Here is a 57671-nt window from a genome sequence, read left to right as displayed (position 1 = left end):
CACACACAGCACGGCGACAGTACAGATCCACGAGAACGGATCGGCGACCTGGATCGTGACGAATCGCGTGAACGAATCCGCCGCCTCCCGACTCTCACAGAACTCCGACCTGCTCAATCGGATCGCTCGTGAGGCCGCAGCCGAGGGGTGGGGACTCCCACACGTCTACGAAGAAGGTGGGGTAACATTCCAGACTGCGTCAATCGACGATCGGACCATTCGTATCCAGTTTCAGGATTCTGACGCTGGTACTCGACACGCCGGCGTTCTCGTCGTGGACTACCTCCACTCGGAAGGCGTTCGAGGTGGCTGGATACTCAACGCTGACCGGTTCACACTCCATGGTCCACCCGGAACTGACGTCGTCAACAACCCGCGGTCAGCAATTATTGACGAATACACGTCCGCAGACGTCGCCCCTGAGGTGACTGCGGGGAACGCAACTTGGCGGGGGGCAGCCACCCATGAGTACGGGGCAGCGTTCTACGACGACGTCTACATTGCGTACGGTGGGCCGGAAACCAGCTCGCTTCGTGTGGATGCAGCACTCACCATTGCGACAGGCCCGATTTGGCTCGATAACGTCCAGGCCTTCGTCCTTCCGGCTGTCGTCATCTACGGGCTTTTGCTCGCGGGCGTCACGGTTGGTGCACGCTGGGCGGCTGACGTTTCGCTCGACGCTAATCGAGTCGCAGCAGTCATTGCTGGAATCGGTCTGGTAACGGTTCTCGCTGCAGTCCTCACCACGCTACAGACTGGCCCGTCATCATTCGCCGGTCTCGGAGCGATCTACCTCGTGACTGGGGGGATTGCGTTGCTCCGCCCCCGATCGCTTCGCTCTGTTCGTGGTGCGCTCACCGTCGCCGTGAGTAGTGTCCTCGCTGTCGGAGTGATCCTCCTCGGACTTGGCCTCGGTACTCGGCCGTTCGAGTATGTCGCACCCTCAGTGCTTCGCGGGATGGTGTTCCACCTGCCGCTAGCGGTCGCCCCAGCGTTTGGCCTCGCAGTCGTACGGGCCACCGAGCATGGCAACCGCCGATCGACGGTGCGTGCCTTCGTGGGCGCACTCGCCAGCCTTGCGCTCGCTGGGATGGTGTTCGTTCCATTCGACTCCCGTCCGTGGGGACTCATCCTCTTTCTCACAGTCGGCGGGGCGATCCTCGCTGCGCTGCTCGGGCTTCCGCTCGCCGTACTCGCGGCTCGTCGATGGGCAAACACCCAGCCAGGTAGCGAGGAGACAGGACACGCCCCGTAACGAGGGAACGCCAGCGTCAACGAGGCTCGAGTCTTCGCTGCAGGAATCGACAGTACTACTCTACCCATCTCACACCCGGCATCGGTCGAAGCATGGGGCGAAACAGCAACCAAACCGTACACGGCTGCCTTACTACATCTTGAGACGGCGGGGTTGCGCAACCGACACCGCTAGCGAGCTGCAGGCTGTGTTGGTTCAACGGAAGGGAGATGGGACACTGCTGCAAGGAAGGACTGTCCGACGGAACATCTTTTCCGAAATTCGCCTCATTCACAGACGACCCATCCCGCGTGACGCTGGCGCCTGCCGCGTCGCTCACTCCATGCCGTAGCCGTCAGTCTGCGCTTCTGGGGCCTCTAACGAACTGGCTCTCTCGGCCGGTCTGGGCGGGGCCTCTGGGTCTGGCATCGATGGCTGGTCGCCGGGAACCGGTTGGTCGCGCCAGTCGCCGGCGGGGAAGGTCCCGGTCTCGACCTGGCGTTCGAGCGCGGAGAAGACAGCTGTTACCTTCGCACTGCCCTCCGTCGGACCCGATTCGATCGCTGGAGGGAGGCTCGTGTCGAACATGTTGTTATGAAAGCTGTTTCCCTCGCCTGCAGGCCGTCCGAGTGCAAGGTCAGCCCGGCCGGAGTCGCCGATCTGGTTGTTCCGGACCTCGTTCCCCGAGGGGGTGACGACGTTGGGATGGGCCACGATCCCGAAGCGGTCGTGGTCCCGAACGCGATTCTCGGCGACGACGTTGTCGGATCCTCCCCAGAGGAGGATTCCCATCCCGATGAGCGGGTACGACTGGAGGGCTGGGGCGTCCGCATTGTTGTTCGCGTAGATTTGGTTGCCGACGATACTGGAGGCCCGTTGGGGTGGGTCCGCCCGATCCAGGGTGTTCGGGAAGACGCCGACCTTGTTGTACCGCCAGACGGAGTCCGTGACAGTCAGAGGGCCGCCAGTACTCGTGCCAGAATACCCGATGGCGTTGTGCTCGGCGACGACATCGGAGATTGCGGCGTCGTAGGGTCGGTTTCGACCGAGGTAGAAGCCGGCGTCGGGATGGCCTGATGCGTAACTGTGCTCGAATCGTCCGTCCCGTGACTCGTAGGCGTAGATTCCGTAGTAGCCGTTGTTGTAGGCCGTCAGGAAGCTGCCGCGGAACCCCTCCACACCGGACCAGTAGAACGCGGTACCTCGGTAAAACCGTCCGGTCAGGTTCTCGAGGGCGACCCCGTCAGCAGTCACCTCGATGGCGTTCTCCCCCTCGAATCCGCCGTCCAGGATGACCTCGTTTCGGTCGCGTCCTCGGACGGTCACACCTGACGTCGATACGACGACCTCTTCGGCGTATGTGCCTGGCGCCACTAAGACGAGGTCGCCTGGCGAGGCGGCGTTGACGCCAGCCTGGATCGTCTTGTAATCCCGGGGCACGTGGATGGTGTCGTAGTCGCGCCCCTCGCCGGTCGCCGTGAAGGCGTCGACGCCCTGGCTTCCGGGATCGGCCGCGCTGCTGGCCCGTTGCCCGTCTCCCTCGCTCCGTGGCGTCGGCACGCGGCCGGCCGAACCGGCGATGCCGAGGCTGCTCGCCACTCGGAGGAGGCGTCGTCTCGACACCATCATCGGTCCTGAATCCTTCGGAGGCAACGTACATAGGTCGTTGGTCGGGTCGGCGCCAACTCACGGGTTCCCCAACGCCGTGGACACTGCCCATCCCACAGATTCGCCACGTTCTGTGAATTGAACCGACGATGACGACTTGGGAGGCCGGCAGCCACGACCGGGCCGTCGGCAAGCGGACTCATCGATGGCTGGTGACGTGGGTGTACAGGAGGACCACGAGATTGTTTCCGAGGTGGAGGCCGACAGCAAGCGGCCAGTGCCCGGCGACGGTCAGCCAGGCAAGCAGCCACCCGGTTGTCACGACCAGCGAGAGGCCGCGTCCGGTTCTGTGAAGGAACGCCCAGTAGACGGTACCGACAGCGATACACCACATTACAGGGAGGCCGACGTACTGTGTGAGTGCGAGCGGCAGGCCCCTGGCAAGCACTTCCTCGAACAACACCCCGACCGTCACGACGAGCGACCGTTGGCCAAGACCGATCCAACTGGAGTCGGTTACGGTGTACCCGATCGAGTCCTGGGGCTCGTACGCAGGGAGAATCCCTCTCAGGTGTTGGTTCGGGGCGACTACCCGTAGCCAGCGTTTGTGGCGATACGAGAACGGTGGAGCGACGAGGAACTCCCGGTGAACCGCGGATTCCAGCGCGTACTGTATCCCGACATCGACGGACGAAAGGAGGATCCACAACCCGATCAGCGGCACGACTTCGCCGGCCGTAATCCAATCGGCGATGAACGTGAGCGGGGCGGCGCCCGCGTGTATCCCGTTTGTGATGCCTGGCCCCATGAACTCCGCCCACTTTAATTCTCTATAAAATTTCTGATTCAAACAACGGCGGTGATGCGGATATCGGGTGGCGGACGACCTCAGAGTCAGGTTCAGGAGGAGTTCCACAGGGGCTCCTGGCAGGCACCGGATATGGGCTCAGTCGACCGTTACTCGTCGACGTACTGGGTTTCCCAGCTACGCCGGGCATCGAGTTCCCGCTGGCCACGCTTCGTGACGTTGTAGGAGTTGGTTCGCTTGTCCAGTTCACCCTTCTCGACGAGGCCCTTCTCCACGAGCGTATCCAGATTCGGATAGAGTTTGCCGTGTTGGATGGCGGATTCGTAGTACTTCTCGAGTTCGTCCTTGATAGCGAGGCCATGCGGTTCCTCGAAGCCTGCTGTACAATAGAGTAGGTCCCTCTGGAAGCCAGTGAGATCGTACATTTGGTGGACAGACGAGCAGAAGTATATAAAAACCCACGCGATTTTGGGCGGATTCTGCTTTTCACGACCTCTCCACGGTTGTGCGTGGTACTCCGCGTTGCAGCGCGGGACGCATCGTCACGCCCACCAGCGCGGAATCAGCGTCGGCGACCTGCGTGAACAGGTATCAACCGCGACGAGTGAACACCGCCGAGGTCGCAATATTGGGAGGGTAGCGCTCTCAAGGCATTCACGGTCGACAGACAGCATCCACTCACGATTTCTTGTTGAGTGTTCACACACTCAACGAGTCGGAGCCAGGGAAGACGGCCACCTGGCCGCTCGTACCTCACGCAGTATGACCCCTCTCCGCTCAAATGCTAGTGTGGTCGCTCAGCAACGAAGTGTGAGCCGTCACGCCATATGAGAGAGCGAGAAAACGGCCGGAGGATTAGTCGTCGGTGCTCGGCTGCCGGTCGGTGTCGAGCACCGTTGGTATCTCTGCGTTGTCCATTCGGTGACGACCGTAGAAGTAGTAGATCGCGGAGATGGCGATAAGAAACACGATGCCGAGACCGAATGAAGCGGCGGCACCCGAGAACGTGCCGTAGAGGATGAACGCGACGCCCAGCATCCCGAGTACCGGGAAGAGCGGGAACAGCGGTTGCTTCCAGTTCTGCTTTGCGACGTGCCCAGGGTGCTCACGGCGGTATTTGACGGCGGCAACGATTGCAACGCCCCAGGTCACCAGCCATGCGAACACTAGGAGCAGCGAGAGCTGGCCGTAGTCGAGCAGCTCGTACTGCGCTACGAGCAGCAGGACGACGCTGCACGCCCAGACGAACACGGTCGAGAAGAGCGGAACGCGAGTTCCCTCGTACACCTGGCCAAATATGTCGGGGAGAACCTTCATCTCGCCCATCTTGTAGAGCATCCGAGGTGCGGAGTACATCGTCCCCATGAACAGGCTCGTGAACGCTGCGATCCATGCCGCGAAGTTGATGATGAGCGCGGCGTTTGAGCCCCAAACCATCTGTGCGGTCGTGGTGAACGGCGATTCGAGTGACGTGAACTGCTCGTAGCCCATGATGCCGATCATGCCGATCATCGCGAGCGTGTAGATGAAGAGGAACGTAACGCAGGCGACGACGAGCGCCCGTGGGATGTCTTCGACGTTCTTCGCCTCGTCGCCCCCAGTCGTGAGCGTGAGCGGTCCCATGTAGGCATACATCCCGAACGCCATCGCGGCCCAGACACTCCCGTACCCGTTCGGGAAGAACGGCGTGAAACGCGTCCCGGAGTAATTGCCGCTGAGGATGGTACTGATGCCGAATATCAACACGATGCCGACGAGGAGGAGCACGGTGCCGAGCTGGAGCCGACTCGATAGGAACACGCCTCCGAGCTGGATGAGCGCGAAGATCGTCACAAAGAGGATGCCCCACACTGCGGCCGGGACGCCGAGGTCGGGGACGAAAAATTGGGTGATGCGGCCCATCGCCAGTCCAACGCTCCCGCCTGCGATTATCCACCCAACGGCGTACGAGAGGCCGCTAATGAACCCGGCATAGTCGCCGAGAATCTCTCGCCCCCAGATCCACATGGCGCCCGCACTTGGGAGGCCGACCGCGAGGTCGCTCACGGCGAGTGCGATGAAGAGCATGAACAGCCCCGCCAGCACGTACGCCAGGATGGCTGCTGGGCCGGCCGTCGCGATTCCATCGCCGAGGAGCAGGAAAATACCGTCACCCACGACGGAACCGACACCGATTGCCCAGAGGTGCCAGAACCCTAGCTGTTTCGCTAATCCTTTCGATTCGGCAATGTCGGTGTCTGTTGACATGGTTTCGGTTCGTGGCACACAATCACTAACAGCCCACTTAAGCGTTCGCGGGGGATCTGTTGGGAGCACTTGAGGACGGGCCAGTCCTCAGTGGGCTGTGCCCGATCGGTCACTGCCAGATCGTCTGTCCGCGACGGAAGGGTACGCGTCGTGCGGTCGACTGATCGCACTGGGAGGACCTGAAGACGTATCGTCCCGTCGGCCGTTACCGGACGTATGAGTGGAGAGAGGAACTTGCTCGACCGCGACGCTGACGTGCTCTCGGAGGCGATGAAAATCCGGTTTTTCCCGTTCGTCCTTGACACGCAGGCTGGCGCGACGCTCACAGGCGTCGACGGGGATGAACTGATCGACTTTACGTCCGCGTGGGCTGTGGCGAATACCGGCTACCGACATCCGGCTGTCGTCACCGCACTCCGGGACCAACTCGACCGTGCGCTCGCCAACTCGCCGATCTCGCTCCCGCACGGTCCTGTGATCGAACTCGCCGAACGACTCCGCGATCGGTTCGACGCGGACTTCCCGACGAAAGTGTGGTTCGGCCACTCCGGGTCGGAAGCAGGCGACCTGCTCTCGAAGGCCATACCAGCGACCGGCGACGGTGGCGTCGTCGTGACCTTCGAGGGCTCATACCACGGCATTACGACCGGCGCGGCGACGATCTCGGGCCACAGCGCGCAGGCGGGCGTCGGGTCCGAGGACGTCGTTACCCTGCCGTTCCCGGACGAGTACCGCTCCGACCGTACGGCTGACGCGCTCGTTGAACGCGCGCTGGGGGCCGTCAGCGAGGCGTTCGAGACGCACGATGTCGCCGGCCTCATCACGGAGCCGCTCCAAAGTGACGGCGGTATCCTCGTTCCGCCCACTGGGTTCCTCGAAGGGCTCGCGGACATCTGTGCTGACAACGATGCCTACTTCGTTGTCGACGAGGTGAAAGCCGGGCTCGGGCGCACCGGCGAGTTCTTCGCGTACGAACATGCAGGCATCCAACCCGATGCGATCATGCTCGGAAAGCCGCTCGGCAGTGGCGTTCCCATTAGTGCGGTAGTCGGCCGGGCAGAACTGGTCGATTACGAGCCCGCGAGTCACATGATGACGACGGCCGGGGGGCCGCTCCCGGCTGCGGCCGGGCTCGCCACGCTCGACGTCATCGAGTCCGAGGATCTTCCCGCACGCGCCGCCCGCCTCGGCGCTCGTCTCGCAGCTGCGCTAGACGACCTCGCTGCCGACTCACCCGTCGTCGGGGACGTTCGCGGCCGGGGACTGATGCAGGGTGTCGAACTCGTTGCGTCCGGGACCGACGACCCGTCGCACGAGCTCGCAGCGCAGGTCTGCCTTCACGCACGCCGTCGCGGCCTCGCTGTCTTCTACGTCGGCATGCACTCGAACGTACTCGAACTCACGCCACCGCTGACCATCTCCGAGGCCGAACTCGATGCGGGTGTCGATCGGCTGGCCGACGCGATCGTAGATGCCCAGACGACAGCGCTCGACCCGGCGCTACTGGAACGGTACGCTGGCTGGTAGTCCAGTACCGGGACGCGACGCCTTATTGGCCTCGTCGGTCGAGCGTATCGTATGAGCATCCGAGACGTCGTCGCGTCGACGCCGCTCGTGGACAACCACGCCCACGCCGTCGAACCGCTCGAACGGGAGCGGATCACCGACTCGTTCGCCGACTACTTTACCGAGGGCCAACTCTCGCCCGAACACGCCCGCCACACGCTCAACTACCGTGCGGTGCTCGATCTCCTCGCCGAGCAGTTCGGCAGCGCGGACGAGGCGACGTTGCTCCAGCAGCGCGCTGAGGTCGACCTCGCGTCTTACGCTCGGACGCTCATCGACGGGACGAACACGGAGACCATCCTCGTCGACGACGGCTTCCCCAACGTCGCCCTCGACGAATTCGACGCCTACACTGACGCGGATCTGCGGCCAATCCACCGCATCGAGAACGTGGCCGAGACGCTTCTCCCGGCCTCGGAGTCGCTCGCCTCGTTCGAGGATGCCTTCGTCGATGCGCTTGAGGAGGCGCTCGACGGGGAGTTCGTCGCGCTCAAGACCGTCATCGCCTACCGAACTGGCCTCCGAGTACGCGCTCACGACCGGGACGCTGTCCGGCGAGCCTACGACGAGGTATGCCGCGACTGGGACGGACGCGTCGAACATTCCGTCTTCAACGATTACCTCGTCCATCTCGCAGCGGAGATGGCGGCTGCCTACGACGCACCGCTCCAGTTCCACACGGGATTCGGCGACGCCGATGCCCACCCGCAGTTCGTCGACCCGACTTACCTGTATGAGTTCTTGCAGGCCCACCCCAGTACGCCGGTCGTCCTGCTCCACGGCGGCTATCCGTACACCCGCGCTGCTGGCTACGTCACCGCGACGCTGGACAACGTCTACCTCGACCTCTCGCTCGCGACGCCGTTCGTCCAGCACGGCGTCGAGCCGCTCATCTCGCAAGCGCTCGAACTCGCACCGACGACGAAACTGCTCTACGCGAGTGATGCCTTCTCGGTCCCCGAACTGTACGTCCTGGCCGCGCGGCGGTTCCGAGCCGACCTTTCGTCGGTGCTCGAACGCCTCGCTGCGGACGGCTTCGTCACCGAGTCGTACGCCGAGGATGTCGCTCGCAGGATCCTTCGGGAGAACGCCGTTAGCCTCTACGACCTCTGAGTGACGCCGACCTCCGCCACCGCGAGTTTCAGCATCGCCTTTGCGCCTGCGATCACGTGGTCTCGCTCGACGTACTCCAGCGGTTCGTGCGACAGTGCGCCCGCCGGGCCATACTCGACGAGCGTCGGAATATGCGTGCCGTGGTAGACGAACGCCGCGTCGGTCACGCCCGGTGCGACGTCAAGTCCCGGGTCGTAACCGACGGTGTCCGCGGCGGCCCACGACGCCGTCCGAACCAGCGGGTGGTCAGCCGCTGCCTCGCGGTCGTCAGCGAGCGCCACCGGCGGGAAGAAGTCGTGTTCGCCGATCGATGCCGAGAAGTCGACGTCGGGCGCGGCCGCACTCGCGTGCGCGACAACCGTCTCGCACAGGCGGTCTTCGACTGCATCGACGCTCCCGGGGAACCCCTCCCAGCGCGGTATGCGGACGTCGAACGTCGCCTCGCACCAGTCGGGAATGGTGTTGAGGCCGCCCCGCTCGACCGACCCGGTCTCGGGGTCAACGCGCTCGATGCCGCCGCCGACGATGGAGGTGCCGGGTGCGACGGTGAGCTCGCCCAGCAGCGCGTCTTCGACGAACGGCGCGGCGACGGCGTCGCGGTACGCATCCGTGTCGGTCTCAGCGAGCGCCTTCGCCGCGCCGAGGACGGCGTTGTGGCCGAGATCGGGCGTCGAGGCGTGTGCAGACTCGCCTTCCGCTCGAAGCGTCAGCCACACTAGCCCGCGATGACCGACGACCGGAACGAAGCCGTACGATCCCTCGAGGACGGCCGCGGTCCACCCGTCGTACCCGTCGTACCGGTCGCCGAGCCAGTCTCCTCCACCACCCCAGCCGACCATGTTCTTCGCGCCCACCTGGTAGTACTCCTCGTCGACGAGGTGGCCGTGGATGACGTCGCCGCCAAGCGTTGCGTCGGTCCCGGCGAGTGCGGCGTCGAGCCCGAGCGCGCTCCCGACGAGACAGACGATCGCGGCCTTGTTGTCGTAGACGCCGCGGCCAACGAGTGCTGCCACCTCGCTGTCGCCGCGGAGTCGCCAGACGCGGTCCATTCGGTCGCGGATGGTGCGCGTTTCGACTCGGTCGCCCACGGCGACCTCGACCGTGCAGTCGTCGGTCCGCCGGACCACGCCCTCGCGCATCGTCCATGGGTCGTCGTCGGGCCAGTCCGCGGTGGGGCCAGGCGGAACCACGTCGGTGTGGCTGGTCGCGACGAAGCCATCGTCACCATCGCCCGGCAGGACGGCGTAGACGTTCTCCCTCGTCTTCTCGCGATAGTCGTCCTCGGCGGAGATGGGCTGGGCGTCGAGTTCGAGCGCGTCGGCACTCTCCTCGAGGAAGGACCACAGCTGCCCGACGGTGGTCGCCTCGTCGTCGTGGACTCCCTCGTCGCCGGGGAGGCTCGGTCTCGCGACGAGCTCGGCGAGCAGGTCGACGAGCTCGTCGGCGTTGTCGTCTATCCACGCACAGCCCCGCTCGATGACCGCCAGCTCGCGGTCGGTCAGCTCAGTCATGTGTCCCTGTCGTGTAGGCGCTGCCGTTGTCCCAGAGCCCCGGTTCGAGGCCGTGATCTGCAAGCCACGTGCGGACGGTGTCCGCGGCGGGCGTCACGAGGAGAACGCCACCATCCCGGTGGTCGTCGGCCCGCACGAGACCGCGCCTGACGTATGACTCGGGCTGGAGGTGGTAGCCGTCCCACCCGAACGTCTTGTAAGAGTCGCGGACCACGAGGTAGCGCTCGTCGCTGCCGGCCCGTGCAACGCGAGCGGCGACGGTCGTGAAGTGGCCGACGTCCCAGTCCATCGTCCGGAAGTACGATGGGTCGTCCCACTGGGCGAGCAGCGCCACGACATTGTACTTGTGCCCGAGCAGGCCGGCCGGTGCGAGCGTGTGTCGAAGGTTGTAGTTCAGAATGGGCTGGGCAGGTACTGCACCGGTCGCCATCGCGCCGAGGAGTGCGTCGAAGCGAGCCGCGTCGAGCTGGATCTCCGCGTCCCGAACGGCTGGCACTGGAATCGCCTCGACCCGACCGCCCGAGGCCGTCTCGCATGCCTCGACCAGTCCCTCGGCACTCGTCCCACCTTCGTCCTCGACGACGCCGAAGTCGCCGTCGAAGTAGTCGTGCATGTACCACGTGGCGGCGCGCTCAGAAGGCAGTTCACCTGTCGCAATGCGGTCTTCGATCAGCGCCTGCCGGTCGGCGTTGTGCGGTTCGAGCGTCGTGCCGGCGATCTCAGCGACGCGGTCGATCGTGACCGGGTCGCCGTCGACCTCGTTGACACCGTACGCCCGGAGCAGGTACGTGAGCGCGTACGCCCCGCAGACCATGTCCTTCTGGTCGCGGAGCAGGCGGTACGTCTCGTGGACATCGGGGAACCCCGGCAACACCGCTACATCGAGGTCGAGCGCGTCGAACAGCGGTGGAAGGTCAGTCATCAGAACGCCCGGGTAAACTTGTCGAGCTCCCACTCCGTGACGGTGCCCGTGAACTCGTCCCACTGGCTACGCTTCACCTCTACGTACGACTGGAAGAGCGTCTCGCCCATGGCGGCGGCGAGCACCTCGTCAGCTTCGAGTTCATCCAGTGCCTCCCCGAGCGTCTCCGGGAGCCGCTGGACGCCGCGCTCCTCGCGCTCCGCGGCCGACATCTCCGCGGGGTCCTCGTTCACGGGCGCACCGGGGTCGAGTTCGCGCTCCACGCCGTCCATACCGGCTGCGAGCAGCCCGAGCTCTGCGAGATACGGGTTGGCGGTGTTATCTGCGGGCTTGAACTCGAATCGCGTGGTCTCGCTCGGTTCGTCCCACTGCGACGAGGGGACACGCACGATCGCCTCGCGGTTATCTTGTCCCCAGCAGGTGAACGCCGAGGCCCACATGTGGGGTCGGAGCCGACGGTAGGAGGAGACGGTCGCGGCAGTCAGCGCGACGAGCGCCGGGGCGTGGTCGAGTACACCACCGATAAAGTGGCGGGCGGTTTCGCTCAGGCCGTACTGACCGTCGCTGTCGGGGTCATGGAACACGTTCTCCCCATCGTCCCAGAGCGAGAGGTGGATGTGACAGCCCGCTCCGGCAGCCTCCGCGAACGGCTTCGGGACGAAGGTCGCGTCGACGCCGTGGTTCGACGCGACTCCCTTGACGGTCTGCTTGAAGAGGATGTGGTTGTCGGCCGCCTGCAGTCCTGGTGCGTGCTCGACGACCAGCTCCTGCTGGCCGGGCCCGTACTCCGGGTAGTACGCCACGATATCCATTCCCTGGGCCTTGAGCGCGTCCGTCATGTCGAGCACGATGTCGTTCGTGCTCTGCATGCCGTCGGCTGCAAAGCAGACGCTGTCATCGAACGGAGCCAACTCGCCGTCCTCGGTGTCGCGTGTCAAGTAGAACTCGCTCTCGAACGCGACGCTCGCCTCGTACGGGAGATCATCAAGATACGATGCGAGTGTGCTCCGCGGGTCGGCAGCCCACGGCGTTCGGTCGAGGTCGTAGAGGTCACACAGCATCACGGCTGCACGGTTGGCGTACGGAAGGATCCGAAACGTCTCTGGGTCGGGGAGTATCCGCACCTCGCCGGCGGCGCCGAACATACCGCCCGGCGCGAGATGGTCGAGCGCGTTGAACGACTGCATCGCCGACGAGAGGTTGATCCCATCGGTCAGGACGGACGCGACGCGGTCTGCGTCCACGACGCGGCCGCGAGGAACGCCGTCGTTCCCGACGTACAACAGTCGGACGAGGCTTACCTCGTCGGAGCTACAGGTCTCGATGACCTCGTCTGTAGTGGGCATGCCCCTGTGGATGGTTGTCACAACAAAGAATGTTCCTGGCGAACCGCTGGCTCCCACGTCCGCGTCAGCCGTGGCGAGACAGACCGGTACACCACCTTCGTCGCTCGGACGCCTCCGATCCACCAACCCAAATCCGTACTGCTGGTGGCTGGCATCGGCCACGCAACGGCTCATGACTGAAGGAAACTGGGGAAGCGGGCCCCTCGACAGAGCGGTGAATCCAGCATAAGACGACTGCTCACCGCCGGTAAGCACCACGGTCGTGTCGAAGCGATCACTCAGCGGTTTGTGTCTCTGTCCGCTCGACGTTGACCAGCAGCACCGTCCAGTAGACCTCACCGTCGTATCGGACGAGGTACGGCCCGCTCAGGTCGCCCCCGCCATCCTCGTCGAGACCGTGTGCCTGTTCCTGTGGTCGGAACCGATCAGCCAGCGACCAGAACGCCTGCGTGGGCGTCTGGTCGTGGTTGACGGCGTACTGCTCCTCGTCAATGGCCGTCTGGACGATGTCTGCCTCAGCATCCGAGAGCGCCTCCAACTGGAACGCCAGCTGGTCACGCATCCGCTGTCCGTATTCGGCGGCGGTCGAGTACTGCTCGGCTGAATACTCGTAGGTGTGTAGCGTCGTTTCGTGGGAGTCGTCGACGAACCATGCTGCCTCCGAGCCGTCCTCCCAGACGATGTACGAGTACTTCGACTCCGGGACGAGGGCTGATTGCTCACGTTCGGTGTGGGTGTAGAGGATGGCTGTCCCGAACCCGAAACTACCGCCTTCGTCCCACCCGTAGGCGGCAAACTTCTCCCTGTCGACGGCCGGGAGATCGGAGAACTGGACAGCCTCCGATTCGACTACCGTCCCCTGGACGATGTCTACCCGGATCTGGTAGCTCGTGGCCGGAGTCTGCTCGCTGATCTCGTGGGAGAGCACGTAGACCGCGTCATCGTAGTAGATGTGCTGGGCTTTCGGGACTGGTGGGGTTCTGCGTTCGACCGTCGTTCCGCCGTCGAGAATTTCGTCCATCAGATCGACCCGTCGATCAGGATCGTCTTCGGTACCGATCGAATAGAGGACCCTTGCCGGCAGCTCAGGATCGGCAACGGTCTCCATTCCGAGCGTGGCGGGCGGGAGCTCGGCCCCGCCTTGAGCGGCGCCGCTGGTTCCTCGGAGGCCCGTACACCCGGCGAGGGTGATGGCCACTGCAGTTCCGGTCCCGCCTAGCACGTCTCGGCGGGTGAGCTGGCGATGTCGCCGCTTCTTGGCCGTGGCGCTCTGAACACCACTCGCCTTCTTGCGCTCTGTGGAGCCACGGAATAGATCGAGAGGACGCATTGGACGCAGGGTTCGCAAGTTCGTCTCAAAGTTCCTCGGAAGACTGAAAATTGGACTTACCCACCATTCGGTGGTGCGATCGTGGGTGAAGTCTCTACGGATGGCTGTCCAGACAACGTCTGAGACACCTCCCGTTAGCGTGATGCCGCCGACTCCCTCTGTAGTTAGCACACTCCTTTTGACAGAAGTTGAGTAGATCATCGAGAGCGTGCTGGAACAGGGCGCATACTCAGCACGCCTCCTCCGCGAAACAGAAACGGAACGAGTTAGGGAGGCCAAGCCAGACGAGCCTCGCACTGCGTCCAGTACTGATCTGGATGCGCACGTTCGGACGTGATCAACACGCAACCGTAACGCCGAATCCAGCGCGTGGTCTGGTACATCACTCGTCGGCAAGACGGTTGCCGTCACCGGCACCGGCTCGGGGTTCGGACGCGCAACTACACGGCTGTTCGCCGACCGCGGAGCCAGCGTCGTCCCGGTCGACGTTGCCGAGGCTGTCGCGTTCCTCGCCGCCGACAAGACCGCAGGGATGAGCACCGGCGAGGAGTTCCGGGTCGAGGCGATCACGGGATCTGGGCGCTGACCGCCACGCCTTCCCCTCGCGTGTGCGCCGACTCAGGCGACTCGACCACCCCGAGAGCCCGACCTGCCTCCACCGCCGTCTCAGGAGCTTGGGGGGTGCTCGTCGAGCGCCGCCTCGTCCGGTTCACAGCCCCAGCCGGGACCGTCGGGCAGCTGCAGGTTCCCGTCGCGGTATTCCGGGGTGGCGGTGAACAGCTCGTCGTCCCAGGGGAGCCGGTCGATGTCTGTCTCCATGATGCGCAGGTTGGGCACGGCGGCCGCCCAGTGCGCGTTCATGAACGTGGACAAGTGGCCGTAGTAGTTGTGCGGCGCGACGTGTAGCTGATGTGCGTCCGCCATGGCCGCGATTTTCGTGGTCTGTTGGATGCCGTTCCAGAGCGCGTCGATGATGACCACGTCCATCGCCTGTTCGTGCAGGTAGGGTACGAACGCCTCGTGTGGGACCAGCGCTTCACAGGAGCTGATGGGGTGAGGGCTCGCGCGCCGAACGTCCGCCAGCGCCTTCGCGTTGGGCGAGTCGATCTCGACCCAGAACAGGTCGAAATCGGCGAGTTCCTGCAGGAGGCGGATGTACCCTTCCGGCTTCATGTTGTAGTTCAGATCGAGGAGAACGTCCACTTCCGGGCCCGCCCCCTCTCGGAGCGCTTCGAGGTACTGCCGCTGGGCCTCCAGTTGGTCGGCTTCGATCGTCAGAGACGGGTGGAACGGGCGGCCGAAGCCCGGTGCCCACCCTGTCGGCTCGTCGCCGCTGAAGTCGAAGATGTTCGTCTTCAGGGCCGTGAACTGGCTTTCGCGCACCTCCTCGCCAAGGGCGGTCACGTCCTCCAGGGTGCGCACAGGGTCGTACCACTCCGACCGGGTGATTCGATAGGTGCCACAGTGCGACCAGTACACCGGGATCTCCTCGCGGACGGCCCCGCCCAGCAGGTCGACGCAGGGAACGCCGAGTTCCTTCGCCTTCGCGTCGAGCAGGGCGTTCTCGATAGCACCGATGGCCATCGCCATCACGCCGGTCAGGGACTGGCGGGCCTGGGCGACGAGACGCGCGCGGATGCGCTCGATGGCGTCCACGGGCTCACCGATCAGCGTCTCGGCCATGTCATCGATGACCGTGGTGATGCCGGTGGCTCCGAGGTTCTCGTCGTACTCGCTCCAGCCGACGACGCCTTCGTCAGTAGTGATGCGGAGGAAGTGGTAGTTGCGCCATCCTGCATCGCAGTGCCGGGTCTCGACGGACTGGATTGTACCCATGGCACGCATCTATGGTATGTGGTACCATAACAACTCTGCTCGGTTAATCCGATTGGTACTATCGGTGGGAGAGACAGCTGGGTTTTCTTGGAGGTCGTTCACCGTTGGACTGGAGTTGCCACTCGCTGAATACATTCGCTGTATGCAGCAGGTGGTTGGTTCCTGCTGCTCGACAGATCAATCCGCCGTTGCTGAATACAGCGCGCGTATCGGGCACGGGGGCGGGCCGATGTACTTGGTGAACGTATCGCTAAGTACAGGTGAATCACGTACCTCCGTTCGTTCTGACGTCGGAGGACACGTACCCATCGAAAACGGAGCCGGAAGTGAAGGTTCGGTGTACTCGACGAGGACGGCCGGGTTCTCACCGCCTCGATGACGGAATCGAGGGAGGTTCGATGATTCGTTTGGCGTAGACGTCGAGTCCCGACTCAGAGGTTTTGCCTGTATTTATCACATGTATAAGGAAATGATAGTCGGTCTATTCGCGAGTCGATGCCCCGCAAACTGAATGCGATCGCATTGACTGCGATCATGGTCGTCTCACTGTTCGCTGGCGGGACGGTGGCGGCGTCCGAGATGGCACAGCAAACGGAGAACACAGCACCGACGGAGATCACCGCCTGTACGGTGATCGACTCTCCGGGTCACTACGCGTTGACCCAGGACATTGTCCGGCCGGAGGGAGACGCGGGTCCGTGTATCGAGATTCGAGCGAGTGACGTCACGCTCGATGGGAACGGTCACACGCTCGATGGAAACGACACGGAGGCGCCTGGAATCGTGACAACTGCCGCCCACCCGGTCGAGAACGTCACTATCGCGAACCTCACCGTTCGCGGTAACGAGCCCAACATCAAGTTCGAAGCCGTAACCACCGGTCAGATCGTGAACGTCTCGAGTCTCGATCCGGAAATCACCAGCCTCCACGTCAGTCAGTCACGTCACATCGAAATCCGCGACAGCACGTTCGAGGGGACGATCTCGTCTGCGGTCGCGATCGACAACTCAGAGCACCTGAGCGTCGTGAACAATACGATCACCGCATATGAGGGGCTCAGCGCATCGGGGGTGAACGACTCTGAGATTAGAGACAACGTCATCCGAGGCTCGGGGTGGACGCTCCGTCTCAGTGGTTCGGAGAACACCATCTCGAACAACACGATCGAAGGGCGGCCCGATGAAGCCATCACGGTCAGCGGAAGCGACAACACAGTAATCGAGAACTCGATCACGCTCGGTCACGACGGAATCGTCCTCTCGGGCTCGAATCACACGGTCGCCGACAACCACGTGGATCGGATGACCGGATGGGCCGCCACCGCCGAAGGGGTCAACCACACGTTCCGGAACAATAGTCTCAGCGGCGGTGAGCCCGAGGGAGCGTCGGGCGGCGCGCTCCGTATCAGCGGCGAGGAGCATGTAATCGAGAACAACTCCCTGAACGGATTCAACGGCGTCTACGTCGCCAGTGCGACTGGACCGATCTCGATCGAGAACAACTCGATGGATGGATTCCGGCACATCGTGGTCGCCGAATCGAAGCTCTGCCCCGACCCCGGCGTGGTCGTCACGGCGCACGGGAACGTCTTCGATCCCATGCCGTCGAGCTACCAGGGGGAGATCCACTATGGTATCCTGAACCACGACGACGACATGGTGAACGCCACGAACAACTACTGGGGCGCGAGCGACGGCCCCTCCAGTCACGACGGGGAGAACGTCACGGACCCAGTCACGGGCGAACCCGCGAACGGGAGCGGCATGCCCGTCTCTGAAGGTGTCCACTTCGACCCCCACCTGGAGGATTCCCCGGCCAACGAGACCGACTCGTAAGCCAGGAGAGTACCGAAGCGAATCATCATCTTCGTTATTTTTCGGGTCGTCACGGACCTCTGCTATTAGTCTTCGACTCGCAGGTTTCCTGGACAGTCGATTAGGCTACAATCTCTTGAGTGAATCCGGACGAGGATGTGACCAGTCGAATCAAGAAAAAGGCCTTCCGAGAGTTTGTGATTCTCGGAAGTATCCCCGTGTCCTACAGAGAGTGGTGCAGTGCATTGGTCTCCCCACTCAGTCAACTCGGTCTTCATAGTGGCCGAACACGTCGGTGAGCTCCGGATCCGCCCCGAATCCCGAGTACACCGTCAAGAGGTCATCGGGTTTGATGAGCGAATCTCCACGCGGGGTGATGGGTGGGTCGTCTCCCTCGCGCTCGATAGCGACGATCAGGACGTCGTCCGGAATGATTCCCTCATTGGCAGCTTCGTTGAGCGTCTTGCCGGCGATCGGTGCTCCCGCCGTGACGTCGATTTCGAACACTTCCGCCTCCTCGCCGATGCGCAGGTAGTCCACGATGGCAGGGCGAGCGACCGCTCGATAGAGGTACTCGGCGATGAGTTGCTGGGGGTTCTCCATCGTGTTGACACCGATCTGGCGGAACAGCCCCATGTGCTCGGGACTGTGAACCACCGAGAGGATGGCGGGAATCTCCAGCTCCTTCGACAGCAGGCAGATCATGATGTTGGTCGCGTCCTGGTCGGTCGTGGAGATGATGGCGTCGGCCTGCTCGGCGCCCGCGTCTTCGAGCGTCTTCTTGATTGTTGCGTCGGCGTTGAGGACCAAACAGTCGTACTCATCCGCGATCTGGTCGGCTTTCTTCCGTTCACGTTCGATGACAACGACCTCGTTGCCGAATCGAGTGGCGACATCGATGAGAGGGGTTCCGATATCACCGGCCCCGACGATGATGATATACATTCATCTCAGCCAATTTGTGGGCATTGAGTAAAGTGCATCGAATAGGTGGCTGAGTTACTCAGTACGAAATTGAAGAACTACTGATTGTGCGTTGCAGAATTCAGTAGGTGAACCTAAGTAGTCGAGTTTCCAAGAGATGGTATGGACGACGAGGGGTCCAATGGAACTGACCACCTGCCAGACGACTTGCTCGCGGCTGTTCGGACCCTGGACGAACAGCAACTTCGGTCGCTGATCGACTTCACCCAGCGCCGGCTCCAGGAGGTACATCCGGCCATCTCGGACCAGATCGATAAGGACAGTCACCAGGAAATCGTCCAGATTGAGGAGGGGGAGGGGGTCGCCAAGGTCCTGCGGCACGAACCCCTCGAGGACGACCAGGACGTCCCCGTACTCTACCTCGTCACAGAGGAGCTCACCCCCGAGGGCGAAACGAGACTCCACTGGACGTATTTGGGGCCGATTCAGGGCTAACGCGGTCGGTACGAGTCTCATGTGTAACCGCTGCAGGTGACGGGACCCTTACAGAGGATTTGCCGAGAATAACCTATTCTCGGAAGTGGCCCTCCCTGAAACCGACTGACGGAGCGATAAGTGCAGAGAAAGCATTTACAAATAGCGGAGAGTGTTCGCGTATGAACCGTCGTCGTCTCCTCGTCGCGGTTGGTCCCTCGACCCTTCTATTATCGGGGTGTCTCACCTCGCCGGACGAGAATCGTGTCCCAGACGAAGCGTACGATTCGGAGACGATGGTCGAATTCGGATGGCAAGAGGAGAGTCCACTCGCCGGTGGTCTTACCTCCCATTCGGAGTCACGATATCACGTCGCGGTCATCGGGTCCGCATCTGATTCCAACGTCAATCGGGCGTTTCTTCGCGAGAACGATGGTGACCACCTCCTCGCCTTCCTGGATGAAACACCGTTCGAAACGGAGCGGATTCTCGCACTCCAAGCACGGCATTCGAGCGGCGCTCGATATTTGGACGCCGAATCGATACGTATCGACGTGGGCGAGCAGCTCGAAGCGTCCATTGCGATTGGCACGACCGAGGGTGGCGCCGCGGCTGAGAACCGTGAGACGCTATTCGTTCGCTTCGAGGTCAATGACGAAAACCCACGTCGGGCGAGAGTCGTCGACCACGAGCAAGGTGGAGACGTTACGGTGAGTAGTGTTTAGTTCGCAGACCCACTTCGCGGTTGTTTCGTATCTGATGGCTTGGAACGAACGACTGCCGACTACTGCATACACTCTCTCTATGCAGCACGGAGCTTTTGACAAGGTCTGAATAGGTTTCGGCGGTTGTGCTGAATACAGGGCGCATATCGGGAAAATGCCAGGCAGCGTCTGACGAGGAGCGGGAGTGATAGATGCAAAGACTCGTTCGCCACAACAGCTTCTAATTTGCATTCGAAGCTCATTGAGCTGGAGGTGAATCGCTACGGCGAATCACCCCGAGAGAACTCGCCAATGTAATGCTTGGGAACGCGTCACAGTCGCCCCAGCCACCGAAGCCAATCACAACACTCGGGAGCACGCCCTGTTCCAGAAGGGTACCGCGAACACTGAACAGCTCAGCTGAATCGAGCCAGAGTGATACCACCCTCGTCAACCCCGGACGCGTAGACCGCGCCGTCGACAACAGCTGGGCCCCGATTGAACCGCGCCCAGGACGATTCGAACTGCCCGTGCGTCTCTGCGAGCGCTTCGCCGGTCGCGGCGTCGAGCACACCCGGGAGTCCGCCGTTCTCAGACCCAATTCTTTCGAGCGGGGCGTACACCCGACCGTCACTGATAGCTATGCCAGTGACGTAGCTATCCTCGTTTTCCGTCGACCAGCAGTGTGCACCGGTCACGACCTCGAGTGCGTGGAGCGTCGCACCCGCCCCGACGTACGCGTGGGCCCCATCACTCGCGATGACCTTCGGTATGGACTGGAGGTCGTACGTCCATCGGTGGTCGCCGGTGCCCGCGTCGAGCGCGTGGAGTACCCCCTCGTCGCTGCCGGCGAAGACAGTGCCGTCCGCAATGGCAACGTTACAGTCGATGTGCGCGTTCGTTTTGACGCGCCATCGTTCCTCGCCTGTCGCCGCATCGAGCGCGTAGACGTAAGTGTCGTAATCACCGTAGTAGATCGTATCGCCGATGATAGCCGGTGTCGCGACTGTCTCCTCGCCTGTCGTGTGCTGCCACCTTATCGACCCGTCGGCGAGGTTGAGCGCGAGCAACGAGAGTTCTGTCGGGACGTAGACCGTCTCGTCGATGATGACAGGACTGCCCTGGAACAGGCCGACGTGGCTGTCGGGACCGGTCCACCTCGTCTTGCCCGTCTCAGGGTTCAGCCCGAGGACCGTGGACTCCGCGAGAGTGACGACCACGTCGTCTCCGATGGCTGATGACCCCCGAGGCGCGTCCACGCGTTTTCCCCACACCTCCTCGCCGGTCCCAGCGTCGACCGCGTACAGCATCGAGTCCATCTCGTGCGCGTAGACCCGGTCTGCCGTGGCGACGGGCCGCACCGCCCCAGCCATCCCTCCGAGTGTAAACGTCCAATCGAGCGACAGCGGCGCCTCGGGTGCCCCAGTCGCCGGGACAACGCCCGTCCCAGCGGGGTCGCCGCCAACCGTCCGCCAGCCGGACGAGCCGCTGACCGTCGGCTCGTACGTCCCGCACGCTTCTGTACGACCCATGTTCGACTCGTCCGAATCGTCACCCAAGAGTTGACCACAGCCCGCGAGTCCGACCATCGACCCGACCCCACCGACAGCACCGATCTTCTGGAGATATTGACGACGGTTCATGCGACCTTCGTCACCCCCTCGATCTGATGGGAGAGATACAGCGCATCCGCGGTCACCGAGAGCGGCGCAATCGAGCGCCGACCGTAGGACCTCGTCGCATAGTTCGACCCCATCACCGCTTCTTCGGCGAGATCGCCCCACAGTCGGCTACCATCGTGGGGGTCGAACGCGCCCGCTCGGAGGTAGACGGCGTCATCGGTCACCGCGGGGCGTGCGATAAAGGGGATGCTCCTTGCCCAGCCGGGGGAGCCACCGACGCCGTGGTTGACGACGCGCCAGTGCTCGCTGCCATCTTCGATGTCGAGTGCATACAAGTTCTTCGCGCCGATGTACACTCGCTCCCCATCGGTCGCAGGCGCCCCGGTGTGGTCGTGGCCGACGACGAATCGCCAGCGCAGCTCACCCGTCCTCGAGTCGAGAGCGAGAATTTGGTCGCCCCCGGTCACCAGAACGGTTCCGTTGACGACAGCGGGCGTGTTCGGCGCCTCGTATCCGGTGGGGAAGCTGTATCTCCATTCTTCGTTCCCCTCCTGGTCGAACGCCAATACGTGGCCGATTCGTTCACGGTCGGGGTCCTCCTGCACCGTCACATACACGCGCGAGCCGTCGATGGCCGGGGCACTGTCGACCGCAAACGAACCACCACCGAGCAGACTGCCCAAGAAGTCGGACTGGTCGTACTCCCAACATCGTTCCCCGTCGAGGGTGAAGCCGTGCACGGTCGCCGACGCGTCGAGGACGTAGACCTGCCCGCCGATGACGGTTGGGGTCCGGACCGCCGCACCGAGCTCCTGTGTCCAGCGTTGTTCGCCAGCGGTCGAGATAGCGTGGAGCTGGCCCCCTTCGCCGCCGATGAAGATGGTGTCACCCGCGAGTGCCGGATCCCCGCCTGCCAGGGAAGGGAGTTCGACCCGCCACTGTAGTTCGCCAGTTTCGTCGTCAAGCGCGACGAGGTAGCCAGGATACTCCAGCTCGTACGGGTCGAGATGTCGTAATGTGACGTACACCGCGCCGTCGTCGACGATGGGCTCACTGAACACCCCGTTCAGCCGTGGCCCCTCGCCAGCCTCGCGGTCGGTCTGCCACTGTATCTCCCCGTTCGACGGCCCGCCAGAGGCGTGGGCAGTATTCGTTGGGCCGTACCCGGCCGTTGGCCAGCGGTCGCGAGGCTGTTTGAACGTTTCCTTGGGAGGCCCACAGGAACGGCTTGCCATACTACAGCCAGCAACGGCCATGGCTCCGCTAGTGGCGACTGCGGTAAGGAGGGCGCGTCGTTTCATGCCCGGAGCACTTCTCCGAGTGATAAATGAATTCTCACTAACTGATATATCTGCACGCTCTTCCTATAGCTCTATTCAGATCTTCGAGCGCATGATAAAGGGCGACGAGTTGCTGAATCCACCCTCTATAGTCAGCACGCCCCTGTTGACAGATGTTGAGTAGATCGTCGAGAGCGTGCTGCATACACAGCGCGTATCGGCCGTAAGGCCGCACCGAAGATACGCTCATTCGAAATCACCGGTACCGAGTTATTACGACGATCAATCTCAACCGAAGAACGCGTTCATAGCCACGCAACACCTATCCGATTGCATGGCTACCGTCGCCGAATTCATGCTCTCAGCCGACGAATTTCCGTTGGGAACCATTTTCGCCAAGTTACCAGACGTGACCGTGCAACTTGAACGGGTTATTCCGGATGCAAACGGTGTAGTTCCCTACTTTTGGGTCCGCGGAGTGGAGACCGATGCGATCGTAGAGCAGTTCTCTGAGCACCCTGGCGTACGAGATATTCGGACTGTCGATCAGGTCAACAGAGAGTACTTGATGCGGTGCGAGTGGGTCCCGGAATACGATAGCGTACTTGATGCCCTCATCGCGCCTGAAATCGTGCTACTGACGGCAATCGGGACGGCAGAAGAATGGACGTTCGAACTTCGCGGCGAAAAACGAGAGGCGATTGCGGAGTTCCGGGAATACTGTCACGACCATGGCGTCCCGGTCAGGTTAACGGAACTTCATGCACTCCGCCCGTTGGATGAGATGCAAGGCCTGACCGATGGGCAACGCGAAGCTATGATTCTCGCATATGACCGCGGGTACTACAATTCACCACGAGACACGACCCTGGCAGAGATCGCTGATGACCTCGGGATTTCACAGCAAGCACTCGGCGCTCGCCTGCGACGGGGGAATCGACGACTCATCGAACAAGCACTCATCGAGTCACACTCATAAATCAGCGCGCCGTTTCTGCTTAAATACTCCATTGTATATGAAATAGCCATAGTAACCCACGTCAAGCGATTACAGTCAGAGTGACGATGACCGACGAAGATCCTCGATCCATGAGCAATATATCGAACTCCACACCATCAGCACAGCCTCCTTCACCCTCCCTTGAGCAGAGTCTTTTTGACTTCAAATCATTCGAATATCACGAAGATGAAAGCGCCTACCGAGCGATCTACAGTCACGACGTAGGGTCTCCGAGTTCAGCGGTCGTAAGCGCGGTTGCAGCCGCTTCTGACACGGACCCGCTTGATATGAATTCACTCAACGCAACCGTGGACACAGATGCTCTCAATTCGCTCGTCACTCAACGAAGAGACGCTGTCGGTGATTTGCACATCACGTTCGAATATCACGGGTACGAAGTCACTGCAAGCAGTTACGGGGGTCTCAAGGTTAAACCCCTGCAGGCCAACCCGCCACTGCCACCTACAGATGACTGATAACAGTTCGCGTGGCTGCTGGTAATCTTGGTCCCGCATACCCTCTCCTGTGCCGATTGTGCGACAAACCGGATTGGTCGCGAAAAAAACGGCGCTGTGGTACCGTATATCGAGAGTTGTCCGGAATGTGGGAGCACCGATTTTGATGTGCTCAGTGCGGAGTGAACGCTGAATCATCTGTAGTCAGCACGTTCCTTTTGGCAGGAATCGAGTAGATCGGCAAGAGCATGCTGCATATAGGGCGCGTCTCGTGCACGAGGGCTGGCCGATGTGCCGGGTGAATATATCGCTAAGTACAGGGGTCATACTTCGCAATCGCCTTTTGATGACTACAAGCTCGATACCGGTACCAATAGGACAAACCCCTCTTTGTGGCTTCCTTACAATTATCAGAGTATCCTCGGTAGAAGTGGTTACATGCGACGACTCACTGCCGTTCTCATCATTGCAGGTGTACTTGGGGTGAGTACAGTACTGGTAGCGGATTCACCATACAGTCCGACAATACAGAGTGAACAAAACCCGTTTGCCCCTGACAGACCAGCGACTCTCAATCGTACTACGGCGACTGCATATCTTATTGACTATGAACAAACTCGCCTCTACAACGACCTACTTGGCTCACGGGGATACACGATTGATGATGGGGATGACATACGTGCAGACTGCACGGAAATCTCGGTTAATCAGACAGCCACCGATGAGTTCCGTATCCAACTCCATTGCCGGGGAGAGATTGAGGACGTTTACCGACTTATTCAGCCAACCTCGCACTCGTACACGGTAACATATTCTATAGGCGAGGAACATATAGAGGAACTCTCCATCGAAGGCTACCCCTTTTCACCCAGAGATGAACTGCGTCCGCGACCGCCATCTGCAGAATAAGTAGGTTCTTCATAGCGACTGTTTCGCCTCTGTGAGGCTGAAACGAACGACGACCGTCTACTGCATACATCCTCTGTAGTCAGCACGCACCTATAGACAGATGTTGAGTAGATCGCCGAGAGTGTGCTAAATATTGGGGGCCAGTGCTGCATAGTGGACTCTTCCCCAAAGGATCGACGCGTAATATACTGTCACGGTGGTCAGATAGTGCATTCTGTTCAACTCCTGCAGATATTTCACAAGATGGTGTTATGTGACTGGTTTCTGTAGTAGAATGGGGTCAACCAACCCATGGCAGACCGAACATCGCCAGACCTGCAAGTGCTCTCACTACAATCGACATCCGGAAACACATCGAGGAGGCTCCATGCCTGACACCACACGAACCCTTACAGAATTGTTCGAGTATCCGCTGATTCAGGCCATTTTCGGGCGACGATCTCGTCGGTTCGGTCGTGGCTTGTCGATCCCCTCGGGGCCGCTGGCGTTCGAATCGGACGCTGATCCGCTTCCGTTATCCGACCTCGAGCAATCGGTCCTTGTCGCTGCCGGGACCGGGGTGAGTGGATGGCACTACGGGATCCCGTTCGGCCCGCATCGGCCGGAAGAGCTCACCGACTTCTCGGTCCGGTTGACCGGTCGAACGGCACCGACGGCGGCCGGGATCGGGACACCGGTCCTGTTCTATTCCGACGACGACGGCACATACCTGACGAACACCCGGAGTGTCGAACCGAGCCGGCTCCGCGAGGCAATGGACCTTGAAGACGACGCCGAACGCATTATGGCTTTGACCAAATCGCACACTGAGAAACTCGCCGACGAGCGGGTGGACATCCCCGCCGAGTCCGGCCACATCCTCGAACCGAACCACTGGTGGACCAACACGCCGGGGTCGACGCTGTTCATGCCCGTCGGCGACGCCAGCGAAGAGATGTTGGCGCTCCTCTGTCTTTTCGTCGAGAACGGCTACGTGATCATGGATGACGAGATCGGTGAACCGGCCGGCGACCTCGGGCAGTACATCGAATCGGGGTTGTTGGACGCCGAGAAGGCGTTCCCGCTGTCCTTCCTCGAACGCGCCACCTTGGAACAGAACTGTGCCGAGTTGGCCTTCATGGCACACAACATGGTGCTCACGATGCAGGCGATGGGACTGGGCGGATTGTACTTCGCCGGGATTAACGAGCTGAGCCTGTTTGGCTCTCCGATGCACGACGATCTCGAAGGACTCGGGTTTCGGTTCGTCGACGATGAGGACTGGATCGCACCAAACCCCGTGGGCCTCGATGACCGGTACGAGGGCCTGTGTCCCCCGTACTACTCGGACATGCACGCGGCGATCGACGAACTCGTCGAGCGGAAGTTCGGCCCGGGCGGCACCTACGACCCGTCGACATCTGGCCCGTGGAAGGACAGCGAGGCGGTGAAGCGCTCGGTCGAACCGTACGACGACGAGACAGTCGAGTGCCTCGGTGAGATCGCCCAGTATGTCTACGACAAATACGGGAAGTTCCCAGGCACGGTACCGACGATGGTGCTGCCCGGTTGTGTTCAGGCACACCATATTGACATGGAGTACTACGACGCGCATTTCAAAGCCGATGCGTACCTCGATACCCACGCTGAGCACATTCAGCGGTGGCACGAAGCGGAGACCCCGTCATGATCGCCTCTCACATTCGGGGCAATTAATCCTCTATATCTTGCAATTCGCTACTGACAGCTGTTGAGAAATTCGCTGACCGGCTGCTGAATACAGAGCGCATATCGGGCACGAGGGCAGGCCGATGTGCCGGGAGAATGTGACGCTAAGTACAGGTGAAGAAGTTACCGGAGCGAATATCAAGATCTCTGGAATCTGCCAAGAACAGCCTGCTGAATATACTGCGCATATCTCGCACGTTCGATGTTCAGATTAGAGTGCCTAAATCGGTCGGTACAGCGCATATTCAGCAGGTCCTCTTACAGTAATTCAGTTGCTAAGTCAGAGCGTTAACTTTGTGACGTAGTCAGGCATCTTCGTCCCCAATTTCGTGGACTGCATAGATGTGTTCTTTGAGTTCTTCTTCTGAGTCGAATGAATCTCCACAGATTTCACAGACGGATTCCTCATCAGTCGACACCATGCTCACGGGTTTATAAGTGGGACAAGCTGTTAATCCCTTCGCCCTCTCGTTGGATCCCCACTGAGTAACAAGACATGTAGCCACGCATCATGTCGAGTGGTAAATACGCAGGCTCACTTAGCGGCTGTTTCGTCGCTGGGGGACTGAAACGAACGCCGGCCGTCTACTGCGTACATCCTCTGTATGCAGCAGGCGGTTGGTTTTCGCTGCTCGACAGATCAATTGAGCGTTGCTGAATAGCGAGCGCGTATCGGGCATGGAGCGGACCGATGTGCCGGATGAATGTATCGCTCAGTATAGCTGAAGGATTTATTGCGTGTTGGTGGCGTGCTTAAAACCGGTCAACGCACAAGATACGTTTACCCTGTAATTTACTACTATTCATGGCAGATTCGATATTACATCGGAATGTCCTGTTGGTTTCCCTGCTCGGGTTGGTCCTGATTGGGGGAGGTACTGGAATCTGGAATCAACACCAGATTCAACAGTGTCATGCAGAGTATGACGATGATCCGGGGGTAGCCGTCGAGTGTGAGGATCCCTCCGTGCAGATCACCACCTTTCTATCGATACTCTGTATCGCCATTGGTGCTGGAGGATCGGTTTTGACGCTGTACCGTCGATATCGCTGATCGGTTCGCAGGTTCCTCTACGCAGCTGGCTCAATATTCACCTGTTGTATTCAGCAGGCCGCTTTTGGCGGATCCCAGCGGGCTCACTAGTCGCTCCGGTACCTGCTTCACCTATTAGTAGCGCACTCACTCCTCGATGTTCCATCACGTGCCGGACGCCCTGATTACGATTCCTTAACGAGTTGGGTGCTGGTATCGGTGCGGGGGTCGAGTTCACGCCCGGTTGAACCCACCGTCTTCGATCACTACCCTGTATGGATTCGGTGGCACGTCACTCGACAGCGTGTAGACGCAGGGAGTGGTGAACCTAGCACCTGATTCTTCAACGGATGGCTGACTCGGAAGGAGTCTTTCTCACAGGTACGCTTCCCCGGTCCTTGACGGAATCTCTTACTCTGGCTGTCGGTCCACGAGAGGGGCGGGCGAACCAATGGTCGTCCACCTCATCGTTCGAACACGAGCTCGTACTCTCCGTGATTGCGTTCGATTGGTGAACCCCCAACGACGACGCGTTCATCGTGGATGTCGATGCGCACCATGTCTCGCGGTGAGTTGCTGATGAAGTTCTCGTCGAAATACACCGTGGCGACGATCTCCGTTCCAGCCTCGCGCCCGTCTGGATAGATGAAGAGTTCACCGTCAGAATTTCGCACGAACGGACCTGCATCCTCGAGAAGGTCACCGCCGAACTCGAAGTCCGGAAACCACGAGCCGGTCCCTTTGATCCAGACTTCTGCCTGCTCTCCGGGCGGGGTATTCTCGGTTTCGTCCCATGCCGCGATGCGTAACGTAACCTCTTGGGTATCGGTGGTGTGCGGGAGCGCCCGTCCGTCCGCTTCCTGATCTGCACGGGCTCGGGTGGCTGTCGCTCTCCCACTGCTGGCGATCGGAACCATCGTAGCAACCGATGTCGCTGCGATCGTTCGGAGAAACGTTGCCCGAGTAATCCGCCGCTGAGTGTTATCTGCTGGCAAGTCCGACTGTATGCTGCCTGGTCACAAATAACGCAGCCATTCCTCCACGTTCTCTAACCGTTCCCTTCGCTCTCAGTCGTACGTAGGCCGGATCGTCGTGATGGTCACAGCGTACGCCGACCCACACTCCTCATCCGTCATCGCGCGTTGACGCAGCCTCGTACTCTCCCCATCGTCAGGCCGGCGGAGACACTATGTCGCAGTTGGCTTGGTTGTGATTCCGGTAATCTCGAATCGCGCGCCCCCTGTCATCCCGTCCGTGACACTGACTGTCCACCCGTGTGCGGTCGCCACTTGATCGATGATCCGCAGTCCGATTCCCGTCCCGCCCGGGGATAGGGAGTATCCGATGTCGAACACGTGTTCACGTTCGCCAGCGGGAATCCCTGCTCCGTCGTCCTCGACGTAGAACCCGTCAGCCATGTCGCCGACCGTCACCGTGACCGTCGACCCCCCATGTTCGATCGCGTTCCGGAAGAGGTTCTCCAGCAGCTGTTTCAGCTGTCCCGTCTCGGCGCGAATCGTCAGGGTCGTGTCGATGACGAGCGTCGCATCACCCGTCGCGACGGTCTCCCAGCAGCTGTCGACTACGTCCGCGAGCGCGACGGGCACGAGATTCTCTGCCGTCTCCCCGGTTCGGGCGACCGTCAGGATGTCATCGATCAACGCTTCCATCCGGTCGTGCGCCCTCCGGATGCTGTCGAGATGCTCACCGTCACGCTCTGCTTCGAGCAGGCCAAGCCGCCCTTGGGCAACGTTCAGGGGGTTTCGTAGGTCGTGGCTGACGATCCCGGCGAACTCCTCGAGGCGCTCGTTCTGGCGCTCGAGCTCCCGTTCCCGTCGCTTCCGTGCTGTGATATCACGACCGACCCCGACGAGCCCAACGAGGTCGCCCTCAGTGTCCGTGAGGCGCGCCCCGGTGAACTCGTAGGAGATGGCGTCCCCTGCGGCAGTTTGAACGTCGGCTTCCACGACCGCAGCCCCGGTCGTGAGGGCCTCTTCGATCGCTGTGGCGACACGTTCGTATTCGCGCTCGGAGAAGGCGTCCGCGACGTCCATGACGGCGAGCTCCGCGTCCGAATAGCCGAAGGCCTCCCGGGCACGGTCGTTCCACCGAAGGATCTCCCCCTCCGTGCCGATGACGAAGAACACGTCCGTGAGCGTGTTGAGCGCCTGGTCGATGAACGACCGCTCCTCTCGGAGTTCCTGTTCGCGCTCGATGCGTGCAAGCGCCGTCGTGACGTTCGCCGCGAGCGTCTGTGCGAGCGAGACGTCCGTCTCATCGAACGCGTTCGAGTCGGGTGACCCGATGAGGAGCACGCCGTCGGCACCCAGCGGAAGGATGATCTCGCTGCGAACGACCGTGTCCGGGTTGAAGCGCCCGGTGACTGCCGAGTGCGAATTGTAGATCCGAGGCTCGCCCGTCTCGTAGACTTGCCAGGCGAGACTGTCCCCCTGATAGAACGTCGGCACGTCACCGATGAGGTCCTCGACGGACTCGGTCCACGCGATCGGTCGGAGGCCGCCGTCACGCTCGTCGTAGAGATGGACCGCGTTGGCCGGCATGGCCAGGATGTCCCGAACCGCGTCGACCGTGCGGTCGGCGACCTCGACAGCGGTCTCCGCCTGCATGACCGCGCGGGTGGTGCTGTGAAGGCGCTGGACGGCTCGCGATCGATCCGTCCCGTTCGACCGCCCGCTGGTTCGACCCCGGGCGACGGCGCGGGTGATCTGGGTCGACAGGCTCGCGAGCTGGTCCGCGTCACGATCCTTCTGGAGATACCCGGTCACTCCCGCGACGAGAGCGTCACTGGCGATTGCCTCGCTCCCGCTGTCCGTAAACAGGAAAAACGGGAGTGCTGGATCGGTCGCCCGGATGGCTTCGAGCAGTTCGATGCCGGTCCCGTCCGGCAGGTCGTACTCGCTGACCACGCAGTCGATCGCCCGCTCGTCGAACTGGTGGCGGCCATCGGTAAGGGTCATCGCCGTCGTAACTGTGAACTCCACCTCCTCCTGGGTCCGTAGTTCCAGTCGGCGATTCGAACACGCGGGGTCCACGTACAGGACGTGAATCCGGGTCCCCGGCGACTTACTCATTACCAGTCAACAACATGACTTCGGGTTAACCGTTCCGGCGGAGGCCTCACTCCTGATACCGGCGTCTGCGGAGATCCAGCGGGTCGGTGTCCGATCAACACTGGTCCCCGTCAACTCACTCGTCTCGGCTGTTCATGCGTACGGTGTGCAGGAGGACCGCGAACAGACCGTCTCACGAGTACGGAAACGGTGGTCCCACCTCGAGAATTCGACCGCCTCCATCGCGAATCGCCCCATTGTGTCCAGTGTTGCACTCGCTACTCGGCTCTCAGTCGTACGTATTCCGAATCGTCGTGATGGTCACGGCGTACGCCGACCCACAATCCTCACAGATCGCGGTCGTGCTGATCTCCACATCGCCGCCGCGTGTAAAGTCCGACACCTCTTCGCCACAGCCACACTCGAATTCATATTCCATAGTCAGTTAGTTATCATCTAGAAACAAGGTATTATAGTCTTTTCGGGGGCTTATCACTTCTGAACTCTCCATCCTGCGTCGGTGCACACCGGCTGTATCCGGCGTGGACCGGATGTGGGGGTGCCACCACTGACCGAATCAACTCGCCGAAATCCTTTGGAGTCGCGGCGACCTCCCGTCTACGGCGTTGCCACGAGTGAGAGTCCGCCTGTTCGGCGCTGACGACACTCGTCTCGACGAGGGCCTGCGACACACCGCGAGCGGCGAAGCAATCAACAGTGAGAACCAGCACCGCAGGTATTTACATCATTGTCTCGCCGGGAGGAGTATGCCTGGGTTCCAGAATCGAAGCGATCTCATGCTGCTTGATACGGGGAGCATCATGCTCCTCCTGTTTGGAACGCTCTCGGTGTTGCTCCTCGGCGTCCTGGGAGTCGGAATGGTTTTCCAGTTCACATCTAATCTCGTACTTGGTGCACTGGCGCTCTCGGTGTTGCTCGCTGTCGACGGCCTCGTGCTCATCCTGTTGAGTACGAACGCCTGACCGACGCTAGTACAGCGAGACGACGCCCGCCGTACCAAACCGCAACCGACACATCCTAGCTTCAGAACTCAATCAACTACAACGTGACATCAGCCGTTCATCCCCCAATTTCGATCGATGGCGACCACCCGACAGCCGTGACGCTGACGCTTCCAGATCGAGGCGAGTCAGAACTCCGGGTGACCGTCCACCACGAGGCAGGCGTCCGGAACGTGGTCGAGGAGGACGACCTCGAGTTCGACGGTGATACAGTCGTGGTCCGGAACCTCCAGCGATACGTGACCCACGACGAACAGTGCGTGTCGCTTCACGTCAATTGGGACGGAGGCGGCTTACAGGTGGCATTCACCGTCGATTGAAGAAGTTCTCAGTATAGTAGCGCCACGGACTCGCACGGGTTCCGAAATCAGTTGCTCAGTGTCAGGTTCGGTTGTCACGTGTTATTCATCAGCTGATCGACGAAGGAGCGCCAGTGTGGTTGGCGACAGTTCGAGGTCTCACCCGGCAAACGCGCCAGATTTTCCACGAAGACGGTACTTTGACCGCCAGTCCGACTGCGTTCAGCTCAAACAGTAGTCAACAGGTTGGCCGACAGATGAGTCATCGATGTAGAGATAGCAAGGGGGTAACATAGCCGACCTGCAACGGTGTTGCGTGGGGGCCCCTCGGGATAGTACGGAATATGCCACGTTGGCTTCCCGCAGTGCGATTCTGGTCGAAATAGGCCATTGATAATATCTCTAAGCTCCGACGTTTCTTAGTGCGATGTACGACCCACAATAATGTCAATAGCAAACCTTTTTCATCCATGAAGAGATTCTTACTGTGTGAGAGTTAACCACCGGGTAATCAGATGCTATAGCAGTCGGCTGCCCTGGCCAACTGTCTGCCTCGGTGGTCAGTGAGACCATGGCAATGCAACGCCCTCCAGAATCGACGGGACAGTTCGAGACGGAGTCCACCGCGACGTCGGACACCGTCCTTGTCGGCATCCCGGCCTACAACGAGGAGGTCGGCATCGGCAGCGTCGTGCTCGCCGCGAAGGAGTACGCCGATGAAGTCATTGTGATCGATGACGGGAGCGCTGACAAGACGGTCGATATCGCCACGCAGGCAGGGGCGACTGTCGTCGAACACTCCGAGAACAGCGGGAAGGGTCGTGCAGTGCAGACACTCCTGCAAGAAGTCGAGTCGCGGGACTTCGGCGCGCTCGTCCTCCTCGACGGAGACGGCCAGCACGTTCCTGCCGACATCCCCGATGTCACGGAGCCCGTCCTTGAGGGCGACTGCGACATCGCCATTGGAAGCCGGTACCTGGCTGGCAAACAGACTGAGACGCCGTTTCACCGTCGGTTCGGGCAACGAGTCCTCGACATCATGACGACCGGCTCCGCTCGGACGAAGGTCACCGACTCCCAGAGCGGGTTCCGTGCGCTGTCGCCCGCGGCTGCGCAGGACCTGCGGATTCGCACCGACGGCATGGGCGTCGAGAGCGAGATGATCAACGACGCGACCCAGAAGGGGCTGTCCATTCAGGAGATTCCCATCGACGTCCGGTACGATGGGATCGATGGGCAGACCCACAACCCGTTCCGGCACGGGCTGGGCGTCCTCATGTTCATCCTCCAGCTCGTCCGCGACCGGCATCCGCTGTTGTTCTTCGGCATTCCCGGCAGCGTGCTCACGCTGTTCGGCGCACTGTATGGGTTGGACGCGATCCTCGTCTACCAGACCTCGGGGACGTTCTACCCCGCGAAGGTGCTGGTCGCAGGGTTCAGTACGATCATCGGCGTGCTCGGCGTGTTCTGTGGACTCATCCTGAACCAGATCGCGACTATGGTGGCAAACCTTGAGGGGGTCGTTCGATAGATGGGGTCGGACCTCGCCATCGTCCTCGGCACCCGGCCGGAGATTATCAAGCTCTCCCCGGTCATCCACGAGTGCGAGCAACGGGACATTTCATACACCGTCATCCACACAGGCCAGCACTACTCCGACAACCTCGATTCAGTGTTCTTCGAGCAGCTCGAACTCCCGACCCCGGAGTACAACCTCGGGGTTGGGTCGGACTCCCACGGCGCGCAGACGGGGGAGATGCTGGCGGGAATCGAGGAGATCCTCCTCGAGGAGAACCCGGATACCGTGCTCGTCCAGGGGGACACCAACTCAGTCCTTGCGGGGGCGATCGCGACGAGCAAACTCGATATGGAGCTCGGCCACGTCGAAGCAGGCCTCCGGAGTTTCGACCGGGAGATGCCTGAGGAGACGAACCGGGTCGTGACGGATCACATGGCGGACTACCTGTTCGCGCCGACAGAGCAGAGCAAGGAGTATCTGCTGGAGGAAGGGATTCCCGCGGACCGAATTACCGTAACGGGGAACACCGTCGTGGACGCGTTACACCGAAACCGGAAACTCGCCGAACGGAAGAGCTCGGTTCTCGATGACCTCGGGCTCGAAGCTGGTGAGTTCTTCCTCATGACGGCCCACCGCGCCGAGAACGTCGACGATGAATCGCGGTTCCGGGGGCTCCTGTCGGGCGTGAGTACGGCGGCAGCGCAGCACGGGGTCGACGTCGTCTACCCCATCCACCCACGCGCCGAAGCCAACCTCGATGCGTTCGATCTTTCCGTTCCCCACAACGTGCGCCTCGTCGAGGCACAGGAGTATCTAGACTTCCTCCAACTGGAGTCGGCGGCTAGACTGATTCTGACCGATTCAGGCGGAGTGCAGGAGGAAGCGTGTATTGTCGGGGTGCCCTGTGTGACGATGCGGGACAATACGGAACGGCCAGAAACGGTCTCGGTCGGTGCCAATCGGCTGTGCGGCGTTGAACCGTCGGCAATCACAGCCAGCGTAGATTTTATGACTGAAACAGACAACACGTGGGAAAACCCGTTTGGAGACGGTACAGCAGGGCAAACGATCATCCGTGAGGCGGCAACAGTCCGTGCGAAGGTGCCCCGATGAGCACCGTTTGCGTCCATGGCCTCGGGTATATTGGCCTTCCGACCGCCGCCATGCTGGCGAACTACGACCACGAGGTGTATGGTTTTGACGTCGATACTGAGTTGACTGATCGACTCCAAAGTGGAGACGTCCACTTCGACGAACCCGGACTTCGTGCCTTCGTCACGCAGGCGCTCAACTCCGGCCAGCTGGAGATTACTGATGAGGTCGTCCAAGCAAAGTATCACATTATCTGCGTTCCCACGCCCTTCAACGAGACGGCGAAGGAGGCAGATTTGGGCTACATCGAGCGTGCAGGGAGCGCCATCATTCCCGAGCTTCGTGAGGGGGACACAGTTATCCTCGAATCGACTGTGCCTCCAGGGACGACCGTAGACGTACTGCAGCCGATTCTCGAGGAGTCCGGGCTTTCAGCAGGTGCAGACTTCGCGCTGGTGCATTGCCCGGAAACCGTTCTGCCGGGGAACATCATCTCCGAGCTCCAGCAGAACAACCGCATCATCGGGGGGGTTAACGGCCTGTCGACAGAGGCAGCGATCCGGTTATACGATTCGTTCGTCGAAGGTAACATCCGGACGACGTCGGATGCGACGACTGCCGAGTTCGTGAAACTCATTCAGAACACCTTCCGTGATACCAACATCGCGCTGGCAAACGAGATCGCTCGGCTGTCCCGCGATTACGGGATTGATTCACGGGAGGCGATCAATCTCGCGAACGAACATCCCCGTGTGGATATCCTTCAGCCAGGCCCCGGCGTCGGGGGTCACTGTCTACCGATCGACCCGTGGTTCCTTGGGCAGAACTCTGACGAATTGGACTTGATCGCGAACGCCCGCGAGGTGAACGATAACATGCTCACGTACATCATGGACCTCCTCCGCGATGAACTCGGTACGCTGAGCGGGAAGAAAATCGCCATCCTCGGCGTGGCGTACAAGGGGAACGTCGGTGACACACGTATGAGTCCTGGGCTCGAGTTAGCACGTCAACTGCAGGTCTCTTCTGAGGAGACTGCTGCCATGGCAGACGGCGGTGTCGCGGGTGCAGCCATTTCGATTCACGACCCGAAGGTGGATGACGCAACACTCTCTCTCGAGTCACTCGAGGCTACGATCACCGATGCGGACGGAGCGGTCCTGATGACGGACCACGATGAGTTCAAGGACCTCGCTGCATCGGAGTTTGTTGATGCGATGCGCGAGCCCGTCGTTGTGGATACGAGGGGGATGCTTGACATGGATGAATGGAAAGATGCAGGAACTACCTTCTGTAGAATCTAATTGATGAATCAGAATAACTTGACGGCGTGGGTAGACCTCGTTAGTCCGTCTCACCCGTTTTTCTTCAATGCGTTATTGGAAGACCTTCCGAATCTCGACGTCAAAACGACTGTCCGAGAGAAGACAGAGACCGTTGATCTTGCAGAGACCGTCGGATTCGACTATGAAATCGTTGGTCGAGACTTCGACAATACGCTCCTCCGAAAGATTGGGATTCCACTTCGGACGGCACAGCTCGCACTAAAGGCACCGAGTGCGGATGTCTCGCTCTCGTCGCGAAACGCCATGTGTATCCTGGCCTCGAAAGTCCGTGGGATTCCATCGATTCATTTCACGGACAACGACATCACCGCGCACGTGGACGGGCTCCGGTTAGAAGAGTGGTACAACCGGTTCGAGGCGCAGGCAACACATAACGTGGTCCCGGCTGCGTTCGAGATAGAGGAGCTGACGAAGTGGGGTGCTGATCGTGAGCAGATCCACACGTACGACGGATACAAGGAAGACATCTATGTCGCGAACTTCGAGCCCGATGAGTCATTCACAGAGAAACTTCCTTTTAATGAGTACGTAGTCATTCGGCCGGAGGCTCTCGATGCCGCGTATGTCTCTGCAGAGCGATCGATTGTACCTGAATTGTTGGAAGAGTTCGTCAGTGAAGGAACAAACGTTGTGTACCTTCCAAGGGGTAGAGGTGACGAACAATATGCGGTTGACTATTCTGAGAATAAGGTCTTTGTCCCAGATCAGGCACTCAATGGATTACAATTAGCTTGGTTTTCCAATGGAGTTATGACTGGGTCGGGAACAATGGCGCGAGAAGCAGCGTGTATGGAAATACCTGCGGTTTCCTTCTTTCCGAGTTCGTTGTTATCCGTCGACCAAGCGATGGAACGTAATGAAATGATATTTCATTCCAGATCGGCAAACGATATTATTGACCATCTCCATTCTTTCAATTCGGCAGACATATCTCCAGACAGAACTAGGAGTAAGGAGGTAAGTAAGTCAATAACACGCCTGTTAGATAAATTAATCTAGAAGAACTTATAGAGAATACATGAATTACAAATCACCCAGGGATAATACACAAGATGACAATATGACAAAAATATCCATAATAATTCCCGTATACAATGATGCAGATGGACTTGATGACACCATTAGTTCAATCGTCAAACAGGAGTACTCTAATTACGAGATAATACCTGTTGATAACAACTCTACAGATGATACTTATACGGTGATAACGGCCTGGGCTGACCAATATCCTGAGACAATTCAGCCAGCTGTGGAGGAAGAGGTACAATCATCTTATGCTGCAAGGAATACAGGTGTCAAGAATGCAAATGGAGATGTCCTTGTATTCATTGACGCAGATATGACTGTACCTTCAAATTGGCTTCATACTATCGACGCATATTTTAATGATACTGATATCGATTATTTAGGATATTCTATTGAACTCTACACTCCTGAAGGAAAGGATGGTTATTGGGGTTGGTACGATCGGAAATTTGGGCTTCCTTCAGAATATTACTTCAACAATGAGAACTATTCACCAACAGCAGCATTAGCTGTCAGGAGTCGTGTTTTTGATATGGCGGGTCTGTTTAATGAAAAACTTGTTTCAGGGGGAGACAAGGAATTCGGTAAGAGAGTGCATTCTCACAAAGATTTACAAACTGAGTTTGCTACTGATATCGTAGTTTTTCACCCTGCTAGAGCAAGTTTCTCAGAACAGTTCAAAAAATCAGTACGTATTGGGAAAGGGAAGTCACAGGAGATCTCCGGCGGAGGAAGCTCTGGCGAACGGGATCTTTCAATTGCATTAGCAATTTCTGCGATCCTCCCACCAGATCCAAGAAGGGTCTATCTGGCTGCAAAAGACCAACTCAATCCAGTCTCTTTCATTGTATTATATATCGGTGTGACTATAAAAATGTATATTGAATTGTATGGGGCCGTCAAACATTTATGATTCAAACAACAAACCTCATAATTAGTAGTTTTGTTAAAAAAGCCTTCTACTCGATAGGGAAAAATCTCCAATTAATTTTGCCAGCTCTATTACTCATTGGGCTAGCAGGTTCTTACATTATTGGGGTACCCTCTATGGGAATGGTAGGTTTGGTTACGTTGGGCCCTCCATTTATAGGGGCTGCCATTGTCTTCTTGTCTTCCACTGAACAAGATCACCCACATTCAGCAAATATTGAAGTAAATGTCAACCCCAGGTTCCAAAGTATAGTATTCTTCTTTTTATTGGCTTTAGCTCTTTTCATATTACACACTAATCAATCCCGTCCGATAGAATACTTTATTGTCGCGTCCGCTATATATATATCAATACTTTTCCGAATATTGGCATCGAATAATAAACATATAGTTCTAATCCAAATAGCTTTAGTATTTATGCTATCTGTTTACTCTGTCACTCTTAAGTATCCATTTTATATTGGGAACTCTGACATTCTCGCTCATCTACGGTACGCCAACCATATTTACACCATTGGGACAATTGTTCCAGAAAATCTTGCAATCGCTTACAATTCATTTCCATTATTCCACATTTTGATAGCTCTCTCGAGCGAAATATTTGACGTCCCTGTTAAATATTCTTGGGCACTAATTGCGCCCCTTATGATCGTATCTACTATACCGATTGTGTATAAATTATCGACTCTCATATTTGGAAGGGCTGATATGGCTCTTTGTAGTGCACTAATATTTGCGACCCTTCCTGATGTAGTATTCTATGGTCAGTACATGATTACACGAGTCGCAGCAGCAATTGGATTCTTCTTTGCGCTCTATTTGATACTAAAACACAATTACGATGTTCGGTTTGCAATGTTGTCGATAGTATTTTTGATCTATCTTCTGTTTGTTCATCAAGTAACTCTTCCCCAATCGATTATTATTTTACTATTGTTATACTTTGCATTTTCAAATAGGGCATATACTAATAATCAAATCTTCAACATGATATTATTATCCACTGTCCTATGCATTGGGTACTGGGTGTTTGTCGCTACCTCCTTTACCGAAGTGATCATCGCAAGTAGGATCGAGGGCCTGCTTGAACCCAGGGCCGTGACCACCCCAAGTGGATCCGAGCAGAAGTTTAACTCAAGCAATTTTTATTTAAATACATACGTAACTACATTCTTTCTACTAGTTGGCATAAGGAAATTGCTAGTTTCGTATGATCGTGAACTCCCTTATGGCCTGGGGGTATTCTTGCTTATTACAACTCCTCTCTATATCCCCAACCCCATATCGTCTCTTTGGATCACGCAATACCTTTTCCGAATTGACAGATTTTATTTACTACTCTCGCCGTTTCTTGCTATTACGATTGGCTATTCATTATTTTACTTGTTGAAGAGCGATAAAGTGTATCGGTATTTGGCGGTAGGATCTGTGTGCATATTCATCATAACCTCTGTATGGGCTGGAACCGTGGCTCCAGTAGCCAGCGATGCAAATCAATTAACTTGGACCGGGCCACCGAAACACCTGGAGGAATCAGAAATTCAGGGTATTGAATTTGTTCATAAGAGCGTCCCGAATAAGGTCGAGCTCAATGCAGATCGTTCTTCCCAACGGTACATTAACGAGTACCTCCAATTAGATCGTGAACATAATAGCATAAAGAGTATAAGAGTGACAGGAAATAGTTCTGAGAATGAGGGGACAATTTTGAGAGCCCATAGATATGAGAATGGGGGGATTACCGTAGGCCCTTCAGAATACCGCTATAGAATTGATATCAATAATACCCCAGAGTTATTAGCCAAATTGGAAAAATCTAGATCGCGTGTTTATGATTCTGGGTCAGTACGGCTTTACCTTGCTCAATAACTTAGTTTATGATATTAATATATGTGGACTTCAGGGAGATCAACCAACTCCGAAATAAGGGATGATTGGTCGTTTTGATGCATACCTCCTATTTCAAATCGAAGCTTGTCATAGCTAAATCGACGTGTCAGCTCTTCATTTACCATGTCGCGTACGAGGTTCTCATCGCAACGATCAAAGTTGTACAACGTTTTTGCAATTGATATTCCAGGTAAGCCATCCCCATGCTGTGTATTTTCTTTATTTAATAAACCCTCGATATTATTTTCTAGATACTGAATCGCATTAGCACATTTATTACTCTCCCAAAATGACTGGCAGCTGTGTCTGCGATATAATTTAGAGAGTGGTGCTAAATTGACGGTATGATAGCCTCTCTCTATCTTATTCCGTTTCGTGGAATGCGTCCGGAAAGGGTATGCCATTTCATTAATGATTAAAGGATAGTACTTAGGATTTGAGAGGAACTGTGTAACTATCTCTTTCGGAGTGGGTCTGACAAAATGCTTAATAAGGCCTTCTTGGTTAAGTCGCATGTTTTGTCCTAGCCTGTCAATAAACCTATCAATTTTCTCCTCAACTTCTGCACTTTGATTAGACAAATTCGAACTCCGAGCTGCAAAAAGAATTTGATGATTTAATGTTCTATCAAATCCTATTCTTTGACCATCTGTCTCTATCCTTTCCCAAAGTCCAAGATCTTCGTGGAACGGATGGGTTGAGAACAGTTCTATCGCTAAGTCGATCGCACTAGGTATATCAAATACCCTGCCGGAATACGACAGCGCCAATATCGGCCAAGATTGGCCAACGAGTCCGTTACATTTGTCTTTACCAGGAGTTGTTCGACAATGAAACGTGTACCCCCCTGGTCGATCAATTTCCTGAAGAAAATAATCAATGGAACGCAATGCTACATCCCGATATTGTTCTTCACCTGTTAATTCATATACTTTTGAGAACGTAATTAGCCAACGGGCGGTGGTTTTCACTGGCGTTTCCAGCTCGTTATACGTATAATTCCGGCCCGGTGGAAAGGAGCCATCAGCATTTTGACTTTCAATTACATTACTGGCACAAATCTCCAATAATTCGAAAATCGATTTAGGGGTCTTGTTCCTACCACCTTGATCAACCATTGATACCTTAGTAGAGTCTCATCCACTTGAATCCTACCAGGAAGGTCTTCTTTACCCTGACTCGTAATTAACAACTTCTTGGGAAGAACCCAAATCTAAGCTCGAAAGCACTATCTAGCTTCAGGTAAAGTGTACACCAAATGAACATCGCATTAGTCGTGCTTGATACGCTGAGGAAGGATGCATTCGACGAGCACTTCGATTGGTTACCGGGACGTAGGTTTGATAATACATGGTCGCCTGCTCGTTGGACAGTCCCTGCACATGCATCCTTATTTACAGGGGAGTATCCCCGTGAGGTCGGAGCACTTGAAAGTAAAGTTCTTGGGTGTAATAAATCGACATTAGCAGAGGATCTTTCCCAAGCGGGATATATGGCAAGAGCCTTTAGTGCAAACCCGAATATCTCCTGGCCCTTTAAATTCGACAGGGGTTTTTCGTCATTCGAAGGTAGTTGGCGACTCCGTCCCTTCGAACCAAATCAAAATTTGTTCGATTGGAGTAGTTTCATTCGTGAAAATACGAATCGTGGGCTATCGAAATATCCTCTTGCTTTATGGAAGTGCTTTATAAGCGACTCAGCCACCTTAAGGTCACTACAAATTGGAGCAGCGAAAAAGCTCGAGGATCTAGGTTATCGTACGCATACAGATGACGGAGCTACTGAAACAGTTAACTACCTAAATAATCTTGATGTTGGGGAAAAGGAGTTTTTATTTATTAATCTTATGGAAGCTCATGAACCCTACCTTCCCCCCAAGGAATTTCGGACTACTTCCTACCAAACGGGGGATTATCTAAAGGCCACTATGGGTAAGCCCGATTTCAACGAGTCAAAAGTCAAGGATGCGTATAATGACAGTGCAAAGTACTTATCGCATATGTACCAATCAATTTTTGAGATTCTCAGGGGCTCATTTGATTTGATTATTACAGTTAGTGATCACGGGGAATCATTAGGCGAGTTTGGAGCTTGGGGGCACGTTCATGGTATCTATCCTGAAATCACGCATGTTCCATTAACGATCTCTGGCGATATTGTCGAAGATGGTGTTGATACCCGATTAACCACATTATTCGACGTTCACGCCACAATTCTTGATGCAGCTGACGTGCAAGGGGAATCGTCGGGCAATAGTTTGCTGGCCGGGATTCCAGATGACTTCAATAGCCGGGAAATATTTATTGAAGACTCCGGTATTAGCGAGGATCGTTTCAGTAATTCGAAATCTGGAGTGTCTAGGAAAACCGATTTAGGTAGATACCAGGGTAGTTTCTGTGGTGTTTCAACTAAAGATAGATATGTTTATGAAACTCCTTCTGGCATTAAATCCCACCCCAATAGAAGTTTCGAAAAGGCTGCTGCAAAGGGAATAATTCAAAACAGGGAAAGTCAAATTGAGGAGTGTAAGGATTATTCAACTAACTCTGAGGCACTCTCTGAAAGTGCAAGAAGTCAACTCGAAGACCTTGGATATTTGTGACGCTAATTCTAAGAGAAGTCAAGGTTTCATATGAATATCGGTAAACAATCTTTTATTGTATTCGTCTCGAAGTACGTAGGTTCCTTATTGGGGTTTGCCGCGACAATATACTTCGCGAATAAGTTAGGGCCAGAGGTAATGGGATATTATGCGGGGACTGTCGCCCTGCTTGCTTGGTTAAAACTGGGTGGAGATCTCGGATTATCGACGGCGATGGTAAAGCGAATTAGTGAAGGCGATAACAACGCAGAGTACACCTCTGCGGGAGCATTATTAATCGGAGCCTTTTTTGTCTGTATATCAATTTTAATATATTTAAATAGGTCACCAATAGACGAATACACTGGAGGTAACTATAATTTTGCAATTCCTCTATTAGGTCTGGCATTAAGTCAATCAATTATAAAAGCAATCTTAAACGGACACCACCGTGTCCACATTGCTGGTGTAATCTACGGAATTCGAATTGCTACAAGAAGCTTGGTGCAAATAATTCTTGTTTTCGCTGGTATGGGGTTAACTGGAATGGTTTTCGGGTATGGGTTTGGATTCTTAATGGCCATCCTTGTCGGCATTATTTTTGCCCCCCTAAGTATTTCTACTCCGAAAACCAAGCATATAACTAATATATTTTCTTATGCCAAATACTCGTGGTTAGGCGAATTCGAAAATAGAACATTCAAGGATGTTGATATAGTGGTGCTTGCTGCTTTAGTATCTCCTTCTCTTGTAGGGATCTACTCAATAACGTGGTCAATATCCCAATTTCTAAATATATTTAATACGGCGATTCGTCAAGTAATGTTTCCTGAGATAAGTAGGGCCCAAGCACATGGCGCCGGTGATGAGGTAGGGACTCTTGTAAATCGCGCCATCACCTTTTCTGGATTGTTTATGATCCCTGGCGTTTTTGGGAGCGTACTACTTGGAGAGGAAATACTATCAATCTATGGTCCAGAATTTGCAAAGGGTGATTTAATATTGACATTGTTGATTCTCGCAAGTCTTATCTATGGGTATCAACGGCAATTTCTTAATGCTCTCAATGGGATAGATCGACCAGACATTTCATTTAAGATAAATCTTATTTTCATAGTGTTGAATATATTTCTAAATGGGGCCCTCATCCTAGTGTTCGGTTGGACTGGCGCAGCTGTGGCAACTATTCTATCTGCCCTTATTGGTCTTTTCTACTCGTATACGAGAATTCGATCGCAAATTGATTTTTCCTTGCCTATTTGGGAGATTACCCTCCAATTATTCGCTTCTTCATTTATGGGAATCGCTTTAGCTATTTTCCGGAGAGCCGTTCAGCTATCTGGTGTTGGTGCGATATTTAGCTTGTTAATTTTGATATCGACAGGAGTCGTGTTGTATTTCACTACACTTTATCTGATATCGCCGTTATTCAATTCCACAGTACGCCATAATCTACCCAATTTAGATTCTATTATATAAATTTAAACCGAGAGTATGATTAGAATGACGGGTCAAGTTCGGTTTCGAACATACTACCGAACGTAAGAAAGTGAGCTTTCACCATCTCAGAAAAATCATAATTGTTGACGAGATGATGGGGATTATGTTACCAGTAAAACCCTCCTAAAGCGTGGCCGCATTTAATATCTGTACTTCGCTCGCAATCGACTGGGTATGATAGATTGCGGACAAACCTGGGGGTCCTTTAACCAACTCTGAGCAGAAGAACCCCTACGCTTCTGCCTTGGCCTCCTGATCATCAACCGCCAGTCGCTGCTCTGCCTCATCCCGGTCCTCGGGATAGCCGATGTCCATCCGCCAGCCATCCAAGGCCAACGCGTCGATTGTCCGTCCGCTCGCCAGCAAGAGCCCCACTGCATCGGAGATCTCATACTCTCCCCGGTTTGACGGCTGGACCAAATGACATGCGTGGAATATCGCGGGTGTAAAGGTGTAGAACCCGGTCATCACCAGGTTCGACGGTGGATCCTCAGGTTTCTCAACTACATCCACGATTTCGCCGTACTTGTTCGTATCACACACTCCATAGCGGCTTGCCTCTTCCCAGGGAACTTCCTCAACGAGGAATGCCGCGTCCGCCCGATCTTCCTGCTGTCGCTGTACAACGTCGCCGAGATTCGCCTCAAACACGTTGTCGCCGAGGATGAGCATGAAGTCGTCGTCGATGTGGTCTTCGACAGTCAACAGCGCATGAGCGAGCCCTTTCTGCTCGCGCTGATGGGCGTACGTGATTGGAATGCCATCGTACGAATCACCATAGTGCTCGATGATCGTCTCCTTAAGATACCCGACGACAACGATCAACTCAGTTGCACCGAGTTCAACCATGTTGTCGAAACAGTGCGTGAGGATAGGCTTTCCATCCACCTCGACCATGCCTTTCGGCTTGTCCTCGGTGAGCGGGCGGAGACGTGTTCCCTCTCCGGCCGCGAGAACGACTGCTTGCATACCGCGGTCCTGTTGCTACTGCTACAAATAAGTTCCTTGTTTATTCATCCTACGCTGAATGCCAAACGCTCATGATAGTCGGCCGACCCGTACACACCAATGAAGATTAACGTCGTCGGCTCCGGCTACGTGGGGACGACCCTCGCCGCGTCGCTCGCGGAGCTCGGCCACGAGGTAACTGCGATTGATATCGACGAGGATGTCGTCGACGCGCTGAACGCCGGAACCTCACCGGTCCACGAACCGGGTCTCGACGACCTCGTCGCCGCCAATGCTGGGACCACCCTCACTGCAACTACCTCATACGACTCCGTCTCTGATGCGACCGTCACGTTCCTCGCCATTCAGACTCCCTCGCGGGAGGACGGCAGCATCGACACGGCCCCCCTTGAAGCCGCCGCCGAAATGATGGGCGAGGCACTCGCCGATACGAACGACCGCCACCTCGTGGTCGTGAAGAGCACTGTCGTCCCTCCGGCACTCCCGGACATCGCTAAGGCCATTGAGACTGGACTCGGCGAACCACTCGCCACAGACACCGACGGGCGAGTGGCCTTCGGTATGAACCCGGAGTTCCTCCGCGAGGGAACTGCGGTCACGGACTTCATGCACCCCGACAAGCTCGTCTTTGGGGCCGATACGGAGTGGGCGATTAACCAGCTCCAAGAGGTCTTCCACCCCCTTCTCAACCAACACGAGCCCGCAGTCATCACCACGGACCCGGCCACGGCGTCAATGATCAAGTACGCCAACAACGCCTTCCTCGCTGCAAAGATCAGCCTCATCAACGACCTCGGAAACATCTGCAAGGAATTCGGCCTCGACGCTTACGAGATCGCAGACGCCATCGGGCTGGACGATCGGATCGGCGAACAGTTCCTTCGCTCCGGCCTCGGCTGGGGCGGTAGCTGCTTCCCGAAGGACACGAACGCGCTCATCGCCGCCGCGAAAGCCGCGGGGTACACGCCGGCTGTGCTCAAGGCGGCCGTCGAGGTGAACAACCACCAACCAGAGCGGCTGCTTGCCCTCCTCGAACGGCACGTTGAGGTGGAGGGAAGCCGAATCGCCATCCTCGGCCTCGCGTTCAAACCCGGCACCGACGACATCCGGAACTCGCGCGCGATTCCCGTGATAGAGGGACTTCATGAGCGTAATGCGAACGTGGTCGCCTTTGACCCAGTCGCGACCGACAATATGCGGAAACAGTTCCCTGGTCTTGAGTACGCTGACTCGGCAGCGGCGGCCATCGAACGAGCCGATGCCGCCCTGATCGTCACCGACTGGAACGAGTTCGAGTCGCTGGGTGAGGAATTCAGGCAGATGGACTCACCCATCGTAATCGATGGCAGGAACGGCATCACTCCAACGTCGGGAATGACGTACGAGGGACTCACATGGTGAAGCAAGAGGTGGCTCGATACGCTACATAGTGACCGTTGTAGACCTTGTCAGGGGGAACTGTCTCGATCACGAGTCACGCGATTCCGACAATGGTGGAAGGCTGAGTCAGGTCCCGAAACGTCTACTTTGGGATACTGAAGCTATCAGTTGAGTTGGTTAGCTGAGTTCAGAACCTAACGCCCAACAGCTTCCTTTGACGGTCTATGATGTTTTACGACGTGGGTCTTCGATTAGCTCGTACAAGCCCTCGTATACCTTTCGCGCGTTGCCGTGTTCCACGAGCCGTCCGAGCCGATCCCTGACATATTGGAGGCTGTACCCTGTCTTGTCAGCTGCATATGGGGCTGTCACACGACCCTCCCGCAACATATCAAGTAGCGCCTCATCAGCCGGTCCAAGATCTTCCTCGTCAAGCATTGATGGCTGCCCGCCGATACTCATGCACCTGCCTTAAGCCACCATAGCGTATAGTTTGGGCCATAGAATCTAACCCTCAAATACTAAGGGTTAAGTTGTGCGCCGTTGTAGTAGTAAGTGAAAGAGCTCGGGAGTCGGCCCAAGAAGGCCGCGGGGCGGTGCAACGCCCCTCGACCGGGCTGGAGTTAACCAGCATGTCAGCCAAGACGCTAACCCGGAATAAGCAACCGGGTCACGACATCAGCGGAACAGCATCGAAGCAAAGCAAACACAACCCGTTCGCGGCCGAGATCGCCGTGGTAGCGCCATACGCGTCGAGACGTGACCGCCCATGACCGACTGCGGGTTTACCATCGAGTATACGGACCCGCTGGGCGAGCGCCGGCGCGTGCGCTACGAACCACGCACACCCAAGGACAGCTACCTCCGCTACGTCGAGGCGCACACGGGTCGCGTCTGGCGGACCGAAGGCTGTGAACCGGTGCGCGACCTCGTGATCGAGGATGACTGTACGGGAGGCCGCTGACCACACGGCCGCGACGGGCCGCTAGGTGCTCACCAGCACGAAACACGGTGGCGACGCCTCTCAAAGCGACGACTGCGGGGTGTTTATTCCCCACCGTCGACGTGCCTCGCGACGAACCCACTGGTCGACCGTCAGTCGGACGGCTCCTGGACGAGCTTCACCCGGGGACGTTCCAGGACACCGTGTCGACGCTCGCCGTCCAGCGATCGACCTGCATCGCACAGAACCGATCCGCCGCCTCCCCGAGCGTGATCTCGGCTTCGTCGGCCCGCCACTCGACGCGTTCATCGGCCAGCCGGTCGCCGTCACCTGCATCGCCCTTCGACTCACCAGCGGCATCCTCGGTGGTGAGTTCGTCCGCCAGGTCGAAGAGGCCCGTGACACGCTCGAGGAGTGCCTGGCCGTCCGGATGAAGCGCGAACCACGTCTCGATGTCGACGCCGAGGACCTCCTCGGCGAACTGCCGATACCCGTGGTAGTACACGTAGAGCAGGTGGAACCGGCGGCGAAGGTGAGCAAACTGGGCCATTGCCGGCTCGAGATCGGCGTCCGCGGGCTCGGGGCGGCTGTCGCCGCTCGCCAGTGACGCCGGGACCGTGGCCGCCTCGACTCGGTCGAACGCCTCCATCGCGGTGTGGAGGTCGTAGACGGCGTCGCCGCAAATCAGCCGGGCGTGGGTGACCCGGGTCGTGAACGCGAGGTCGGTCGCCTCGTACTCCCGCACCGGACACGTGTCGACGAGCGGGGCGAGCCACTCCTCCTCGCCGGCCGCGCGTGCGGCAAGCCACCACGCCGTTCGGGCCTCGGGGGACAGCTCCCCGAGCACCGCCTCGTTGAGGGTCTCCAGCTTGCGTTCGACCGTGCGTTTGCTCATTCAGGAGCCCTCCTGCCACTCGATGACGTCCGCCAACAGGTCGAGTTCCGCGTCCATCTCGTCAACGTCGGCATCCCGGGCGAGCAGGCGATACTGGCTCGTCACGTGTGCGAGCGTCCGGATGCGCTCGAGTTGCAACCGTTCTGCGTCGGCATCGAGGGTCGTATCGGCCTCCGCCTGGATTCGCGTATGGAGCGAGCGAATAGTCTCGACGAGGAGCGTCTCGATCTCCTCGCGTTCGGTACTGGGTGTCGGCTGCTCTGACGTCGGGGGTGCCATTGTCGGATGCACTGTCAGGACCGGCGGCGGGGACTGGGCGCACGCGCCCTCACCCCGGCTGCAGGCCGCTGACGGGCAGTGAACCGTTTGGTATCGACGCTGATAAGCCCGTGCAAACCGGGGTGGAACTGAAGCTGGCGGGGAGCCACTCAGGCACGGACCAACGTGCGGGTCGACACCCCCACGCCACACTTGGCGGACGGACGTGCGAGTCAGCCTCGCGTCAGGTGTGCAGGCGCAGAGCCGGTTCAGTCGGGGAGACGATCCGGCTTGACGAGGTCTCCAACGCAGTCCTCCTAGTCCACCAGGACGTCGTCGAACTCCGCCGACTGCTCGGCGTAGGGGTCGATGGCCTCGCGCACCCACTGGGGCTCGAACGTGGTTTCGATCTGCTTGACGCGGCCGTCGCGGCCCCGCGACTCGATCCACGTCTCGACGAGCCCCATGGTCTCGAGGTCGGTGACGATGTCCCGGACGGCCCGCGCCCCGAGGTGGAACTCGGCAGGAACCCGCGCTCGGGTGAGGCGATCTGTGATCTCGCCTGTCGTCACGGGCTGTTTGATCGTCCCGGACTCACCGTCACTCCACCCCGTGATGCCGACAAGCACGCGGAAGTGGTTCAGCGGGAGTTGGAGTAACTTCTCGATCACCGCCTCACGCTCGGTCGCCGCCAGGTTCTCATCGAGACAGGCACGCGTCACCGCATCCAGCCCCCGGTCGACCGCCGTCTCGCCGGCCTGCCGGAAGAGCGTGACCGCCTTGCGGGCGTCGCCCCACTGCCGGGCGGCCGCGCTGACGCCGTGGGCGAACACGGCGTCCGGAAGCGCCCCGTCCCGGAACGCCCGGTCGACGCGGGGTGCGAGCACGGCCCGCAAGCCGGCGCGATCGTACGGCGGGAAGAACACCGACTCGTTACTGAGCACGCTGTTGACGCGGCTGTCCACCCGGAGGTCGACCTCCAGCAGTTCGTTACTGATCACCCAGACGGAGAGGTTGATGTCGCGCTGCAACCGGCCCTCCCCGCGCAGGAGTCGGTAAAAGAAGTCGCTGGGGTCGTAGTTCGAATCCTGGAGGATGCGGTCGATTTCGTCGAGGAGCAGCACCGTCCACGCGGGGTACCCCTCGAGCGCGTCCCACAGCGCGTCGAAGACGCCGTCGAGGCCCTCGTAGGCACCCAGCTTCTCGCCCGTGAGCGCGAACAGGATTTCGTTGGCGGCACTGAACAGCGTGGTACACTCCTTCAGATTGACGTACTCGACGGCGAACTCGTCGATGCGAGCAGCGAACTCGCGACAGACGCGTCTGGTGGTGAGCGTTTTGCCCGTCCCCGGCGGGCCATAGATTGAGACCGTCGACGGGAGATACCCCTCGTGGACGCCGTTCAGGAGCCCGGCGAGCTGGCGTTCCTGCGTGTCACGCGCGACGATGTCGGCGGGGGCGGCCAGCGGATCGAGCGCGGCCTTGTCCGCAAAGACGCTGTCGCCGGGCGCCGTCTCGTCGAAGAGGTCGTCGTACTTGCTCATGGCCGAACTCCAGCGGAACTACGTATGTCTCTGTCTTCGACGGCCATAATCTGCTCGCCGATGCGCACTGCTACACCCGCTCTCGTGGCCGCTGGCGTGCACGTTGGAGACGGTCAGGGACTCCACCGGCTCGAGCGAGCGGACTGCCTGGCCCGCCCCAGTGGATCGGACTCGAAGTGCCGGGGGCCTCGCGCCGTTACACTGGCCACACCGTCAGGGCCGACCTGTCGGGCTCCCCGACGTTCCTCGGTCCCCGATTGGGGAGTGACTCCAGATGGAAGACGGCGGCACGACCAGTAGCAGTGGCCCCCATTGATAGTCGACCCCCACCGGTGTGCGTCACCGGTGGATCGACCGGGTCAGCGTGAATACGAACAGCGCCACCGAGAACGCCCCGAGGAAGCCCTCAACTTCAGCGATGAACCGAATCAGTGGTTCGTCAATCGTCTCAGTGCTGCCGAGGACGAGTGTGATGAACGACTCGAGGCTCAACACTGCATAACCAAGCGGAGATCCGTACGGTGGATCGGTAGGCAGTAACAGCGCATAGAGGCCAGTAAAGAGCGTAACGATGAAGACGGCCAGAGCAATGACGCGGCCGGGGCGTTCACCGTAGCCAGTCGTCACATCGAGGAGCCAGTTCGATCCCCAGGCGGTGGTGCTGGTGACCCAGTCGCGGAGGGTCGGTGCGTTCTGCTGGCGCTCCTTGTGGCGTGCCCGTCGCTCGCGGAGTTCCCGCTGGAAGAACTTCGAAGCGACCTCCTGGGCGCCTTCGTTCTCGGCCGCGATTTTCGCCTTCCGGTAGGTTGCCTCTCTGTCGATCGCCTCCAGGTCGACGTCGGAGTCGAGCGTGGCGATGATCTCGGCGACAAGATCGCGCTCGGCGTCGCGAACGTCCTCTCCCTCGGCCACGGCAGCCGCCACTGCGACGAGTTCGTCACGGATTGTGGTGGCGGAGACGAACTCGGGACGATCGTCATACCCAGCGAGCGACGAGACGGTGGACACCGCCATGGTCTGCTCGCGGTCGAGCGACACATCGCTGGTTCCGAGCAGGGCCGCCATGGCATCCCGGTCGGGATCGCACACTAGGGCGGCCACGTCCGCCTCGAACGCGTTCGTAGCAATGGTGTGAGCCAGCTCGGTGAACGAGTCGGGGCAACCCTCGTCCGTCGCGATGGCAGCCGCGGTCGGCGGGTGAATCGAGAGTGCAGCCACCATTGCGCCGGCCCTCTGCGTGGCAGCGAGGTAGGGACCCTGCTGAATGAATGAGGCTGCCTGGTCGTCGGCATACGCGAGTAGGTCCCACCCTTCTGCCACGAGGGCAGGCTTCAATGATTCAAAGTCGTACGCGCTGAATTCCGTCTTCAGGAACCGAAAGTGGCGTAACGGTGACGCCGGCGTGACACAGTCAATCTCGATCCCGGAGATGTGTGCCTCACTGAAATCGTAGACGAGGTCAGGGGTATCCACGCCCGAAAGGGTGAATTGGCCAATCTCACTGTTCGTGAACTCGACGACCGAAATCGCCGGATGAAGCAATGTCGGATCAGCGTACACGGTCTCGATTCTCGCCCCCGAAAACCGAACTCGGTCCCCCAATCGGTAGTCCCCAAGAAGGAGCATGTCATCGACGGCGAGGCCGTTCGCGCGGAGGTCCTCGCTGAGTTCGCCACCAGTCAGCGAGAGTCCCGCATCGATTCGCGCATCAGCAAGCGAGAGGCTGCCGGTGATCTTCCCCCCCACGAGGTTGAGTTCGTGAGCAAGCTCCGCGTCGGCGAATGAACAATCCCCCTCGATCTCCGTCTCGGCGAGTTTGGCACGCTCCGCAATGCGACACGTACTGACGTTCAGGCCACCGGACGCCGTCTCGCTGAGTGCCACACGGCAGTCATGCAGGAGAAAATTTCCCGTGAGTTCGGCACCGCTGATCGTCACTGAACCACCAACCTCCGAACCGACTCCGAGAATCGAGTTCGTCGAGAGCCCGCCGAACGACCACTCGCCGCCACAGTCGACATCAAGTAGCTCCACATCCCCCTCTATCGTCGCGCCTACGAGGTTGAGATTCCCCGCAATTTCTGCACCGGCGAGGGTACAGCCGTGTCTGAGCGTGCTCTCACGGAAACTCAGGTCACCTGCAACGGTTGCGTCTCGGAGGTCGATTCGGTTTGCACCCCGATCAGGGTTCTTCAGCCCAGTCACCGCAAGTTCCGTGAACATTGGGACGGTGAGTGACTCAAAGTTCGCCCCGATGAACTGGAGCCGCTCGTCCGGGGAGAGGCCGGTGCCTGGATCCGTGATTGCCCCGATGAACGCCTCGACGACCCGTTCGTCATCTTTCTCGTCGACGGGCTGGTGAAAGATGCACACTGTGTCTGACTCAGTCGCTTCATGCGGACACTGCCAGTCGATCGAGTCGCGTACCTGTGACCCATCGAACTGATGTGTGTACGCACACCGAGTAGGGTTAGCCGCGTCGTCTACGGACGTCGGAATGTTCACCACCCCTGTGCTACGAACACTGTACTCATACGGTGACGAACTGGAGCGGGTATATCTACTTTTTGAGATTCTGTTGCCCCCGCCTGATCGGACTGGTCTCGCCTTAGTTGTGGTTAAGTGGTTTATCCGAGAAGTGGTCTCACAGATCCTCGGCAGCCACGTTGGTGGTCACTCGGTGATGTCATTCTGGTTTGGGGGGAGGGTGACGATAGCGGAGGTGGTTTTGGTTTGTATCCTGTATCTCAGCGTGAAACTAGCTCAAGACTACTTTGGGAGACGATCACCGATTTGGGAACACACCACTTTTCCGGAGTGTCTGACGCCACCCTCAGAGTCGTGCACACCGGGTCATCACGAGGGTCAAGTCCACACCACCCCATCATCGCAAGCCTGAGCGGTTCACTGCGCCTGCAGAACAGCTGGACGCCGCACATCATGGAGAGTACCCCGAAACCTGGCGGGTAGACGAACAGGGCAATCAACCCACAGTCCACCCCCCACACATCTCGCCTCGGTCTGGGGTACAATTCGACCGCAAGGGTGCCGGCCCAGGATGGGGAAAGAGGCCAACACCTGCAGGCGCGACAGTCGATCGGCCCGCGACTGCAACTCAAATGTATCTTATATAACGAAAACGGTCCTCCTGGGGTACCCCCACACGTCCGGTCCCGGTTCGGTGTACTCTGAGGGGGACGCAATCATTTCTTCCTCATTCCTCGGCACCCTCTGTAGCTGGACCCATTAGCCGAACAACATCTGGAGGTAACCATCGCACCGGTAGACCCTGTTCTAGATGTCTTCGCCAGAGTAGCAGTTTTCCTGGAAGGCCCCCCAGCAAGCAATGCCCAATCGGCGGTCCTCATCCTCGACGACGAATGGCGAATGAGAAATTACGTCCGAAGCGCGTCTCCTCTCCCAAATCCAAGTTCCCGGGCTGCTTTCGCTGAGATCACCACATTGGCCTTTGCTTCGACGGAGCCATCAGTGACCGATCGGATGAGCGCGGCCAGGTCTGCACGATAGGCGGGACGTCGATTCCGGCACTGGAGGGTGATCGTATCCTTCGAGTCGTAGTAGATCCCCCGCTCGAGGATGAACAACTCGACTGCCGGGAGGCGAGTCGTGATCGGCGCGTCGAGCAACCACTCCGGAAGACCGGTGACGGACTCCGCGTTCTTGTCTCCCTGAGGGGCGCCATACGCGACAAGTACCCGACCGAAGACGCTAGGACTGTCTTCGGGGAGGAACTCCGTTGGCTTCTCACTATCTTCGTGCCGTGACGTGTAGCCACCTGCCAACTCATCCAGCGCATCGGTGATGAGTTCGTGCGCTCGGTCAGTCTCCGGTGTCCATGCGGGAACCCAATTCACGGCAATGCCCCCACATGCGTATAGGCCCGCGACAAGCACTGCAAGCGCAGATTGCTCTTGGCCCCCTCGGTGGATATTGAGCCACGAACGCTCACGCGCGTACTCAAGACCGCGGACGAGATCAGGTTTCGACGTCTCGTTAATCCATCCGCGGATTCGCCCGGGATCCATGTTGAGATTGGCACCAGCCCGATTTCGGCCGTGGTCCGGATGGCGCACCGCATACGCACGAGCCCGTTCGAAGTCCTCTACGACGTCCACCGGGTTCGCGGCATTGGGCGGGCTATAGGTATTTACGAACGCTTGTTGGATGGCTGAGAGAGTCACTCTGGCTACCTCGTTCCAGTATAGCTTCGCTGTTCCCGGTTGATGCCAGAAAAACGTTGTTAGAAAGTCGAACCGATTAGTTCGGGGTCTTGCCTTCTGCGAGGGCCTGTGAGGTACCACCGTCCGGCGACGTCCAGATGACGCGGACCTCGGTACCAGCAGCAACCGGACCATCACGACCATCGTTTCCGTCAAGGAGCGCCGAGTCACCGGAGCTCACAGGAAGATCGAACGAGTCGCTGTTCCCATTTGCGTCTGTGAGGTTCAGCGTTCCCGTGTTATCCTCGTTCAGGGTCGCCCCTCCTTCGTGGATCGCTTCCACGTTGTACTGGCTGTTCCCGGCCGACGAGTAATCGAAGTCGAAGTTCGCATTCGGTGAGGTCTGCTGCAGGTTGTTTCCGAGACCCAGCACGAACGTTCCAATGACGGCCGCGAGGATCACAGTAATTGCAACCATGAGGATGACCCCGATGACGGGGCTCACAGCCCGATCGTCAGTGTAGAGGTCTTGGAAATTCATCGTGGATTAGGGAACCTGGCCTTCAGCGAGCGTCTGGGAGTTGCCACCGTTCGTCGACGTCCAAATCACGCGAACGTCAGAACCAGATGCTACTTCGTGTAAGGTCTCCGAATCACCAGAGCTCACACCATTGTCGAAGTCTGTGAACGCTATTCCATTTGGGGTAGCACCGTCATGCATCTCAGAGGCATTCAGCGTAAGGCTGTTAGCGTTATCACCGTTGATCGTCACCCCACCGTGGTGGGTCGCGGTGACGTTGTATCCATTGCCATCAGTACGTTCTTCGTAATCGAACTGGAAGTTCGCGTTCGGCGAGGTCTCCTGCAGGTTGTTCCCGAGACCCAGCACGAACGTCCCGATGACGGCCGCGAGGATCACTGTAATTGCAACCATGAGGATGACCCCGATCACGGGGCTGACCGCACGTTCGTCTGCGAGTAAGTTTTTGAATTCCATTTGTGTATTCCTTCGACCCGGAGCCTCGTGCTTGGGGATCTCCCCTGCGAGGCGTTGAGTCTGAGTTAATGAACTGGGAAGTAGGAAATAAACCCAGTGTCCAAATTATCAAATTCGAAACCCGGTTGTTTGAGGAAACGTCAGAAGCAAATCGGCGCCATCAAGCAAATTGTGTCTCTATTGGTCACTCCCGTTACCCCAGCTTCATCAGGAGCGCATGCCGGTCGTGTCAGCCAGTTCCAAGTGAAATGCAGCGCACGTTTGTCTGACGCCCGCAAGACATCATCATGGCCACCCCTCCAGGTCTTCGGCTCCACACTGCTCATCCAGGTCCTCCAGCGTTCGCTGGAACGAAACGGCTCTCGAACAGTTTTCTCGGCACAAAGTGCCCAATAGTCGCCCTGATGCTGGACGGGATTCCGTACTCTGAGCCTCTGGAGAACCGTGCTCATCAAGCGCATCTGTACGGCTATCCCCGCCGCGATCGTGGAGGGCGTGATCGCCGTGTCAGTATTCTCGGCGCGGAACCGAACGACCGTCTCAGCGTTCGTCTCCTCGGCCAGTTCCTCGTCGCTGGCCGCGGTGAACGCCTCCCTGTCGATCGGCAAAATTGTCAGTCCTGTCTCCGATATTATCACCGCTCCTCCGTCACCGATACACCTCGTCGAGCGCCACCCCCGGTGGGGTCGACTTCCGTCAACGAACTCGCTGTCGGTCATCCAGCGCGTCGGTCGGAAGTCAGGAGCAATCCACCACGACGTACCTACCTCCGCTCACCGGGAGCTGATGAAGGGGGCCGACAGCGGGACAGAAAGCCTATATCGCGACCGTCGCAACCCGAGGTCGGGAGCCGCCAGATAGTCCGTGGTGGCGTGTTCCTTGTCAACTTGTAGGGGTGCCCCGCTCCGCTGCTTGCGGGGCACCGCCTTCCATCCGACTCCACCCATCGGGAGCCTGCCTTGGTGAACCCGCGAGCACGTTCTCCACCGACGGGGAGGAGCCTGATCCCGTCCCGAGTAGCGACAGCAACCAGCAGGATTTGGTCGGGCGGTTCCATGTTCCGGCGTGTGGCCCCGTCTTTCGTCAGTGCCCTACGTGCTTGGATGGAGTTCGAATTCGGGATTTCCACATCGGCATGAGCCAGCTGTCCCCATCGGTTGCAACTGGTCGTCCCGTGTCCATCGAACTGGGTAGATCCGTCCACACGCGAGACACCGTCCAACAGCGTGGGGAGCCTGACTTGATTCCAGTCGTTCATCGACCATAGGACACAGAAACGGAGTCTCAGGCCTTAGCAGTTGCTGAAGCATGATTATAATTGTCTTATTTTGCTGTATCGAGATTCAGGAAGCGACCGACGCCCGCATCCCACGTCGGTGCCTGAACCGAGCACCAACCCGCGTACGCGGATTCTGCCCTCGCCCCGAATCTACGACCACCGAGCGCCATCCCACCAGATGCGACGGGATTACCTGCAAGGCGCGCTCGCAACCAGCCGTGCAGTCGTTTGCCGACCTCGCCGGATGGCCCCGCTACACACTCATCATCGCCCTCCTCCTCGCCGTCGGCGTGTCGTTCGTCGCGTTCGGAACTGTCGACCCCAACCCGGCACAGAACGCCTACCCGGGGACCGACGAAGTCGTCTCCTACCCCGACGAGTACGTCGGCGAACGGGTGTCGCTCAGCGGGACCGTCGTTGCGACCGACCCGCTCGTCATTACCGCAGACTCCGGGGTCGAGCGCGCGAGATTCACGGTCACCACCAGCGACCACGTGACTGTCGCCGAAGGCGACCAACTCATCGTATTTGGAACGCTCACCGCGACGAATGAAGTCCAGGCCGAGCGAACCGTCGTCCGCGAACCATGGGAACTCACCTACATGTACGTCGTCTCGTTCCTCGGCGGCCTTCTCGTGCTCGCGAGACTGCTCCGGCACTGGCGTCCCGATCTCGACCACTACGCTCTCGTCCCCTGGACGGAGTCGACAGCCATGGATGGGGAGCGATAAATGCCGGATATTCTCACCCACGTCCTCGTCGGCTACTGCCTCGCGACGCTGCTCTCGCTCCGTGACGACCGCATCACTCCACCATACGTGACGGTCGCCATGCTCGGCACACTCCTCCCGGACCTCACCAAGATCGAGCTCCTCGTCCCGTCGATGGTCGTCGAACAGGCCATCGGCCTCCCCTTTTCCTGGTTCGCCATCCACACTCCGTTCGGGTCGCTCCTCGCCGCATCGGTTGGTGCACTCCTTGTCGCCCCGCACCACCGACGCCAGGTCCTCGCGCTCCTGCTCCTCGGCGCTTTCTCCCACCACGCCCTCGATGCGATGCTCCTGAACGTTACGGGCTCCTCTTACCCCCTGCTCTGGCCGCTCTCGACCTACCACATCCCGTCTCCAGGGCTGTACCTCAGCAGCGACCGTTGGCCAGCCCTCCTCACAGGCTCACTTGCAGCAGTCATGTGGACAGTCAAGCGCGCACAGAACGAGTGACGGAGCCGTCGATTGGGTCTCGAGTGTCCATCCCAATACCAGTACGGCCGGTCGGTGGCGAGCACTGACTGGGTTATCCCTCCTCCGGATCCGTGTTCATCGAAGGCGGGTGCGACCCCAGGACGTTGACCACCGAATCATCGACGGACACGAGCGGGCGACCGGTCACGTCAACACGTGTGTTACGGATGACTGCCTCAGCCCCGTGTTCAAATCGAAGCCCGTCCCGGTTTGCCCCGTCCTGCTCGATCGTACACCCGTCGACCGTACAGGCCGTCCGTTCGT

50 protein-coding genes (2 of these 50 only partly in view) are annotated in these 57671 nt (G+C 58.5%); 23 read left to right on the top strand and 27 right to left on the bottom strand.

Annotated features, from left to right (window positions below; all coding sequences use genetic code 11):
* Positions 1-1255 carry the 3' portion of a hypothetical protein gene (locus HUG10_RS07640; protein WP_179169003.1) on the top strand. It extends 161 nt beyond the left edge of the window, so only the last 1255 of its 1416 coding nucleotides appear in the window; its start codon lies beyond the left edge, outside the window; its stop codon occupies positions 1253-1255.
* 315 nt (positions 1256-1570) lie between these two features.
* Here HUG10_RS07640 and HUG10_RS07635 read toward each other — a convergent pair whose 3' ends face one another.
* The 4 genes from HUG10_RS07635 to HUG10_RS07620 form a co-directional block, all read right to left on the bottom strand.
* Positions 1571-2674 carry a right-handed parallel beta-helix repeat-containing protein gene (locus HUG10_RS07635; RefSeq protein WP_218780660.1) on the bottom strand — a complete coding sequence of 368 codons (1104 nt, stop codon included), beginning with the start codon at positions 2672-2674 and terminating at the stop codon, positions 1571-1573.
* 367 nt (positions 2675-3041) lie between these two features.
* Positions 3042-3650 carry a CPBP family glutamic-type intramembrane protease gene (locus tag HUG10_RS07630; protein ID WP_179169001.1) on the bottom strand — a complete coding sequence of 203 codons (609 nt, stop codon included), beginning with the start codon at positions 3648-3650 and terminating at the stop codon, positions 3042-3044.
* A 149-nt stretch (positions 3651-3799) separates the two neighbouring features.
* Positions 3800-4075, bottom strand: coding sequence for a helix-turn-helix transcriptional regulator (locus HUG10_RS07625; RefSeq protein WP_179169000.1), 276 nt, complete (start codon positions 4073-4075; stop codon positions 3800-3802).
* A 430-nt stretch (positions 4076-4505) separates the two neighbouring features.
* On the bottom strand, positions 4506-5897 hold the full coding sequence (locus tag HUG10_RS07620; protein WP_179168999.1) for an APC family permease: 1392 nt from the start codon (positions 5895-5897) through the stop codon (positions 4506-4508).
* 216 nt (positions 5898-6113) lie between these two features.
* On the opposite strand from HUG10_RS07620, the gene HUG10_RS07615 reads away from it, so the two are divergent.
* The gene (locus HUG10_RS07615) at positions 6114-7424 is read left to right on the top strand and encodes an aspartate aminotransferase family protein (protein WP_179168998.1); all 1311 of its coding nucleotides are present in this window, start codon (positions 6114-6116) and stop codon (positions 7422-7424) included.
* A 51-nt stretch (positions 7425-7475) separates the two neighbouring features.
* On the top strand, positions 7476-8576 hold the full coding sequence (locus HUG10_RS07610; RefSeq protein ID WP_179168997.1) for an amidohydrolase family protein: 1101 nt from the start codon (positions 7476-7478) through the stop codon (positions 8574-8576).
* On the opposite strand, the gene HUG10_RS07605 is transcribed toward HUG10_RS07610, so the two are convergent.
* From HUG10_RS07605 to HUG10_RS07585, 5 genes are all read right to left on the bottom strand, one after another.
* Positions 8564-10087 carry a M20 family metallopeptidase gene (locus HUG10_RS07605; protein WP_179168996.1) on the bottom strand — a complete coding sequence of 508 codons (1524 nt, stop codon included), beginning with the start codon at positions 10085-10087 and terminating at the stop codon, positions 8564-8566. The two genes, HUG10_RS07610 and HUG10_RS07605, sit on opposite strands and share 13 nt — an antisense overlap.
* Positions 10080-11009: a DUF6885 family protein gene (locus tag HUG10_RS07600; RefSeq protein WP_179168995.1), complete on the bottom strand. Its 930-nt coding sequence runs from the start codon at positions 11007-11009 to the stop codon at positions 10080-10082. The genes HUG10_RS07605 and HUG10_RS07600 overlap by 8 nt, the downstream gene beginning before the upstream one ends.
* Complete coding sequence (gene glnA2, locus HUG10_RS07595) at positions 11009-12355, bottom strand: gamma-glutamylputrescine synthetase (RefSeq protein WP_179168994.1); 1347 nt, start codon at positions 12353-12355, stop codon at positions 11009-11011. The genes HUG10_RS07600 and glnA2 overlap by 1 nt, the downstream gene beginning before the upstream one ends.
* 274 nt (positions 12356-12629) lie before the next feature.
* Positions 12630-13685, bottom strand: a complete 1056-nt coding sequence (locus HUG10_RS07590) for a hypothetical protein (RefSeq protein WP_179168993.1) — start codon at positions 13683-13685, stop codon at positions 12630-12632.
* A 666-nt stretch (positions 13686-14351) separates the two neighbouring features.
* Positions 14352-15521, bottom strand: a complete 1170-nt coding sequence (locus tag HUG10_RS07585; protein WP_218780659.1) for a mandelate racemase/muconate lactonizing enzyme family protein — start codon at positions 15519-15521, stop codon at positions 14352-14354.
* Positions 15522-16016: 495 nt separating this feature from the next.
* Here HUG10_RS07585 and HUG10_RS07580 point away from each other — a divergent pair, with 495 nt between their 5' ends.
* Positions 16017-17357 carry a right-handed parallel beta-helix repeat-containing protein gene (locus HUG10_RS07580; protein WP_179171023.1) on the top strand — a complete coding sequence of 447 codons (1341 nt, stop codon included), beginning with the start codon at positions 16017-16019 and terminating at the stop codon, positions 17355-17357.
* Between the two features lie 237 nt (positions 17358-17594).
* On the opposite strand, the gene HUG10_RS07575 is transcribed toward HUG10_RS07580, so the two are convergent.
* Entirely contained in the window at positions 17595-18281 is a 687-nt protein-coding gene (locus HUG10_RS07575) for a potassium channel family protein (RefSeq protein ID WP_179168991.1), read from the bottom strand.
* Positions 18282-18422: 141 nt separating this feature from the next.
* Here HUG10_RS07575 and HUG10_RS07570 point away from each other — a divergent pair, with 141 nt between their 5' ends.
* Entirely contained in the window at positions 18423-18755 is a 333-nt protein-coding gene (locus tag HUG10_RS07570) for a hypothetical protein (protein ID WP_179168990.1), read from the top strand.
* Between the two features lie 161 nt (positions 18756-18916).
* Complete coding sequence (locus HUG10_RS07565) at positions 18917-19459, top strand: hypothetical protein (protein ID WP_179168989.1); 543 nt, start codon at positions 18917-18919, stop codon at positions 19457-19459.
* Between the two features lie 395 nt (positions 19460-19854).
* On the opposite strand, the gene HUG10_RS07560 is transcribed toward HUG10_RS07565, so the two are convergent.
* Positions 19855-21027 carry a PQQ-like beta-propeller repeat protein gene (locus HUG10_RS07560; protein WP_179168988.1) on the bottom strand — a complete coding sequence of 391 codons (1173 nt, stop codon included), beginning with the start codon at positions 21025-21027 and terminating at the stop codon, positions 19855-19857.
* A 50-nt stretch (positions 21028-21077) separates the two neighbouring features.
* Positions 21078-22361 carry a PQQ-binding-like beta-propeller repeat protein gene (locus HUG10_RS07555; protein WP_179168987.1) on the bottom strand — a complete coding sequence of 428 codons (1284 nt, stop codon included), beginning with the start codon at positions 22359-22361 and terminating at the stop codon, positions 21078-21080.
* A 313-nt stretch (positions 22362-22674) separates the two neighbouring features.
* On the opposite strand from HUG10_RS07555, the gene HUG10_RS07550 reads away from it, so the two are divergent.
* The 3 genes from HUG10_RS07550 (at position 22675) to HUG10_RS07540 (ending at position 26373) form a co-directional block, all read left to right on the top strand.
* Positions 22675-23319, top strand: a complete 645-nt coding sequence (locus HUG10_RS07550) for a helix-turn-helix domain-containing protein (protein ID WP_179168986.1) — start codon at positions 22675-22677, stop codon at positions 23317-23319.
* An 86-nt stretch (positions 23320-23405) separates the two neighbouring features.
* A complete protein-coding gene (locus HUG10_RS07545) occupies positions 23406-23816 on the top strand; it encodes a HalOD1 output domain-containing protein (protein WP_179168985.1) in 411 nt (136 codons plus the stop codon).
* Positions 23817-25071: 1255 nt separating this feature from the next.
* Entirely contained in the window at positions 25072-26373 is a 1302-nt protein-coding gene (locus HUG10_RS07540) for a hypothetical protein (protein ID WP_179168984.1), read from the top strand.
* Between the two features lie 343 nt (positions 26374-26716).
* Here HUG10_RS07540 and HUG10_RS22010 read toward each other — a convergent pair whose 3' ends face one another.
* From HUG10_RS22010 to HUG10_RS07530, 3 genes are all read right to left on the bottom strand, one after another.
* Positions 26717-26839 (bottom strand): hypothetical protein, encoded by a 123-nt coding sequence (locus HUG10_RS22010; RefSeq protein ID WP_281375716.1) that lies wholly within the window; start codon positions 26837-26839, stop codon positions 26717-26719.
* A gap of 1069 nt (positions 26840-27908) precedes the next feature.
* Positions 27909-28361: a hypothetical protein gene (locus HUG10_RS07535; RefSeq protein WP_179168983.1), complete on the bottom strand. Its 453-nt coding sequence runs from the start codon at positions 28359-28361 to the stop codon at positions 27909-27911.
* A 270-nt stretch (positions 28362-28631) separates the two neighbouring features.
* Positions 28632-30536 (bottom strand): hybrid sensor histidine kinase/response regulator, encoded by a 1905-nt coding sequence (locus tag HUG10_RS07530; RefSeq protein ID WP_179168982.1) that lies wholly within the window; start codon positions 30534-30536, stop codon positions 28632-28634.
* 776 nt (positions 30537-31312) lie between these two features.
* Between HUG10_RS07530 and HUG10_RS07525 the strand changes: the two genes are divergently transcribed.
* The 8 genes from HUG10_RS07525 (at position 31313) to HUG10_RS07490 (ending at position 39618) form a co-directional block, all read left to right on the top strand.
* Positions 31313-31498, top strand: coding sequence for a hypothetical protein (locus tag HUG10_RS07525; RefSeq protein ID WP_179168981.1), 186 nt, complete (start codon positions 31313-31315; stop codon positions 31496-31498).
* A gap of 83 nt (positions 31499-31581) precedes the next feature.
* Positions 31582-31857 (top strand): hypothetical protein, encoded by a 276-nt coding sequence (locus HUG10_RS07520; RefSeq protein WP_179168980.1) that lies wholly within the window; start codon positions 31582-31584, stop codon positions 31855-31857.
* A gap of 550 nt (positions 31858-32407) precedes the next feature.
* The gene (locus HUG10_RS07515; RefSeq protein ID WP_179168979.1) at positions 32408-33367 is read left to right on the top strand and encodes a glycosyltransferase family 2 protein; all 960 of its coding nucleotides are present in this window, start codon (positions 32408-32410) and stop codon (positions 33365-33367) included.
* Positions 33368-34468 (top strand): non-hydrolyzing UDP-N-acetylglucosamine 2-epimerase, encoded by a 1101-nt coding sequence (gene wecB, locus HUG10_RS07510; protein ID WP_179168978.1) that lies wholly within the window; start codon positions 33368-33370, stop codon positions 34466-34468. It begins immediately after the preceding gene.
* Positions 34465-35751 (top strand): nucleotide sugar dehydrogenase, encoded by a 1287-nt coding sequence (locus HUG10_RS07505; protein WP_179168977.1) that lies wholly within the window; start codon positions 34465-34467, stop codon positions 35749-35751. The genes wecB and HUG10_RS07505 overlap by 4 nt, the downstream gene beginning before the upstream one ends.
* Positions 35752-35754: 3 nt before the next feature.
* Positions 35755-36792 carry a DUF354 domain-containing protein gene (locus tag HUG10_RS07500; protein WP_179168976.1) on the top strand — a complete coding sequence of 346 codons (1038 nt, stop codon included), beginning with the start codon at positions 35755-35757 and terminating at the stop codon, positions 36790-36792.
* A 19-nt stretch (positions 36793-36811) separates the two neighbouring features.
* Entirely contained in the window at positions 36812-37732 is a 921-nt protein-coding gene (locus HUG10_RS07495; RefSeq protein ID WP_179168975.1) for a glycosyltransferase, read from the top strand.
* Entirely contained in the window at positions 37729-39618 is a 1890-nt protein-coding gene (locus HUG10_RS07490; RefSeq protein WP_179168974.1) for a hypothetical protein, read from the top strand. The genes HUG10_RS07495 and HUG10_RS07490 overlap by 4 nt, the downstream gene beginning before the upstream one ends.
* 14 nt (positions 39619-39632) lie before the next feature.
* On the opposite strand, the gene HUG10_RS07485 is transcribed toward HUG10_RS07490, so the two are convergent.
* Complete coding sequence (locus HUG10_RS07485) at positions 39633-40757, bottom strand: AGE family epimerase/isomerase (protein ID WP_179168973.1); 1125 nt, start codon at positions 40755-40757, stop codon at positions 39633-39635.
* A gap of 140 nt (positions 40758-40897) precedes the next feature.
* On the opposite strand from HUG10_RS07485, the gene HUG10_RS07480 reads away from it, so the two are divergent.
* Both HUG10_RS07480 and HUG10_RS07475 read left to right on the top strand, forming a co-directional pair.
* Complete coding sequence (locus tag HUG10_RS07480; RefSeq protein ID WP_179168972.1) at positions 40898-42241, top strand: sulfatase-like hydrolase/transferase; 1344 nt, start codon at positions 40898-40900, stop codon at positions 42239-42241.
* Between the two features lie 30 nt (positions 42242-42271).
* The gene (locus tag HUG10_RS07475; RefSeq protein ID WP_246310235.1) at positions 42272-43699 is read left to right on the top strand and encodes a lipopolysaccharide biosynthesis protein; all 1428 of its coding nucleotides are present in this window, start codon (positions 42272-42274) and stop codon (positions 43697-43699) included.
* Between the two features lie 252 nt (positions 43700-43951).
* Here HUG10_RS07475 and aglF read toward each other — a convergent pair whose 3' ends face one another.
* Positions 43952-44689 (bottom strand): UTP--glucose-1-phosphate uridylyltransferase AglF, encoded by a 738-nt coding sequence (gene aglF, locus HUG10_RS07470; RefSeq protein WP_179168970.1) that lies wholly within the window; start codon positions 44687-44689, stop codon positions 43952-43954.
* Between the two features lie 99 nt (positions 44690-44788).
* Here aglF and aglM point away from each other — a divergent pair, with 99 nt between their 5' ends.
* The gene (gene aglM, locus HUG10_RS07465) at positions 44789-46090 is read left to right on the top strand and encodes a UDP-glucose 6-dehydrogenase AglM (RefSeq protein ID WP_179168969.1); all 1302 of its coding nucleotides are present in this window, start codon (positions 44789-44791) and stop codon (positions 46088-46090) included.
* A gap of 201 nt (positions 46091-46291) precedes the next feature.
* On the opposite strand, the gene HUG10_RS07460 is transcribed toward aglM, so the two are convergent.
* Positions 46292-46531 (bottom strand): MarR family transcriptional regulator, encoded by a 240-nt coding sequence (locus HUG10_RS07460; protein ID WP_246310234.1) that lies wholly within the window; start codon positions 46529-46531, stop codon positions 46292-46294.
* Positions 46532-46838: 307 nt separating this feature from the next.
* On the opposite strand from HUG10_RS07460, the gene HUG10_RS07455 reads away from it, so the two are divergent.
* Positions 46839-47033 carry a hypothetical protein gene (locus HUG10_RS07455; protein ID WP_179168968.1) on the top strand — a complete coding sequence of 65 codons (195 nt, stop codon included), beginning with the start codon at positions 46839-46841 and terminating at the stop codon, positions 47031-47033.
* Between the two features lie 157 nt (positions 47034-47190).
* Here HUG10_RS07455 and HUG10_RS07450 read toward each other — a convergent pair whose 3' ends face one another.
* From HUG10_RS07450 to HUG10_RS21650, 8 genes are all read right to left on the bottom strand, one after another.
* Complete coding sequence (locus HUG10_RS07450) at positions 47191-47907, bottom strand: hypothetical protein (RefSeq protein WP_179168967.1); 717 nt, start codon at positions 47905-47907, stop codon at positions 47191-47193.
* Positions 47908-48186 carry a hypothetical protein gene (locus HUG10_RS07445; protein ID WP_179168966.1) on the bottom strand — a complete coding sequence of 93 codons (279 nt, stop codon included), beginning with the start codon at positions 48184-48186 and terminating at the stop codon, positions 47908-47910. It abuts the gene before it with no gap.
* Between the two features lie 296 nt (positions 48187-48482).
* A complete protein-coding gene (locus HUG10_RS07440) occupies positions 48483-49709 on the bottom strand; it encodes a Cdc6/Cdc18 family protein (protein WP_179168965.1) in 1227 nt (408 codons plus the stop codon).
* Positions 49710-50048: 339 nt separating this feature from the next.
* A complete protein-coding gene (locus HUG10_RS07435) occupies positions 50049-52214 on the bottom strand; it encodes a hypothetical protein (protein WP_179168964.1) in 2166 nt (721 codons plus the stop codon).
* Positions 52215-53104: 890 nt separating this feature from the next.
* On the bottom strand, positions 53105-53845 hold the full coding sequence (locus tag HUG10_RS07430) for a hypothetical protein (RefSeq protein WP_179168963.1): 741 nt from the start codon (positions 53843-53845) through the stop codon (positions 53105-53107).
* A 142-nt stretch (positions 53846-53987) separates the two neighbouring features.
* Positions 53988-54431: a type IV pilin gene (locus HUG10_RS07425; RefSeq protein WP_179168962.1), complete on the bottom strand. Its 444-nt coding sequence runs from the start codon at positions 54429-54431 to the stop codon at positions 53988-53990.
* 6 nt (positions 54432-54437) lie between these two features.
* Positions 54438-54887: a type IV pilin gene (locus HUG10_RS07420; protein WP_179168961.1), complete on the bottom strand. Its 450-nt coding sequence runs from the start codon at positions 54885-54887 to the stop codon at positions 54438-54440.
* A 140-nt stretch (positions 54888-55027) separates the two neighbouring features.
* Positions 55028-55606, bottom strand: a complete 579-nt coding sequence (locus tag HUG10_RS21650; RefSeq protein ID WP_218780658.1) for a hypothetical protein — start codon at positions 55604-55606, stop codon at positions 55028-55030.
* 778 nt (positions 55607-56384) lie between these two features.
* Here HUG10_RS21650 and HUG10_RS07410 point away from each other — a divergent pair.
* Positions 56385-56897, top strand: a complete 513-nt coding sequence (locus HUG10_RS07410; protein ID WP_179168960.1) for a hypothetical protein — start codon at positions 56385-56387, stop codon at positions 56895-56897.
* A complete protein-coding gene (locus HUG10_RS07405) occupies positions 56898-57386 on the top strand; it encodes a metal-dependent hydrolase (protein ID WP_179168959.1) in 489 nt (162 codons plus the stop codon).
* A gap of 73 nt (positions 57387-57459) precedes the next feature.
* Here HUG10_RS07405 and HUG10_RS07400 read toward each other — a convergent pair whose 3' ends face one another.
* On the bottom strand, positions 57460-57671 hold the final stretch of the coding sequence (locus tag HUG10_RS07400; protein WP_179168958.1) for a right-handed parallel beta-helix repeat-containing protein. It continues 1012 nt past the right edge of the window; only the last 212 of its 1224 coding nucleotides appear in the window; the start codon falls outside the window, past its right edge; the stop codon is at positions 57460-57462.

The organism is Halorarum halophilum (genome assembly GCF_013401515.1).
Classification (GTDB): domain Archaea; phylum Halobacteriota; class Halobacteria; order Halobacteriales; family Haloferacaceae; genus Halorarum; species Halorarum halophilum.
The sequence above is the reverse complement of the archived record's forward strand: the minus strand, read 5'-3'. Positions and strand labels throughout refer to the sequence as shown.

What these genes read in the sequence shown, in the direction of transcription:
- HUG10_RS07515 (WP_179168979.1), top strand. Translation starts at nt 32,408, where the DNA reads ATGGCAATGCAACGCCCTCCAGAATCGACGGGACAGTTCGAGACGGAG.
- HUG10_RS07475 (WP_246310235.1), top strand. Translation starts at nt 42,272, where the DNA reads ATGAATATCGGTAAACAATCTTTTATTGTATTCGTCTCGAAGTACGTA.
- HUG10_RS07505 (WP_179168977.1), top strand. Translation starts at nt 34,465, where the DNA reads ATGAGCACCGTTTGCGTCCATGGCCTCGGGTATATTGGCCTTCCGACC.
- HUG10_RS07610 (WP_179168997.1), top strand. Translation starts at nt 7,476, where the DNA reads ATGAGCATCCGAGACGTCGTCGCGTCGACGCCGCTCGTGGACAACCAC.
- HUG10_RS07500 (WP_179168976.1), top strand. Translation starts at nt 35,755, where the DNA reads ATGAATCAGAATAACTTGACGGCGTGGGTAGACCTCGTTAGTCCGTCT.
- HUG10_RS07445 (WP_179168966.1), bottom strand. Translation starts at nt 48,186, where the DNA reads ATGGCACCCCCGACGTCAGAGCAGCCGACACCCAGTACCGAACGCGAG.
- HUG10_RS07405 (WP_179168959.1), top strand. Translation starts at nt 56,898, where the DNA reads ATGCCGGATATTCTCACCCACGTCCTCGTCGGCTACTGCCTCGCGACG.
- HUG10_RS07560 (WP_179168988.1), bottom strand. Translation starts at nt 21,027, where the DNA reads ATGGTCGGACTCGCGGGCTGTGGTCAACTCTTGGGTGACGATTCGGAC.
- HUG10_RS07600 (WP_179168995.1), bottom strand. Translation starts at nt 11,009, where the DNA reads ATGACTGACCTTCCACCGCTGTTCGACGCGCTCGACCTCGATGTAGCG.
- HUG10_RS07530 (WP_179168982.1), bottom strand. Translation starts at nt 30,536, where the DNA reads ATGAGTAAGTCGCCGGGGACCCGGATTCACGTCCTGTACGTGGACCCC.
- HUG10_RS07585 (WP_218780659.1), bottom strand. Translation starts at nt 15,521, where the DNA reads ATGGGTACAATCCAGTCCGTCGAGACCCGGCACTGCGATGCAGGATGG.
- HUG10_RS07450 (WP_179168967.1), bottom strand. Translation starts at nt 47,907, where the DNA reads ATGAGCAAACGCACGGTCGAACGCAAGCTGGAGACCCTCAACGAGGCG.
- HUG10_RS07620 (WP_179168999.1), bottom strand. Translation starts at nt 5,897, where the DNA reads ATGTCAACAGACACCGACATTGCCGAATCGAAAGGATTAGCGAAACAG.
- aglF (WP_179168970.1), bottom strand. Translation starts at nt 44,689, where the DNA reads ATGCAAGCAGTCGTTCTCGCGGCCGGAGAGGGAACACGTCTCCGCCCG.
- HUG10_RS07625 (WP_179169000.1), bottom strand. Translation starts at nt 4,075, where the DNA reads ATGTACGATCTCACTGGCTTCCAGAGGGACCTACTCTATTGTACAGCA.
- HUG10_RS07555 (WP_179168987.1), bottom strand. Translation starts at nt 22,361, where the DNA reads ATGAAACGACGCGCCCTCCTTACCGCAGTCGCCACTAGCGGAGCCATG.
- HUG10_RS07535 (WP_179168983.1), bottom strand. Translation starts at nt 28,361, where the DNA reads ATGGTTCCGATCGCCAGCAGTGGGAGAGCGACAGCCACCCGAGCCCGT.
- HUG10_RS07545 (WP_179168985.1), top strand. Translation starts at nt 23,406, where the DNA reads ATGACCGACGAAGATCCTCGATCCATGAGCAATATATCGAACTCCACA.
- HUG10_RS07550 (WP_179168986.1), top strand. Translation starts at nt 22,675, where the DNA reads ATGGCTACCGTCGCCGAATTCATGCTCTCAGCCGACGAATTTCCGTTG.
- HUG10_RS07630 (WP_179169001.1), bottom strand. Translation starts at nt 3,650, where the DNA reads ATGGGGCCAGGCATCACAAACGGGATACACGCGGGCGCCGCCCCGCTC.
- HUG10_RS07460 (WP_246310234.1), bottom strand. Translation starts at nt 46,531, where the DNA reads ATGAGTATCGGCGGGCAGCCATCAATGCTTGACGAGGAAGATCTTGGA.
- HUG10_RS07540 (WP_179168984.1), top strand. Translation starts at nt 25,072, where the DNA reads ATGCCTGACACCACACGAACCCTTACAGAATTGTTCGAGTATCCGCTG.
- HUG10_RS07590 (WP_179168993.1), bottom strand. Translation starts at nt 13,685, where the DNA reads ATGCGTCCTCTCGATCTATTCCGTGGCTCCACAGAGCGCAAGAAGGCG.
- HUG10_RS07485 (WP_179168973.1), bottom strand. Translation starts at nt 40,757, where the DNA reads ATGGTTGATCAAGGTGGTAGGAACAAGACCCCTAAATCGATTTTCGAA.
- HUG10_RS07455 (WP_179168968.1), top strand. Translation starts at nt 46,839, where the DNA reads ATGACCGACTGCGGGTTTACCATCGAGTATACGGACCCGCTGGGCGAG.
- aglM (WP_179168969.1), top strand. Translation starts at nt 44,789, where the DNA reads ATGAAGATTAACGTCGTCGGCTCCGGCTACGTGGGGACGACCCTCGCC.
- HUG10_RS07570 (WP_179168990.1), top strand. Translation starts at nt 18,423, where the DNA reads ATGGACGACGAGGGGTCCAATGGAACTGACCACCTGCCAGACGACTTG.
- HUG10_RS07580 (WP_179171023.1), top strand. Translation starts at nt 16,017, where the DNA reads ATGCCCCGCAAACTGAATGCGATCGCATTGACTGCGATCATGGTCGTC.
- HUG10_RS07480 (WP_179168972.1), top strand. Translation starts at nt 40,898, where the DNA reads ATGAACATCGCATTAGTCGTGCTTGATACGCTGAGGAAGGATGCATTC.
- HUG10_RS07440 (WP_179168965.1), bottom strand. Translation starts at nt 49,709, where the DNA reads ATGAGCAAGTACGACGACCTCTTCGACGAGACGGCGCCCGGCGACAGC.
- HUG10_RS07575 (WP_179168991.1), bottom strand. Translation starts at nt 18,281, where the DNA reads ATGTATATCATCATCGTCGGGGCCGGTGATATCGGAACCCCTCTCATC.
- HUG10_RS07490 (WP_179168974.1), top strand. Translation starts at nt 37,729, where the DNA reads ATGATTCAAACAACAAACCTCATAATTAGTAGTTTTGTTAAAAAAGCC.
- HUG10_RS07425 (WP_179168962.1), bottom strand. Translation starts at nt 54,431, where the DNA reads ATGAATTTCCAAGACCTCTACACTGACGATCGGGCTGTGAGCCCCGTC.
- HUG10_RS07495 (WP_179168975.1), top strand. Translation starts at nt 36,812, where the DNA reads ATGAATTACAAATCACCCAGGGATAATACACAAGATGACAATATGACA.
- wecB (WP_179168978.1), top strand. Translation starts at nt 33,368, where the DNA reads ATGGGGTCGGACCTCGCCATCGTCCTCGGCACCCGGCCGGAGATTATC.
- HUG10_RS07525 (WP_179168981.1), top strand. Translation starts at nt 31,313, where the DNA reads ATGCTGCTTGATACGGGGAGCATCATGCTCCTCCTGTTTGGAACGCTC.
- HUG10_RS07565 (WP_179168989.1), top strand. Translation starts at nt 18,917, where the DNA reads ATGAACCGTCGTCGTCTCCTCGTCGCGGTTGGTCCCTCGACCCTTCTA.
- HUG10_RS07615 (WP_179168998.1), top strand. Translation starts at nt 6,114, where the DNA reads ATGAGTGGAGAGAGGAACTTGCTCGACCGCGACGCTGACGTGCTCTCG.
- HUG10_RS21650 (WP_218780658.1), bottom strand. Translation starts at nt 55,606, where the DNA reads ATGACCGACAGCGAGTTCGTTGACGGAAGTCGACCCCACCGGGGGTGG.
- glnA2 (WP_179168994.1), bottom strand. Translation starts at nt 12,355, where the DNA reads ATGCCCACTACAGACGAGGTCATCGAGACCTGTAGCTCCGACGAGGTA.
- HUG10_RS07420 (WP_179168961.1), bottom strand. Translation starts at nt 54,887, where the DNA reads ATGGAATTCAAAAACTTACTCGCAGACGAACGTGCGGTCAGCCCCGTG.
- HUG10_RS07605 (WP_179168996.1), bottom strand. Translation starts at nt 10,087, where the DNA reads ATGACTGAGCTGACCGACCGCGAGCTGGCGGTCATCGAGCGGGGCTGT.